General features: G+C 58.2%; 55 protein-coding genes (2 of these 55 running past the window's edge). 19 read left to right on the top strand and 36 right to left on the bottom strand.

Translation table 11 applies throughout. From position 1 onward, the window contains the following. A protein-coding gene (locus AC1XYH_RS18335) for an LTA synthase family protein (RefSeq protein WP_483324554.1) crosses the window boundary here: on the top strand, positions 1-701 show its end. The gene continues 1402 nt to the left of window position 1, outside the view; the window shows 701 of its 2103 coding nt (coding positions 1403-2103); the start codon falls outside the window, past its left edge; its stop codon occupies positions 699-701. Positions 702-758: 57 nt separating this feature from the next. On the opposite strand, the gene AC1XYH_RS18330 is transcribed toward AC1XYH_RS18335, so the two are convergent. The 6 genes from AC1XYH_RS18330 to AC1XYH_RS18305 form a co-directional block, all read right to left on the bottom strand. Continuing rightward, positions 759-2261, bottom strand: a complete 1503-nt coding sequence (locus tag AC1XYH_RS18330) for a PepSY domain-containing protein (RefSeq protein WP_483324553.1) — start codon at positions 2259-2261, stop codon at positions 759-761. A 51-nt stretch (positions 2262-2312) separates the two neighbouring features. Continuing rightward, positions 2313-4478 carry a TonB-dependent receptor gene (locus AC1XYH_RS18325; RefSeq protein ID WP_483324552.1) on the bottom strand — a complete coding sequence of 722 codons (2166 nt, stop codon included), beginning with the start codon at positions 4476-4478 and terminating at the stop codon, positions 2313-2315. A gap of 98 nt (positions 4479-4576) precedes the next feature. Further along, entirely contained in the window at positions 4577-4960 is a 384-nt protein-coding gene (locus AC1XYH_RS18320) for a DUF2946 domain-containing protein (protein WP_483324551.1), read from the bottom strand. A 70-nt stretch (positions 4961-5030) separates the two neighbouring features. Further along, a complete protein-coding gene (locus tag AC1XYH_RS18315; protein WP_483324550.1) occupies positions 5031-5843 on the bottom strand; it encodes an alpha/beta fold hydrolase in 813 nt (270 codons plus the stop codon). Between the two features lie 89 nt (positions 5844-5932). Next, entirely contained in the window at positions 5933-6088 is a 156-nt protein-coding gene (locus tag AC1XYH_RS18310; RefSeq protein ID WP_483324549.1) for a hypothetical protein, read from the bottom strand. 306 nt (positions 6089-6394) lie between these two features. Further along, positions 6395-8584 carry a heavy metal translocating P-type ATPase gene (locus AC1XYH_RS18305; protein WP_483324548.1) on the bottom strand — a complete coding sequence of 730 codons (2190 nt, stop codon included), beginning with the start codon at positions 8582-8584 and terminating at the stop codon, positions 6395-6397. Between the two features lie 76 nt (positions 8585-8660). Between AC1XYH_RS18305 and cadR the strand changes: the two genes are divergently transcribed. After that, a complete protein-coding gene (gene cadR / locus AC1XYH_RS18300) occupies positions 8661-9107 on the top strand; it encodes a Cd(II)/Pb(II)-responsive transcriptional regulator (protein ID WP_483324547.1) in 447 nt (148 codons plus the stop codon). A 2-nt stretch (positions 9108-9109) separates the two neighbouring features. On the opposite strand, the gene AC1XYH_RS18295 is transcribed toward cadR, so the two are convergent. Then, positions 9110-9808, bottom strand: a complete 699-nt coding sequence (locus tag AC1XYH_RS18295) for a tellurite resistance TerB family protein (RefSeq protein ID WP_483324546.1) — start codon at positions 9806-9808, stop codon at positions 9110-9112. Positions 9809-9971: 163 nt separating this feature from the next. Here AC1XYH_RS18295 and AC1XYH_RS18290 point away from each other — a divergent pair, with 163 nt between their 5' ends. Next, on the top strand, positions 9972-10643 hold the full coding sequence (locus tag AC1XYH_RS18290; RefSeq protein WP_483324545.1) for a Rossmann-fold NAD(P)-binding domain-containing protein: 672 nt from the start codon (positions 9972-9974) through the stop codon (positions 10641-10643). A 36-nt stretch (positions 10644-10679) separates the two neighbouring features. Here the strand turns inward: AC1XYH_RS18290 and AC1XYH_RS18285 are convergent, their stop codons facing one another. The 19 genes from AC1XYH_RS18285 to AC1XYH_RS18195 all read right to left on the bottom strand — a co-directional run bounded on the left by AC1XYH_RS18285 (position 10680) and on the right by AC1XYH_RS18195 (position 27267). Continuing rightward, positions 10680-11135: an excinuclease ATPase subunit gene (locus tag AC1XYH_RS18285; protein WP_483324544.1), complete on the bottom strand. Its 456-nt coding sequence runs from the start codon at positions 11133-11135 to the stop codon at positions 10680-10682. A gap of 61 nt (positions 11136-11196) precedes the next feature. After that, the gene (locus AC1XYH_RS18280) at positions 11197-12459 is read right to left on the bottom strand and encodes a beta-ketoacyl-ACP synthase (RefSeq protein WP_483324543.1); all 1263 of its coding nucleotides are present in this window, start codon (positions 12457-12459) and stop codon (positions 11197-11199) included. Then, a complete protein-coding gene (gene fabG, locus AC1XYH_RS18275) occupies positions 12459-13184 on the bottom strand; it encodes a 3-oxoacyl-ACP reductase FabG (protein WP_483324542.1) in 726 nt (241 codons plus the stop codon). Before fabG ends, AC1XYH_RS18280 begins: the two co-directional genes overlap by 1 nt. Then, positions 13181-13657, bottom strand: coding sequence for a hotdog family protein (locus AC1XYH_RS18270; protein WP_483324541.1), 477 nt, complete (start codon positions 13655-13657; stop codon positions 13181-13183). The genes fabG and AC1XYH_RS18270 overlap by 4 nt, the downstream gene beginning before the upstream one ends. Then, a complete protein-coding gene (locus tag AC1XYH_RS18265; protein WP_483324540.1) occupies positions 13650-14843 on the bottom strand; it encodes a beta-ketoacyl-ACP synthase in 1194 nt (397 codons plus the stop codon). Before AC1XYH_RS18265 ends, AC1XYH_RS18270 begins: the two co-directional genes overlap by 8 nt. Beyond that, the gene (locus AC1XYH_RS18260) at positions 14828-15373 is read right to left on the bottom strand and encodes a DUF3261 domain-containing protein (protein WP_483324539.1); all 546 of its coding nucleotides are present in this window, start codon (positions 15371-15373) and stop codon (positions 14828-14830) included. Before AC1XYH_RS18260 ends, AC1XYH_RS18265 begins: the two co-directional genes overlap by 16 nt. Next, positions 15367-16650 (bottom strand): NAD(P)/FAD-dependent oxidoreductase, encoded by a 1284-nt coding sequence (locus tag AC1XYH_RS18255; protein ID WP_483324538.1) that lies wholly within the window; start codon positions 16648-16650, stop codon positions 15367-15369. Before AC1XYH_RS18255 ends, AC1XYH_RS18260 begins: the two co-directional genes overlap by 7 nt. 15 nt (positions 16651-16665) lie before the next feature. Continuing rightward, positions 16666-18903 carry an MMPL family transporter gene (locus AC1XYH_RS18250; RefSeq protein WP_483324537.1) on the bottom strand — a complete coding sequence of 746 codons (2238 nt, stop codon included), beginning with the start codon at positions 18901-18903 and terminating at the stop codon, positions 16666-16668. Then, entirely contained in the window at positions 18900-19445 is a 546-nt protein-coding gene (locus AC1XYH_RS18245) for a LolA-related protein (RefSeq protein ID WP_483324536.1), read from the bottom strand. The genes AC1XYH_RS18250 and AC1XYH_RS18245 overlap by 4 nt, the downstream gene beginning before the upstream one ends. After that, positions 19445-19885 carry an acyl-CoA thioesterase gene (locus AC1XYH_RS18240; protein ID WP_483324535.1) on the bottom strand — a complete coding sequence of 147 codons (441 nt, stop codon included), beginning with the start codon at positions 19883-19885 and terminating at the stop codon, positions 19445-19447. Before AC1XYH_RS18240 ends, AC1XYH_RS18245 begins: the two co-directional genes overlap by 1 nt. Next, positions 19872-21431, bottom strand: coding sequence for an HAL/PAL/TAL family ammonia-lyase (locus AC1XYH_RS18235; RefSeq protein WP_483324534.1), 1560 nt, complete (start codon positions 21429-21431; stop codon positions 19872-19874). Before AC1XYH_RS18235 ends, AC1XYH_RS18240 begins: the two co-directional genes overlap by 14 nt. Continuing rightward, on the bottom strand, positions 21421-22356 hold the full coding sequence (locus AC1XYH_RS18230) for an LpxL/LpxP family acyltransferase (protein WP_483324533.1): 936 nt from the start codon (positions 22354-22356) through the stop codon (positions 21421-21423). Before AC1XYH_RS18230 ends, AC1XYH_RS18235 begins: the two co-directional genes overlap by 11 nt. Further along, positions 22353-23096 carry a glycosyltransferase family 2 protein gene (locus tag AC1XYH_RS18225; RefSeq protein ID WP_483326414.1) on the bottom strand — a complete coding sequence of 248 codons (744 nt, stop codon included), beginning with the start codon at positions 23094-23096 and terminating at the stop codon, positions 22353-22355. The genes AC1XYH_RS18230 and AC1XYH_RS18225 overlap by 4 nt, the downstream gene beginning before the upstream one ends. An 8-nt stretch (positions 23097-23104) precedes the next feature. Beyond that, positions 23105-24787 (bottom strand): ApeI family dehydratase, encoded by a 1683-nt coding sequence (locus AC1XYH_RS18220; protein ID WP_483324532.1) that lies wholly within the window; start codon positions 24785-24787, stop codon positions 23105-23107. After that, positions 24784-25320: a COG4648 family protein gene (locus AC1XYH_RS18215; protein ID WP_483324531.1), complete on the bottom strand. Its 537-nt coding sequence runs from the start codon at positions 25318-25320 to the stop codon at positions 24784-24786. The genes AC1XYH_RS18220 and AC1XYH_RS18215 overlap by 4 nt, the downstream gene beginning before the upstream one ends. 2 nt (positions 25321-25322) lie before the next feature. Beyond that, on the bottom strand, positions 25323-25583 hold the full coding sequence (locus AC1XYH_RS18210; protein ID WP_483324530.1) for an acyl carrier protein: 261 nt from the start codon (positions 25581-25583) through the stop codon (positions 25323-25325). Beyond that, complete coding sequence (locus tag AC1XYH_RS18205; RefSeq protein ID WP_483324529.1) at positions 25573-25842, bottom strand: phosphopantetheine-binding protein; 270 nt, start codon at positions 25840-25842, stop codon at positions 25573-25575. Before AC1XYH_RS18205 ends, AC1XYH_RS18210 begins: the two co-directional genes overlap by 11 nt. After that, complete coding sequence (locus tag AC1XYH_RS18200) at positions 25784-26608, bottom strand: lysophospholipid acyltransferase family protein (protein WP_483324528.1); 825 nt, start codon at positions 26606-26608, stop codon at positions 25784-25786. The genes AC1XYH_RS18205 and AC1XYH_RS18200 overlap by 59 nt, the downstream gene beginning before the upstream one ends. Next, on the bottom strand, positions 26605-27267 hold the full coding sequence (locus AC1XYH_RS18195) for a beta-ketoacyl synthase chain length factor (RefSeq protein WP_483324527.1): 663 nt from the start codon (positions 27265-27267) through the stop codon (positions 26605-26607). Before AC1XYH_RS18195 ends, AC1XYH_RS18200 begins: the two co-directional genes overlap by 4 nt. 302 nt (positions 27268-27569) lie before the next feature. Here AC1XYH_RS18195 and AC1XYH_RS18190 point away from each other — a divergent pair, with 302 nt between their 5' ends. Together AC1XYH_RS18190 and AC1XYH_RS18185 are read left to right on the top strand one after the other, a co-directional pair. After that, positions 27570-29174 carry a response regulator gene (locus AC1XYH_RS18190; protein ID WP_483324526.1) on the top strand — a complete coding sequence of 535 codons (1605 nt, stop codon included), beginning with the start codon at positions 27570-27572 and terminating at the stop codon, positions 29172-29174. Continuing rightward, complete coding sequence (locus AC1XYH_RS18185) at positions 29171-29881, top strand: sensor histidine kinase (RefSeq protein ID WP_483324525.1); 711 nt, start codon at positions 29171-29173, stop codon at positions 29879-29881. The genes AC1XYH_RS18190 and AC1XYH_RS18185 overlap by 4 nt, the downstream gene beginning before the upstream one ends. 428 nt (positions 29882-30309) lie before the next feature. On the opposite strand, the gene amt is transcribed toward AC1XYH_RS18185, so the two are convergent. The 4 genes from amt to AC1XYH_RS18165 all read right to left on the bottom strand — a co-directional run bounded on the left by amt (position 30310) and on the right by AC1XYH_RS18165 (position 36858). Further along, the gene (gene amt, locus AC1XYH_RS18180; protein WP_483324524.1) at positions 30310-33699 is read right to left on the bottom strand and encodes an ammonium transporter; all 3390 of its coding nucleotides are present in this window, start codon (positions 33697-33699) and stop codon (positions 30310-30312) included. Positions 33700-33998: 299 nt separating this feature from the next. Continuing rightward, the gene (locus AC1XYH_RS18175) at positions 33999-35021 is read right to left on the bottom strand and encodes an NADP-dependent oxidoreductase (RefSeq protein WP_483324523.1); all 1023 of its coding nucleotides are present in this window, start codon (positions 35019-35021) and stop codon (positions 33999-34001) included. Positions 35022-35177: 156 nt separating this feature from the next. Continuing rightward, positions 35178-36263: a GGDEF domain-containing protein gene (locus tag AC1XYH_RS18170; RefSeq protein ID WP_483324522.1), complete on the bottom strand. Its 1086-nt coding sequence runs from the start codon at positions 36261-36263 to the stop codon at positions 35178-35180. 52 nt (positions 36264-36315) lie between these two features. Further along, positions 36316-36858, bottom strand: a complete 543-nt coding sequence (locus AC1XYH_RS18165; protein WP_483324521.1) for a gamma carbonic anhydrase family protein — start codon at positions 36856-36858, stop codon at positions 36316-36318. Between the two features lie 173 nt (positions 36859-37031). On the opposite strand from AC1XYH_RS18165, the gene prlC reads away from it, so the two are divergent. Beyond that, positions 37032-39074: an oligopeptidase A gene (prlC, locus tag AC1XYH_RS18160; RefSeq protein WP_483324520.1), complete on the top strand. Its 2043-nt coding sequence runs from the start codon at positions 37032-37034 to the stop codon at positions 39072-39074. Beyond that, complete coding sequence (locus AC1XYH_RS18155; protein ID WP_483324519.1) at positions 39071-39337, top strand: YheV family putative zinc ribbon protein; 267 nt, start codon at positions 39071-39073, stop codon at positions 39335-39337. The genes prlC and AC1XYH_RS18155 overlap by 4 nt, the downstream gene beginning before the upstream one ends. A gap of 16 nt (positions 39338-39353) precedes the next feature. Here AC1XYH_RS18155 and AC1XYH_RS18150 read toward each other — a convergent pair whose 3' ends face one another. After that, complete coding sequence (locus tag AC1XYH_RS18150) at positions 39354-39995, bottom strand: hypothetical protein (protein ID WP_483324518.1); 642 nt, start codon at positions 39993-39995, stop codon at positions 39354-39356. A gap of 442 nt (positions 39996-40437) precedes the next feature. Between AC1XYH_RS18150 and coxB the strand changes: the two genes are divergently transcribed. The 4 genes from coxB to AC1XYH_RS18130 are packed head-to-tail and all read left to right on the top strand — an operon-like array spanning position 40438 to position 44653. Further along, complete coding sequence (gene coxB, locus AC1XYH_RS18145; protein ID WP_483324517.1) at positions 40438-41562, top strand: cytochrome c oxidase subunit II; 1125 nt, start codon at positions 40438-40440, stop codon at positions 41560-41562. Positions 41563-41572: 10 nt separating this feature from the next. Next, complete coding sequence (gene ctaD, locus AC1XYH_RS18140) at positions 41573-43156, top strand: cytochrome c oxidase subunit I (protein WP_483324516.1); 1584 nt, start codon at positions 41573-41575, stop codon at positions 43154-43156. Positions 43157-43168: 12 nt separating this feature from the next. After that, entirely contained in the window at positions 43169-43735 is a 567-nt protein-coding gene (locus AC1XYH_RS18135; RefSeq protein ID WP_483324515.1) for a cytochrome c oxidase assembly protein, read from the top strand. Positions 43736-43765: 30 nt separating this feature from the next. After that, positions 43766-44653 carry a cytochrome c oxidase subunit 3 gene (locus AC1XYH_RS18130; RefSeq protein WP_483324514.1) on the top strand — a complete coding sequence of 296 codons (888 nt, stop codon included), beginning with the start codon at positions 43766-43768 and terminating at the stop codon, positions 44651-44653. Positions 44654-44684: 31 nt separating this feature from the next. On the opposite strand, the gene AC1XYH_RS18125 is transcribed toward AC1XYH_RS18130, so the two are convergent. Beyond that, a complete protein-coding gene (locus AC1XYH_RS18125) occupies positions 44685-44900 on the bottom strand; it encodes a twin transmembrane helix small protein (RefSeq protein ID WP_483324513.1) in 216 nt (71 codons plus the stop codon). A 64-nt stretch (positions 44901-44964) separates the two neighbouring features. On the opposite strand from AC1XYH_RS18125, the gene AC1XYH_RS18120 reads away from it, so the two are divergent. The 5 genes from AC1XYH_RS18120 to AC1XYH_RS18100 all read left to right on the top strand — a co-directional run bounded on the left by AC1XYH_RS18120 (position 44965) and on the right by AC1XYH_RS18100 (position 48948). After that, entirely contained in the window at positions 44965-45726 is a 762-nt protein-coding gene (locus AC1XYH_RS18120; protein ID WP_483324512.1) for an SURF1 family protein, read from the top strand. After that, complete coding sequence (locus tag AC1XYH_RS18115; RefSeq protein WP_483324511.1) at positions 45716-46306, top strand: hypothetical protein; 591 nt, start codon at positions 45716-45718, stop codon at positions 46304-46306. The genes AC1XYH_RS18120 and AC1XYH_RS18115 overlap by 11 nt, the downstream gene beginning before the upstream one ends. Before the next feature lie 2 nt (positions 46307-46308). After that, positions 46309-47358, top strand: coding sequence for a COX15/CtaA family protein (locus AC1XYH_RS18110; protein ID WP_483324510.1), 1050 nt, complete (start codon positions 46309-46311; stop codon positions 47356-47358). A gap of 61 nt (positions 47359-47419) precedes the next feature. Beyond that, a complete protein-coding gene (gene cyoE, locus AC1XYH_RS18105; protein WP_483324509.1) occupies positions 47420-48325 on the top strand; it encodes a heme o synthase in 906 nt (301 codons plus the stop codon). Beyond that, positions 48316-48948, top strand: a complete 633-nt coding sequence (locus tag AC1XYH_RS18100; RefSeq protein WP_483324508.1) for an SCO family protein — start codon at positions 48316-48318, stop codon at positions 48946-48948. The genes cyoE and AC1XYH_RS18100 overlap by 10 nt, the downstream gene beginning before the upstream one ends. A gap of 7 nt (positions 48949-48955) precedes the next feature. On the opposite strand, the gene AC1XYH_RS18095 is transcribed toward AC1XYH_RS18100, so the two are convergent. Beyond that, the gene (locus tag AC1XYH_RS18095; RefSeq protein WP_483324507.1) at positions 48956-49843 is read right to left on the bottom strand and encodes a TIGR03915 family putative DNA repair protein; all 888 of its coding nucleotides are present in this window, start codon (positions 49841-49843) and stop codon (positions 48956-48958) included. 10 nt (positions 49844-49853) lie between these two features. Next, positions 49854-51068, bottom strand: coding sequence for a putative DNA modification/repair radical SAM protein (locus tag AC1XYH_RS18090; RefSeq protein WP_483324506.1), 1215 nt, complete (start codon positions 51066-51068; stop codon positions 49854-49856). A gap of 374 nt (positions 51069-51442) precedes the next feature. Between AC1XYH_RS18090 and AC1XYH_RS18085 the strand changes: the two genes are divergently transcribed. Genes AC1XYH_RS18085 through AC1XYH_RS18075 form a run of 3 tightly spaced genes read left to right on the top strand, consistent with a single transcriptional unit; the run spans position 51443 to position 55166 of the window. After that, positions 51443-51982, top strand: a complete 540-nt coding sequence (locus tag AC1XYH_RS18085; RefSeq protein WP_483324505.1) for a (2Fe-2S)-binding protein — start codon at positions 51443-51445, stop codon at positions 51980-51982. Continuing rightward, positions 51979-52962, top strand: a complete 984-nt coding sequence (locus tag AC1XYH_RS18080) for an FAD binding domain-containing protein (protein WP_483324504.1) — start codon at positions 51979-51981, stop codon at positions 52960-52962. The genes AC1XYH_RS18085 and AC1XYH_RS18080 overlap by 4 nt, the downstream gene beginning before the upstream one ends. Further along, the gene (locus AC1XYH_RS18075; protein ID WP_483324503.1) at positions 52962-55166 is read left to right on the top strand and encodes a xanthine dehydrogenase family protein molybdopterin-binding subunit; all 2205 of its coding nucleotides are present in this window, start codon (positions 52962-52964) and stop codon (positions 55164-55166) included. The genes AC1XYH_RS18080 and AC1XYH_RS18075 overlap by 1 nt, the downstream gene beginning before the upstream one ends. A gap of 75 nt (positions 55167-55241) precedes the next feature. Here AC1XYH_RS18075 and znuB read toward each other — a convergent pair whose 3' ends face one another. Together znuB and znuC are read right to left on the bottom strand one after the other, a co-directional pair. Continuing rightward, entirely contained in the window at positions 55242-56027 is a 786-nt protein-coding gene (gene znuB / locus AC1XYH_RS18070; RefSeq protein WP_483326413.1) for a zinc ABC transporter permease subunit ZnuB, read from the bottom strand. Beyond that, positions 56020-56209: the 3' portion of a zinc ABC transporter ATP-binding protein ZnuC gene (znuC, locus tag AC1XYH_RS18065; RefSeq protein WP_483324502.1), read on the bottom strand. 581 nt of this gene lie beyond the right edge of the window; 190 of the gene's 771 nt are visible here — the last part of the coding sequence; its start codon lies beyond the right edge, outside the window; it ends in the stop codon at positions 56020-56022. Before znuC ends, znuB begins: the two co-directional genes overlap by 8 nt.

The raw sequence follows: 56209 nt of genomic DNA, 5'->3' as shown, positions 1-56209 counted from the left end.
TGCAGACCTTGTCGAACCACACTCCCTACGCGCTACCTAACCCGCTGCCGGTCGACGAAGTAACTGGTCAGGGCAGCTATACCGACGAGCACCTGAGCGCGATGCGCTATTCCGATTGGGCATTGGGCCGTTTCTTTGAACAAATCAAAGATGAGCCCTATTACGACCAGACGTTATTTGTGATCGTCGGCGACCACGGTTTTGGTACGCCACAACAGCTGACTGAGCTAGACCTGCTGCGTTTCCACGTACCGCTGCTGCTGATCGCCCCCGGCATGAACCAACGCTTTGGCGAGCAGAACGATATCGTTGGCACCCAAGTAGACATCGTGCCCACTATCATGGGCCGCCTGGGCGGCAAGGTACGGCACCAGTGCTGGGGACGTGATCTACTCAGTCTGCTAGCGGACGATCGAGGCGTTGGCATCATCAAGCCGTCGGGCGGCGGTCAGACCGTGGGCATCATTCGGGGCGATGAGGTGGTGATCCAGCCGCGCGACGAAGAGCCCAAGGCATACCGCTATCAGCTAGGCGCCGAACCCAAAGCCACCCTACTGCCTAACGCTCCGCAGCTCCAAGACTGGCAACAGCAACTAGAAGCCTACGTGCAGACAGCAACCCAGGCGTTGCTGGATGATCGGGTTGGCGTGACCGTGTCGAAGAGCCAGATTTCCTCTGACGCAAAGCCGCCCCGACCCTGATTCCAGCCAAATACCCGGCCTGAACAGCAGTAAAGGCTCAGGCCGGGACACATAGGGTTAAGGCGGCGAACTGCGCTGCCGTGCTTTGGCATGCACCGCTTTACGCCGCAATCGCCGCCAGCCCATCACCGTTCCGGTCAGACTGATCAGTAGACCGCCGATACTGAAGCCAATCATCAGCACGTCCCATAACGGACGATTCTGCAGCAACGGCAACCAATCCCAACTGTGCAGCAGCGCAAACAGAACCCGCGACAGCCGTCGACCACTCGCGTCCTGACTCAGAATCTCACCACTGCGCGGATCGATGTGCAGCCAGGTCTGCGCTTCATCGTCAAAGCGCACGCGCAGCACCGGCAGCGGTTTATCCAAATGCCCGAGCATGCTGTGCGCAGTGCGCGCGTAATAGTAAAAGTCGTAAGCGTTAAGCCACTCTTGGTGTGCCTCACCTGCTGGCCTGATGGACCCAACAGCACGCTCCAGCAGCTCTGCAGGTAGCCGCTCCATAACCGGGCCTGCGCCTAACACCACCTTGCTCGCACCACTGGCGTTTTGCGCAACGACCACCGGCTCACTCGCCACGCGCCGCCACGTCAGCTCCACTGGTACAAAGTCGTCGACCTGAAATTGCTGCAGCAGCTGCGTTGGTGATTGTGTAAACGCCTGCGGAATGAGTTCGCCGCCAGCATAGGCAGCGACATTCAACGGCGCAGTGCGACTGAATACCGACCAGGGATTCATCGACATCAAACCGCTGAAAATCCAGCAGACCAGCAGGCCCCCCGCGCCCAGACCCACCACATGATGCCAGCGTGCCAAGCCCTGATAGGGTGAGTGCGAGCCGTTGCGATAACACCGCTTGCCACGCCAACGAATGATGCCTAGCCACATTCCCAACAGCGCCATGACGGTCGCGGCTAACGACAGATACACCACCGTATTATGCCAAGCGCCTTGCAGCCAATTGCCCCGTAGCGGATAGAGCCAATGAATCCAGGCGCCCACCCAATTCCACACTCGCTCATTGTGGCTTGCATCCCGCACCACAGCGCCGGTGCGGCTGGAGATATACAGCAGACGCTGCTCAACATCCTGCAGCTGCACGCGATACAGCGGCCGATCCGCATCCAGTGCGCGTGAATGAGTCCAAACGTCTTCATCCACCAGCCCATCTGCTCGCAACACCACATCCGGAGCAAACTGTCGCGCCGCTTGCATGGCCTGAACTGCGCTGATCGAGTTCACCCGCTCGCCAGTACGCGCGTTGATAACCACATCGATTGCGCCGCGATAGCCCAGTACGAAGTAGTCCTCACCGCGCAAACTGGTCAACCGCATGCTATCGGGCGGCTGCTCGTGGCCAGCGCTGCTCTGCGCTTCAGCCAGGCTGATACAGCAGCCGGTGGTCTCTAGCGGCGGCAAATGCGCCAGATGCTCACGCGGGGTCAGCTTGGGATAGCCGACGTACATCATCACCACACCGGAGATAAACCACATGGCCATGAACAAGCACAGCACTATCCCCAACCAACGATGCCATAAGAATAAATAGCGTTTCATCACCCTCTCCCAGCCAGCAGATGCAGCGCACCTGCTGGCTTCCTTTGATTATCAGAAGCGGGTTTGCAAAGCGACTTCGAAGGTTCGCGGCGCACCGAGGTACAGCATGGTCGAACCGGCATTACGAGCATAAACCTCGTCGGTCAGATTGCGTCCGCGCAGGCTCAGCTGCGTATTTTCCGCCAGTTCATAGCCGACAAAGGCACCAAAGAGCGTGTAGGACGGTACCGACAGGGTATTGGCTGCATCGGCGTAAACGGAGGCGACGTAGCGGGTATCCACACCCAACTGCCAGCGCGGTGCGACGTCGTAGGTCAACCAGAGGTTGCCGACCTTGTCTGGCACGTTGCTCGGGCTGTTGCCAGAACGCGACACACTGGCGCCGCCGACGCTGTCATTGAACTCGTCGTACTCGGCGTCTACCCAAGCGAAGTTTCCTTCGGCCAACAGCTTTGGCGTTACCCAAAGCGAGCCGGCTACTTCGATCCCGGTGGATGATTGCTGGCCCACCGGCAGGGTTTCACCGGGGTTGTTCGGGTCATTGGTGACCAGATCCTTGCGGGTGATCTGGTAGAGCGCCACGGTGGCCGAGCCACGCCCATCAAGAAAGTCGAACTTGCTGCCTACTTCCCATTGCTCGCCCGTGGTCAGATCAAAATCTTGCACCTGACCGAAACTGGCCGTGGTCAGTACACCCGCTGGCGGATCGGCTGCGGTGCTGTACTGCACATAAACATTGGCTGCTGGCGTTAGATCGTAGACCAGCCCGATACGTCCAGTAGTTGGCTCGTAAGTCTGGCCAAATTTGGCGGGGTTACTGGCCGAAGACGTTTGATGATTGGTCACCTGCAGGTCGATCCAGTCATGCCGCAGGCCGGTGAGCAGCGCCAGACGGTCGGTCAATTCGGTACGGTTCTCCAGATAAAGCGCCCAGGTGTTCAGCTCGTTGCTGCGCTGCGGCTCATGGCCTGGCGTCATGCCGGAAATGTCGTAGAAATGACCGGGGTCGAAGTTGTCCGGATCCACAACGTCATAGACTGCCGAGATCGAGCGCGGGTAACGCGTCTGCACGTTGTGGCTGTAATCCAAGCCCAGCGACCAATCGCTCTTGCGGTCGAACAAGCGGCTATTGTGTAGCAGCTCTACGCGGTCGCCGTTGACCTCCTGATCATGACGCTGCTGATAGGCTCCCGAGCGGCTGATCTGGCTGTTGTCCGCCGTATAGGTGTAGCGCTCCAGATTGCGGTAATTGCGCTCGGTATTGTAGTGATAGAAGGTGTTACGCAGCCGTGTCTGGTCGCTGACCCAGTATTCGGTGATCGAGCGCAGCCAGCGCACCCGCTGCTCGTAGCGGCCATCTTCTACGTTGTAGTTTTCAAAGCGGCGGCTCTCGTCGATCTTCATTTCGCCGCCAATCGGTTGCAGTACCGGGGTGCCCCAATAGGGGCTATCGACCTGCTCATTCTGGTATTCCAGCGCCAGGGTATGCGATAGCTGCTCGCTGAAGTCGGTGCGCAGCGAAAGGGCCGAGGTAAAGGCGCTGCGCTCTTCACGGTCGACATAGCCTTTACTCTGTGTCTGACTGATATCCAGCCGCAAGGTGTTACGCACCGGGCCTTCGTTTAGTTGCTGGTTCAAACCCAGCGCCAGCTCACTGCTGTCGTAACTGCCGTATTTTATCCGTCCCTCAACAAAAGACTGATTAGGGTCGGCCAGTTTACTGATGTAATTGACCGAGCCGCCAACCCCACCCGAGCCATTGAGAAAGCTCGATGCGCCGCCGATCGCCTCGACGCGGTCGTAGATCCAGCTATCCACCGGGCGCGCGGCAATAGCGTCGTATTGCAGCGCGATACCGTTGAACATTTGCGTCACCTGCGAGCTGGTGAAGCCGCGCCAAGAGATAAATCCGGCGGAGCCCGGCGGCGCTGCCGCAGTTACACCGGGAATACTGGCGAGAATGTCCTGGGTATTTTCCGCGCCACGGGCGCTGATCTGCTCGCGACTGACCACGGAAACAGAAGCAGGTGTTTCACGCGGGGTAATGTCTAACCTTGACCCGGTTTCCGCCGGAACATCGAGTTGCAGTCCGACGGCGCTTTGCTGGGTGCCAATGACTTTAAGAGTCGGCAGCTCCAGTGCATCCTGAGCCAAGGTATAAGAGGCAGGCGCGCAGAGCAGCAACGCGCCGGTAGAGCGAAGAAAAAACTGTTTCATGAGGTAATTCCTGACTAATCCAATGGCTCGATCACCTCGCTGTGCAGCGTGCGCAGGTAGATCGAGAGCATTAATACCGCCACGCGGCGGTGGGAAAGTCAGAACAGTGGCGAAGCTCTGGGGTTGGCCGGCGGCCAGGCATAACGCGGATACAAACGCGGCACCTGCTGCCGTTGGGGCTGGGGCCGGTCACGCCGCAACGTCAGCAGCCAAGCAAGCGCAAATAGCAGGGCGATGGAAACAGTAACGCTGCCACACACCGGACACTTGAAAGCCATCATGCTGGTCTTAGTGGAGCTACCGTCATCGGCGCTCAGGTCTACGCTGCTGCCGTAGCCGAGCGAGCAGAACACAATGCCCACCCCACTCAATTGCATACCCGACATCTGTCCATGCAGCAGACCGCAGGTCGGCACATTGAACAGGATGCTGAAATACAGCAGCCAGGCAAAAAGTGAGCGTTGTGAGCGGGATAGTTTCATGCGGGCAAGTTTAGCAGCGCATTCTAAAGCGCGGAATATTGATCACGGGTACACAGTGTCGCAGTCAGCTTTAGCTGTCCTGCAGATGCTGATCGATCAGGGGGGCCACCCGGTCAGCCGCCTCAACCACTACCCAATGCCCCACGTCATTAAAACGCTCTAGTTTGCTCGCACCGAACCGCTCGGCGTAACGCGCAGCAATAAAGGGATCACGTTGCCCCCACAGAACCAAAGTCGGGTGTTGGGCCGTCACGGCTAGCATGCGGGTTTCCCAGCCGGCGAAATTGGCTGGATCGGTGGCACGGTAGAGGCGCAATACCTGCTTGCGCACATCGGGGGTAAAACGTCGGTAGGCTTCATTGATCTGTTCTTGGCTCAGCCCTGGCCCGCCCTTGCGTAACGATGCGGCAAACAGTGTCTTGCCCAGTCCGGGGATACCCATCACCGCCATGGCCAATTCGCCCAGCTGTAGCTTGCGCCAGACTCGTCCCCAAAAGTGCCAACGATAATCCTGCTGAAATACGGTATTAGTGATAACCAGTCGGCGTACACGTTCGGGGTAGGTGGTGGCGAAAGCAAGCCCATAAACCCCGCCAAAATCGTGCATGATCAAGTCTACCGGGCGAGCCACATCCAAGGCATCCAACAGGTGGGCGACCCATTCTGCCATGCCTTTCAAGGTAACTTCACTGTGGTCTGCGCGAGTCTTGCTGGCACCAAACCCTGGCAGGTCTGGCACTATTAAACGGTAGTTTCCGCGTAGTTTTGCAATCAGCGGGAGCCACATAACGTGGCTATCAGGATTGCCATGCAGCATCAGCACCGGTTGTCCGGCGCCGCGCACATAGACTTCGTTGGACACGCCGTTTGCCTGAACCTTCATTGTTATCCATAACCGGGGCCAGCCCCGTTTCCGTGGGGTAGATTAAGCGTCGGTCCTAAACAGAGCGCGCTACACGCGAAACAATCTGATCAGAAGCGGCTGAAGATATCACTAACAACGGCCACGGGCGCATCAAACAGGCCGGTCATTGGCAGCGCCGATTGGGATGACGCATAGAGTGAAGCGGCACCAAACACCAGGGCCAGCGTCATTGGGATGAACCACGAAGAACCAGACTTAATCATGCTTTTTGTCTCCTTCATTCAGCTTGCGCAGAACGAGAAATATTATTTTTGTTTAGCGACAACAGTTTGTTGCATAAAGCGCAGATCGTCCAGTATTTAAGCGCCAGATAACTGACCCTGTGAGCCATGGAGCGCCGCATAAATGACGCAACGCTAGAGACTCCGGCAACCTAAAGCCTATTGCCGCTGGTCGGTTGTCTCACAAATGACACACTCTATTCAGCCTGCGCTGCCTACTCACCGCTCAATTAAGCGCCCGCGCCAGCCTAAACAGACAGCGCGGTAACAAAACAACGGCATGACACCCTAGCTCTGACGCAGCAGACGCATGCCGTTGAACACCACCAGCAAGCTCACCCCCATATCGGCAAAGACCGCCATCCACATGGTCGCGCCCCCCAGCAGGGTAATCAGCAAAAACACGGCCTTGATGCCTAACGCCAGTATTATGTTTTGTCGTAACACGCTCATGGTCTGCCGCGACAGGCGGATAAACTGCGGAATCTTGCGCAGGTCATCGTCCATCAGCGCCACGTCAGCCGTTTCAATAGCGCTGTCGGTACCCGCTGCGCCCATGGCAAAGCCGATATTTGCTTTGGCCAGTGCCGGAGCATCGTTAATACCATCGCCAACCATGGCAACTTTTAGGCCACCGCCCTGCTGCTCGGCGATCACACCGAGCTTGTCTTCGGGCAACAGATCGCCACGGGCCTCATCAATGCCTACCTGCGCCGCTATCGCCGCAACCGTATGGGCATTGTCGCCACTGAGCATCAGGGTTTTGATCCCCATGGCATGCAATTCGGCAATCGCCTCGCGGCTACTCGGCTTAACCTTATCGGCTACCGCAAAGAGCGCCAGCGGCGCTTCTGGCGAGCATAGCACCACCACACTCTTGCCTTGTTGCTCAAGCGTCTGCAGCTGCGCTTCCAGCGCCGGCGAACACAGCCCCAGCGCTTCCACCAGGCGATGATTGCCCAGATGGTAGGTGCAACCCTCCAGCCGCCCTCGCACGCCCTGTCCCAGTAGCGCACTGAAGTCGGTGACCGGCAGCAAGCTCACTGCAGCCATCGCTGCCTGACGCGCGATGGCCTGGGATACCGGATGATCGGAGCGCGCCGCAAGGCTGGCTGCCAACTGCTCTACCGACAGCTCAGCTGCTGCTTCAAGCCGCACAAAGTCAGTCTGCTCTGGGCGACCTTGGGTCAGGGTTCCAGTCTTGTCTAACGCCAGTAAACCTATCTGGCACCCCTGTTCCAGGTACACGCCGCCCTTAATCAGGATGCCCTTGCGCGCCGCAGCTGCCAGCCCACTGACGATGGTCACGGGCGTGGAAATCACCAATGCACAGGGGCACGCGACCACCAGCAATACCAGCGCGCGGTAGATCCAGTCATACCAGAGCACATCGAAAAACAAGGGCGGCAGCACAGCCACCGCTAGCGCCAGCACCATCACCGCCGGGGTATAGATAGCCGCGAAGCGGTCAACAAAACGTTGGGTTGGCGCGCGCTCGCCTTGTGCTTCTTCCACTGCGTGAATGATACGCGCCAGTGTCGATTGACCCGCCGCTGCGGTGACCCGGTACTCCAGCTCGCCGGTTTGGTTGATGGTGCCGGCAAACACCGCATCGCCTGGTGTCTTTTCCACTGGCAAACTTTCGCCGGTAATCGGCGCTTGATCAATCGTCGACTGACCGCTGCTGACCTGACCATCCATGGCTATGCGCTCGCCCGGTGCCACGCGCACCAGCTCACCCACGGCAATGCCCGCGACATCCAGCAGCAGCCAGCCACCGTCTGGCTGCTGCACCCTCGCCTGCTCTGGCGTTAGCGCCAGCAAACCACTGATGGCATTACGTGCGCGATCGAGTGATTTTGCTTCAATCAACTCAGCGACGGCGAACAGCACCATCACCATCGCAGCTTCTGGCCATTGACCAATCAGCACCGCGCCAGTCACCGCAATACTCATTAGCGCGTTGATATTCAGGTTGCGGTTGCGCAGTGCGATCCAGCCTTTGCGGTACGTACTCAGGCCCGTGAGAGCGATAGCAGCCAATGCCAGTAGCGCGATCAACCATTGCGGCGCCAACCCGGAAAAATGCAAGACTTCTGCCGTCATCGCGGCAAACCCGCCCAGCGCCAATGGCCACCAAGGTTTAGCCGCAGCCGGCTCAGGCGGTGGGCTATCTGCATCCACCAATACCGGGGTGAAGCCAAGTTCGCGCAGCGCCTTGAAGATGTCATCACGCCGGCTTTCGTCGTGCGCGACGGTCAATACTCGTTGCAGCAAATTAAAGTGCAGTTCACTGATGCCTTCGTTTCCTTCGAGCTTGCCCCGAATCAGCCCCTCTTCGGTTGGGCAGTCCATCTGCTCGATACGAATACGGCTAAGCTGCTGGCCGGCCGCCGCGCCAATCGCTGCCGCCGGCGCTGAGCTCGCAGAACTACAGCAACTCTGCTCAACCGAATGGGAATGATCTTGGCCTGTCATACTGGACTCTCCGGGTAACTGTGAGGCACAGTAAAAACCCTGTAGCCACTACAGAGTCAAGCAGGAGGATCACAACATGAAAATTGGCAAGCTGGCCGAACTAACCGGCACCGCGGTGGAAACCGTGCGCTACTACGAACGTGAGGGTTTGTTGCCCGAGCCTTCTCGCAGCGAGGGCAACTATCGCCAATATCAAGACCGGCACCTTGAGCAGCTAGTGTTCATCCGCAATTGCCGGGCGCTGGATATGACGCTAAATGAAATCCGTGAGCTGCTCAACTTACGTGAGCAGCCTGAGGCCAGTTGCGGTGATGTTAACGGCCTGATTGATGAGCATATCCAGCACGTCAGCAGCCGACTGCAGAACCTTAGTCAGCTCCGTGACCAACTGGTAGAACTACGCCATCGCTGCCGCAGCGCCAGCGATGTGGATCACTGCGGCATCATCCAGCAGCTGGAAACCAGTGGCGCGGTGCAAGCCAGCGAAGATGACTCGCACGTGGGCCGCAGCCACGGCCACTAAGTTCAAACGGCCTGGCGCACCTCTTTCTCAAGCTCCGCCTTGAGCGCCGGATCGAGCTTCAACTGGCTGGCCAGCTCCTGCAGATAACTGCGCTCCATAAAGCTCTCTTCATCGACAATCAGCACACTGGCCAAATACATCTCGGCGGCCATTTCCGGCGTACTGGCCGCGCTGGCGATTTCGCTCGGATCCAATGGTTTGTTCAACTCACGATCAAACCACTGCTGCATCGCGACATCGTTGGTCAGCTTTGCTATTTCGCCATCAATCAGCTCACGCTCGCGATCATCGACGTGGCCATCCGCTTTGGCGGCTCCAATCACCGCACGCAGAATCGCGTGGCTGTGCTGCTCGGCCTGTGGAGCTGGCAACCGGTCCACGGTTTGCGGCTGGCCTTGTGGCGCAGACTGACTATTCTGCTGCCAAGTGTTAAACGCCTTATAAGCGACCACACCGAGCGCGGCCAACCCACCGTACTTGATCGCCTTGCCGCCAAACTTGCGCGCCTTTTTGTTGCCAAGCAGCATGCCAATGGCACCTGCCGCTAACGCACCACCACCTGCCCCGCTCAACAGGCTGCCCAACTGGCTGTTACCGCCGCCGCTTTGCTGGTTGCTTTGCGATGCGGCGCCATTCTGGCTGCCTTGCAACATTCCGCTACCCGCCTTCAACAACTGATCAAGCAATCCACCTGTGTTCATCCCGCTCTCCCAACTCGTTGGCAATTAACCGTTCGACTCAACGACAGCAATAAGACTCCCAGGGAAGACTGAGCAAGTTGTTGCCGCATTTGTCCAACGGTACACAAGAGAATGAACCACACTAGACTTAACTGAAGCTGACAATTCAATTGGGGGAGTACCCATGGACGAAACCAAGGGCAAGACGTTGCTGGTGTTAGGCGGCAGCGGTCTTGTGGGAATGGACGTCTTGCGTCAAGCACTGGCCAACCCAGCGATTGCTCGGGTGGTCGCGCCAACCAGACGCCCGCTACCTGTCTCGGTAACCCACTACGCGCACCTGCTTAACCCGCAGGTCGATTTCAGTGCATTACCAGAAGAGGCCGACTGGTGGCAGGCCGATGCGGCGCTCTGCGCCTTGGGTACCACGCTCAAGCAGGCGGGTTCAAAAGACGCTTTTCGTAAGGTAGACAGGGAGTACGTGTGTGGGGCGGCGCGACTCTGTTTGCACGCTGGCACCCGCACTTTCGTGCTCAATTCGTCGCTCGGCGCCAGCGCGCGCTCGGGTTCGTTTTATCTGCGAGTAAAAGGCGAAGTAGAGCAGGATCTGGCGGCAATGGATTTTCGTTCGCTGACGCTGGTCAGACCTTCCCTACTGGATGGCGGGCCGCGCCCTGAGAATCGTCCTGGCGAAGTGTTTGGCCTTTTGCTGTCGCGCAGTTTCAAACCGGTTATCCCAAAACGCTTCCGTGCGGTGAAAACCAGCGACGTGGCAGCCGCGATGCTGCAAGCGGCGCTGATGGCGCCAGTAGGCAAACAGGTGATCGAATCCAACGCCATCCTCCGGCGGCATTGAAGCCGGAGGATGTTCGCTTATTTCAGCAACGCTGGATCAAGGGGCGAGCGTGACCACATCACCACGTAACGCAACGCCGGCCATTATGGCGCCGGCATGGCATTCGAACTGAGTGGTGGAGATCATCGGGTTCGCATTGTAGTAGCTCTCGAGGTTAACCACCGCGTCGCCGCCTTCGCTGCGCGCGCGGTCCTGAAAGCTTAGCAACGCCGACAGCAATGCCCAGCGGCAGGCCTCTTCATCGCTTTTGCCGAAGGCATTGGTCTTTTTGTTGCTGATGTAATTGCCGTGGCGCTCGCCGATACGCTTGCCATTGGGCAGACCACCAAAACTGAAGGTAATGCTAGGGTCGAGTTTTTCCTGGAAGTCAGCTGAACTCATGGCTTCTTCAACAGACAGCATCAGCTTGGTGTCGCGCGCCTGCGCATTGCCAGCGCTCAATAGGCCCAGCGTCAATGCCAGCGCTGTTGTGGTGATCATTCCTTTCTTCATGTTTAGTCCCTCTAATCGATCATTGATAAGTGCGCATCGCCCAAGCATGCGCCGGTTTACTTCACGCCGCCCAGCGCCGGAAAATCAGAGACGTATTGATGCCCCCAAAAGCAAAGTTGTTACTCATCACATATTCACACTGCAGCGCGCGGCCTTCATCGCGGATGTAGTCCAAAGCGGCGCAATCCGGGTCCGGCGCGTCCAGGTTGGCGGTCGCGTGAAACCAGCCGGCGCGCATCATTTCGATCGCTACCCAGGCTTCCAGCGCACCGCAGGCGCCCAGGGTGTGGCCGGTAAAACTCTTGAAAGCACTGATTGGCGTATTGCCGCCAAACACCGCATGGGTGGCTTTGCTCTCGGCCACATCGCCGCGATCAGTCGCGGTGCCGTGCGCGCTGACATAACCAATCTGCTCCGGTTGCAGATTAGCGTCGCTCAGCCCCATGCGGATCGCCCGCTCCATCATCTCGGCATCCGGCTGGGTCACGTGCCGTCCATCGCTGTTGGTACCAAAGCCCATGACTTCGGCATAGATAGGCGCACCGCGCTCTAGTGCGTGCTGTAAATCTTCCAAAATCAGCGCCCCAGCACCCTCGCCGACTACCAAACCATCACGCTCGGTATCAAAAGGACGCGGCGAGGTATGCGGTGCATCGTTGCGGGTACTGGTGGCAAACAGGGTATCGAACACCGCCGCCTCCGAGGCCGACAACTCTTCGCAGCCGCCGGCAATCATGGCTTTCTGGCGGCCGAAACGAATCGCTTCATAGGCGTAGCCAATACCCTGACTCCCCGAGGTACAGGCGCTAGAAGTGGTATGAATGCGCCCACGCACACCAAGAAACACACCGATATTGACCGCCGCCGTGTGCGCCATCATGCGAATGTAGGAGTTAGCGTTGAGGCCATCGGTAGACTTGTTGATCAGCATGTTGCCGAAGTCGGCCACGGCGTCTGGCTCGCCGGCGGAGGCGCCGTAAGCGATACCCATGTCACCGCTGCCGACCAGTGGGTCGCCGAGCAGCCCGGCATCCGCCAGTGCTAACTCACTGGCCCGTGTCGCCATGCGCGCACCCCGACCCATGCTGCGCATCGCGCGGCGGGTGTACTGCGCAGGCAGCTCAAAAGGTGCGACCGGACCACCCAAGCGCGTGTTCAGACCCTCGTACTCGGCCCAGTCATCCATGTGGCGTATGCCTGTCTGCATCGTCCGCAGATTAGCTTCGATGCTCGCCCAGTCGTTACCAATCGGCGAAAAACCTGCCATGCCTGTCACTACGACCCGACGCCCGAGGCCATCCGCGCGCACCGCTTTGCCATCCATTAGCACATACCTCCATTGACCGACAGCACCTGCCGAGTGATATAGCCCGCGTCCGCCGAACACAGAAAACTCACTGCGGCAGCGACCTCTTCGACAGTGCCAGTGCGCTGCATAGGAATCGCCTTCATGGCTTCGCTAATGATCTGCTCGTCCAGCATTTCGGTCTCGACCAGACCGGGCGCCACACAGTTGACTGTGATTTTGCGCTTGGCCAATTCCACTGCCAAGGCTTTCACCGCGCCGATCAAGCCGGCCTTACTCGCGCTGTAATTGACCTGCCCACGGTTACCCATTACCCCGGAGACGGACGACATAACCACAATACGCCCGGCCTTGCGGCGGCGAATCATTGGCATCATCAGCGGTTTGAGCACGTTGTAGAAACCGTCGAGATTGGTATGAATCACTCTATCCCAGTCGTCATCGCTGAGCGCGGGGAAGGCACCGTCGGCGGTCACGCCGGCATTGCAGACCACACCGTAGTAAGCGCCATGCTGTTCGACATCCGCTTCCAGCGCCGCCTTTGCGGCGGCACGGTCGGCTACGTCAAAACATAGCACGCGGGCGCTTCGTCCCAGCTCCCGAACCTGCTCGGCGACCCTTTCGGCAGCCTCAATCTGACTGCGACAGTGCAGTACTATGTCAAAGCCGTCACGCGCCAAACGCAGCGCTACCGCCTGGCCGATGCCACGGCTGGAGCCGGTAATTAAAATCGTATCGGTCATGGCATATCTCCCTTATGCAGCGCCGCCAGCGCTTCGGCTGAATCGGGCTGGTAAACATTCAAAGTGCCGCTGGCCAGCAGCTGGCCCTGCTGATCGAGCAACTGGCCGCGGAAAGCGCCGAGGCCATTGTCGGCACGAAAATCGAGGAATACTTCAATACGCACCGGCTCACCCAATGCGAAGTAAGCGACCTTGGCCTCGTAGCGTCGCGAGCCCAACAAAAAGCCCACTGCCGGAGGCTGGCCCGCTTCAACGGCTTGCACACCAGACCAGGCTGCTACTGCTTGCGCCATCCACTCAATACCGACCCAGCCTGGAATACCCTGCGCGTCGGCAAACAAGTCATCAGCGCGCGGACAAATGTCGGCGTACAGGTGGTCGGCGTTAAATTCCAACAGGGTATCGAGCAAGCACATGCTATCGGCGTGCGGCACATAGGGGGCAATCGGGCAGGGTGTGCTCAGTTCAATCATCTGTGCGCTCCAATAGCAGCGTGGCGTTGTTGCCGCCAAAGGCGAAGGAGTTGGTCAGTGCGCGGTGCAAGGTTGCGGCGTCAGCCGTGGCCAGCCGAATCGGAGCTAATTCTGGATCGACTATGCCATCGTTAATCTGTGGCGGCAGGTAGCCTTCACGCAGCGCTAGCCAGCAGAAAGCGGCTTCCAACGCCCCACAAGCTCCCAAGGTATGCCCGGTTAGCGCCTTGGTCGAACTGCAGGGCACGCGATCAGCAAAGAGCGCATGAATGGCCTGCGCCTCCATGCTGTCATTCTGCGTGGTGGCGGTGCCGTGCAAATTGACATAATCCACTTGCTCCGCAGTAATACCCGCCATCGCTAGCGCCGCAGTCATCGCGGCCAGCGCACCGCTGCCATCCGCCAACGGCGCCGAGATATGGTGGGCATCGCTGCTTTCGCCGTAACCGGCTAGCTGGATGCCGCCGGTTTCCGGCGTCAGCAAAAAGAGCGCTGCCGCCTCACCAATATTGATTCCGCAACGGTTGGCCGAGAACGGCAGACAAGGTTGCTCACTGACGGCCCCCAGCGCGGCGAAGCCATTTACCGTCAAGGCGCAGAGGCTATCAGCACCGCCGGCAATCACCGCGTCGCATAGCCCCAGCGCCAGCAACCGACGGCCACTGGCGAGCGCACGCGCGCTGGAACTGCACGCGGTAGACAACGTATACGCCGGGCCATCGAGTCCCAAATGCGCGGCCACAAAGGCCGAGGGCGAACCGATTTCTTGCCGCTGATAGACGAAGCTAGCCGGCCATTCGCTGTCACGCTGAAAATGCGCCACCGCCTGTTCGGTTTCACCGATGCCGGAGGTGCTGGTACCCAGTACCACGCCGACGCGCGCAGCAGGCTGCCGAGCGCGCAGTGCAGCCAGTTCGGGCGCCAGTTGCTCCAGCGCTGCCGCCAGCAGTTGATTGTTACGCGAGCGATGCTCAACCGGCCAGGCTTGCATGTCGGGCAGCTTGGTGTGCACCAGGCCCAACGGCAGTGAACGGCCGGGGGTGAAGCTGTCGGTCGGTGTTAAGCCACGCTCGCCGCTGAACAGACGCTGAGCGATATCCGCTAGATTGTCGCCCAGCGAGCAGACCAGTGCCGGCGTCGACAGACGACAGGGCTGCTGGGTCAAGGCGCTCAAAAATTCGGGCATGGAGAGGTTTTCCGCGCGGCATCGGCCACGGTGATGGTGAGCTGGTAGCCGGCATCAAGATCATCAATTCGGCGGCAATCGCCGACTATTTTAACCTTGGCAATCAGCTGCTTGCGATAATAAATCGCCCGTTCGTCCGGGCTGCCACCCAATCTCCAGCGGCTGCCTGAAAACGCCCGTTGCAGAGCGTCTGCCGGCCAAAGTGACCACGCCAGACGGCTACCCAGCCAGTCAGCATCAAAGGGTGGCTGCCAATCGTCGGCCTGCAGCTGTGCGCCGTTAGCATCACGCTGCCAGGTCAGTAAGCGCTGCCCCTGCGGGCTGAGCAATACCAGCCGCAAGCTATCTGCGTCACGTCGCAGAACGCCGATCATGGCGTGCTCTTGCTCACCATGCACAAAGCGCAATTGCAGGGTTTGCACCGGTGCGACAGGTAACGCCGCCAACGCGGGCGCCGGCGCTGGCTGCATGGCACAGCCGCTCAACCAGATCGTTAATAACAGCAAACAACTGAAGCGGCGCATCAGCATGCGTCGACAATCACATCAAAGCGGCTATCGGTGCTGCTTTGTGCCAGCGCGTCCAGACGCCGGCGGCTGGCCGCAACCAAGGGATTGTCGGTATCCCAAGCGTAACCGGCCAATACCGCGCTGACCATATTGCGGATACGTTCAGGCTGGCGTTCGTTGAAGATAATGCGCGGCAGACGACCGTCATACCAAGCAATCACGAACTCGCGAAAGGTATCGACTCCAGCACGTAACGGCAGCTCAAACTCAGCTTGCCAATCAACCGTTTCACCGGCCAGCTGACGCTTGACCAGCGGTGCTGCCAACCAAGCCGAATGCAGCGCGATGGTCACGCCGGAAGAAAACACCGGATCAAGAAACTCGCCCGCGTTACCCAGCAGCGCAAAGCCCGGACCATGCAACTGACTCACCGCCGCCGAGTAGCCTTCCAGCCGGCCGGTGTCGCGCACCTGCACCGCATTTTTCAGCAACTCAGCGTAGCGTGGCTCTTGCCGCAGCATGGACCAAAGCCGCTCACCATCGTCGAGCCCGGCTTGCTCCAATGTGGCCTTGTCTCCCACCACACCGACCGAGGCGCGACCATCGCTAAAGGGGATCAGCCAGTACCAGACGCTGGGCAGTTGCGGATGAATGCCGATCAGAATCTTGTTGCGGTCGTAATCAGCTGTGTCGATATGATCTTCCACATGCATAAAGAGCGCACAGCGTGACTCCAGCACCGAGTCGCAGGCCAGCCCGGTGAGGCGCGCCAGTACTCGGCCATAACCGCTGGCGTCCAATACAAAGCGTGCTTGTAGTTGTTGCGCTTCACCTTCAGCCGTCATCAGGCTAATCCGTGGCGCCTCGGCATCCGGCACAAAGTCGATCACTTTGCAGCCAAACAGCACTTCGGCACCTAGCGCCTGCGCACCCTCGATCAAGCGCTGATCAAAGTCCGCGCGCGGTACCTGCCAAGTAGTGCCGGGGCCGGCGCTGAATTTTTCGGTGAACAGTACCGCTGCCGTTTCATCGCGCCAACAGAAAGCAGCACCATCTTTATGTTGAAAGCCGCCAGCCTCCGCCGCTGCCAGCAGACCGCACTCCTGCAAATACTGCATGCATTGCGGAAGCAGGCTTTCGCCGATGGAGAAGCGCGGGAAAACACTTTGCTCCAGCACCCGCACACGCAAACCTTCGCGCGCCAGCCAGGCGGCCGCGGCAGCGCCTGCCGGCCCGGCACCGATGATAGCTACATCAACCTGTTCTATGGCTGCGTCGGTTAGGTTCTTATTTTCCATCTGCAATCCCTGCAACTAGCGTGAATGGTCGGGTCTAGTGGCCCGCGCGAAGGGCACCAAGGCCCAGGTAAAAGCCAGACCCAGCAAACAGGTCAGGCCAAGAAAGTGCAGCGCTGGCGTGGCGCTGAAGGCCAGCAAGCCAAACGCCAACAGGCTGGAAGCACAGGACAAACTGATCGCCAACCAGGCAGCATCGCTGTCGGGCTCCTGCGCACTGAAGATGCCTGCATCCAAACCTATCCCCAACACCAGCAACAGCCCCAGCAGGTGGAACAGACCTACCCCGCCGGTTAGCGCCAGGCATCCCAACGTGAGCAACACAGCGCCCAAAGGCGGCAGCAAGGCACGCCATGCTGCCGTGCGAAAGCGCCAGCACAACAACAAACTCAAGATCACGGCAGCTACCGCCAGCCAGCTTGCCATGCTGTGCGCTAACCGCGCCAGCTGTGCTGACAGCGCGGCGACCCGGTCGTGATAAATCACATCATCAGCTTCAGCCAGTTGCTGCAATGCCACCGCGCCCGCCGCTGTTGTATCGCCCAGCGCGACCACGGCAACCCAGACTCCGTCAGGTTGTGCACCGAGCCAAAGCGCGGCATCCGCAGCTCCCTCAGCAGACTCCAACCACTGCGCGGGCTGCAGCAAAGGCGCATTATCGAGTGCCGTCAGTGCCTGTTGCTGCAGCCGTTCGGGCAGTCCGCTGGCCGCCCGAAGCTCAGGTAGTAACTGGCTATAACGCTCACGCACCTCATCGTGCGCCTGCTGCTGACGCGTCAGCGAGGGCAAGTGCCGCGCAGGATGCTGATAAACCGCGAGGTCATTCGCAGTTTTTAATCGTTGAAGTGCTGGGTCGAGACCTTCCAAACGCCGCAACAGCGCCTGCTCATCCGCCGCGCGAACCAGTAGATAACGGCTGCCACTGGGTTGCTGCAGCAGCGTCTGCACCTGTTGCTGCTCTTGAATCAGCTCAGCCGGAGATGGGTTTAGTTGCTGCAGGCTATTGTTGAACTGCAACCTGCTGAATATCAGAACAAGCGCCGCCAACATCAACAGCGCCAACAGAATCCATGGCCAGCGTTGCCCGCTGCGCAAGCGCATCGGTGCCAGCGTCGTCGCCAGACGCGCCGTCGCAGGGTGCGCAGACAAAGGCCAGCGAGCCAACCAGAGACGCACCGTGAGCCAGGCACCGAGCAGACCCAGCGCTGCAAAACAGGCCATTTGTCGCAACCCCGGCATGGGCGTGATCAGCTGCACCAGGTACGCAATGAGCGTCGAGAGTAACCCCAGCAGCAGTGCCGACCAAAACTGCCGGCTTGGCTGCGCGGCCACCAGCTGACGCTGACATTGCAGATGCAGTGCGTAGTCCACCGCGATGCCGATGATGCTCACGCCGAATACCAGTGTCAGCAGGTTTACCCCGCCAAACAGCAGACCGGTCAGCGGCAGCGCCAGCAGCAAACCGCAAGCCACCGGCACCAGCAACTGAACCAGCGTGCGCAAGCGCCGGAATACCCACCAGAACAACAGACACAGACCCAGCAATGACGCCAACCCCAGACTCGACATCTCGCGTTGCGCCTGCGCGGCACCGGCAGCTGCGTGAAATATCAAACCCGAGCGCAACAGCTGCGCCTGCGGGTGCTGCGCATGAAACTCAGCCAGACTCGCCGTCAGCTGCTGCTGTGTTGCCAGCTGATAAGGGCTGCCCGTCACCTGACCGCTGACTAACGCCCACAGCTGATCCTCGTCACGCAAAGTAGGTATGCCATCGCGTAGCGTCAGCGCACCGTTAAAGCGCTCGCCTAGCCAGCTATCGAGCAAGCCGAAAGGATCTTGTACTAGCGTCTCAGTGCCGCCGGGTAACAACAGGCGGGTCAGTGCGCGCTTGAGCCACTGGCGGTTGTCTGCGCTGCCGAGACTGTCGCTGAGCAAGCCATAACGGTAAGGCGATAAGGTTTTATCAGGCCGGAGCATCGTCTGCGCGGAGCTTAGATTGGCCTCTCGCAGCAAGGCTTGCAGTACCTTCGCGGATTGCACCGCATTAGGTCCGCCAACCAGAACCACAAACTGATTCTCAAAGGCCGCAGATAACTGTTGATCAGCCTGCTGTAGAAGGCTGCTTTGGTCGCTGGCTGGTAATAGCGCGGTGATGCGCGTATCCCAAAAATCTGCTTGCCGCAGCTGCGTGAACAGCAAAGCGGCACAGGCCAGCAGCACCAGCGTCCATAGCCAGGCCCAGATGCGCTGCGTCACGGCGTGTTGCTATCGCCGGGCAGCGCCGCGCAATCGGTCGGGCTGAGTTGCAACGTCATGCGATCACCGGAAACAAAATCAATCTGCAGTTGCTCAACCTGTTCTCCACCGCTTACCTGCAGCTGCTTTAAGCGCTCAGCCACCAGTTTGTCTGTGGGTGCCAACTCGGCCTGCCAGGCATTCAACTCGCCGCTCAAATCCAGCGAAAAATGCTGTTGCAGTGCGGCCCAATCGCCGCCCAACAAGCCGTTCAATACTGGCAAGATGGCCTGATAGGCCAGCGGCATGTCAGGGTTGTCTGCACTCAATACCAAGCGGCTGTCGATAGGTGTCAGGGTGTGCCACACCAGACCCTCTTCGGTGCGCTGGAAATAACCATCGCTCTCAAGCTCGGCCTCCAAATCAGCTAACCAACGAGTCTGTGCAAAGTGACTGCATTGCGGGCTGCTTTCTGCAAGCTGTGCGCCCAACGTCGCGCTATCCAGAGCTGCTAGAACCGGAAAACTAAACAGCATCGAAAATAGCAGCAGTAAGCGGTGCATCAGACTTGCCTCTGTTGCCAAGCAACAATTTTTTCGCGCAGCACCGCAGGCGACTCCAGCCGCATCTCGCGGTCTTCAACGCCAACGGCGACTTGCACCGTCCAGGCACGGTTGAGTCGCTTGCGCGTGGCTGAGTCACGAATCGTGTAATCAATCTTCAAGCGGTTCTCCCACTCAGTCAGCCGCGCTTCAATGGCGATCTCTTGAGTGAAAATCGCTGGCGCTACATAGCGCAGACGCATGTCGATCACCGGCCAACCGAAGCCGGATTCGCGCATGTCGTTATAGTCGTAATCCAGCGCTTCCAGCAAGGCGCAGCGGGCAATCTCCAGATAGCGCACATAGTGGCCGTGCCACACGATCTGCATCATATCCACATCATGAAATGGGATAGTCAGACAGATTTCGGCGCTGGGTAGCGGATGTTCAGCCGGCGTCATAGAGGCTCCAGTGGCGTTGCGTTATCAGGTGGCACAGGCGGCGCAGGTCAGCTTCCAGCGCCCGATCCTCCCCCAGCGCCGCAAACTGCTTGCGGCATTCTGCAACAAAGCTGGCTAACTGTGTGGGTAGCGGTGCAGCATCTTCCATCTGACTACGCTGCTCAACGCCCTGACAGACTGCATGCAGCATCGCCGCCGCTACCTGTTCGACTAGCGTTAGCACCCTTAGTGCATCGCGCGCAGCGATAGTGCCCATGCTGACCTTGTCCTGATTGTGGCACTCCGTGGAGCGCGAAAATACGCTAGCTGGCATGGTCAACTTAAGCGCCTCAGCGGTCCAGGCCGACGCACCGATTTGCACCGCCTTGTACCCATGATTAAGCGGCGCGCGTTCTGCACTGGCACCGCTCAAGTTGGCTGGCAGGCCATGGCTGAAGCGGGTATCCACCAGCTGTGCCAACTGCCGGTCCAAGAGGTCGGCAAGGTTGGCCACTGCCTGCTTCAGGCTATCCATAACAAAGGCCACGTGGCCGCCATAGAAGTGCCCCCCGTGCATGACTTTGCCGCCTTCCACATCGATTAGCGGATTATCGTTGGCGCTGTTCAGCTCGGTTTCCAAAAACTGCCGCCAGAACGGCAACGCATCAGCCACAACGCCAATCACATGCGGAGCGCAGCGAGTCGAATAGCGATCCTGCAAGCGCGGCGAATTACGTGGTGTTGCGGGCGCGTGCAAATCTTCGCGCAGCCGCGCGGCCACTTGCGCCTGCCCCGGATGCGGTTTGGCCTGAAACAGCGTTTCATCAAAGTGATAAGGATTGCCGTCCAGCGCATAAACGCTAAGTGCGGTGATGCGGGTACTCAGGCGCGCCAGATACTCGGTGCGCGCGAAGGCCAGCGCCGCCAATGCGGTCATCACCGCCGTGCCGTTCATCAGCGCCAAACCTTCCTTGGGCTTTAGCCGATAAGGCGTTAAACCGCGCTCGACAAACACCTCAGCGGTGGGGCGACGCTCGCCGCCAACCCAGACCTCACGTTCACCGCAGAGCACAGCGGCGAGATAGGAGAGCGGCGTGAGATCGCCACTGGCGCCCACCGAACCCTCTTCCGGGATCACCGGCATGACGTTTTCTTCTAACAGCCATACCAATCGTTCCAGTAGCTCCCAGCTCACCCCGGAATAGCCCCGACACAAAGACACCAGCCGCACCATTACCACCGCGCGGGCTGACTCTTCTGAGAGCGCCTGACCCAGGCCACAGCCGTGGAAGGTGTACAAATGCTGCGGTAGTTCGCCGAGCATCTCGGGCGGTACTGCACGGGTGCAGGAGTCGCCGTAACCTGTGGTAACGCCGTAAATCACGCCGTCTTCTGCCAGCAATTGCTCCAGAAAACGGTTACCGGCGCTGATACGTTCACGGAACGCCGGCACGGAGGACAGCACAACTCGGCACCGGCCTTCAGCAACTGCTAGCACCTGTTCCAGGCTGACCGGCGTGCCGTCCAGCTGCAAGCATTCGAGTGCGGTATCAGTATTAGGTGTCATCAGACTCATGGGCATCGGCTAACCAAAAAGGAAAAAAGTTGTACCACTGCAGTGGCTGCTTGCGCACCCAAACGGCCAGCGTGTCCGCGTAGCGCTGCATGGCATCCGCCAGCCACTGCTCGCGCGCTTTACGCTGCAACTGGCGGGTATCGTCAAATTCGGCAAACTCGATATGAAAGCGCTCGTCCACCCGCATGCACGACAGGGTATAGAGCGGACAACGCAGCAAGGCAGCCAGCCAGAAAGGGCCTTCCGGGAAGGTGGCCGGGGCGCCAAGAAATGTCAGCTCTCGCTGCCGGCCACCATTGACCGGGGGGCGATCAGCGGCAATCACCACAAAGCCGCCAGCAGCGATTCGCTCGGTCAGCATCTGTGCAGTGGCCGGGGTGATCTCCGTGACTTCGAGTATCTGTGGGCGCGGCCGGCCGGTGACTTGCTCCAGCAGTTGATTGAACTTGCCGGCGTTGCGGGTGTGCATCAGTACCAGTAAATCAAGGCTGGGATGTCGCTCGGCCATGGCATTGGCGATATCCAGATTGCCATGGTGAGCGACCAGCACCACGCCACCCTGTCCGCCATCCAAAGCGCGGGCAAAACGCGCTACGCCATCACCCGACAAGCGCGCGTCCTCAACCGGAGCGCTCCAGCCCTCAACCTTATCCATCAATGTATTGCCGAAGCTCATAAAGTGCTGAAAGCTACGCCAGTAAAGCCGCACCGGCTGGGCTGCCAGCGCAGGTTCAAGCCGCCGCCAATAGGCGCACGAGGCGCACCGCGCGGTGCCGTGGCTGACGAAATACCAAAGCATCACCGGCCAGAGCACCAGTTGAAATGGCCAGCGCCCCAGATGGCGCTGAATCCATACCAGCACTTGCATGCCAAGCAAGGTGCCGCGCTCACCCATCTGCGCCCAGTGCTGGTTCATTTTGACGCCCCGAGACGCAAATACCGCAGCGCCCAGCCCGGCGCGCGGCGCAACATGCCGAAAAACAGCCGCGCGTGCATCGCCGAGATGTGCAGATTGTCGCGCCACAGGTTGAAGTGGCTTACGCCACCTTCCGGATAATGCACATGTACGGGCAAGTTGATTACCGAGCCGCGCTGCCAATGCCAGCGCACCAGCACTTCGGTATCAAAGGCCATGCGATCACCGCAGCCATGCTTTACCAGCATGGGATTGACCGCACTCAACGGATAGATACGCGCGCCGCACATGGAGTCGCGAATATCCAGCGACAGGGTGTTGATCCAGACCCAGATATGGGTCGCGTAGCGGCCATAGAAACGCAAGCGAGATACGCTGTCGTCGTAGTGCGGATAGCCGATTACCAGTGCTTTGGGCTGCGCCCGCATAGCAGACAAAAAGCTCGGCAGATCATCCAGCGCGTGCTGACCGTCGGCATCTACCTGCAGCGCATGGCTGTAACCCAGTTGCTCGGCGTAGGCCAAACCAGCGCGCACCGCAGCGCCCTTGCCGCGATTCTCGGGCAGCCGCAACAGTTGATTACCCGCTGCCTGCAACGCATCCAGCACTGCGGCACATTCGGCATCGCTACCGTCATCTACCAGCAGCACCGGCAAGCCAAGCCCGCGCAGCTGATGGCAAACATCGGCTATGGTGCCCGGATGGTTATACACCGGGACTAGCGCGCAGGGAGTCGGCATGGCGTCATTCATGCGTGATCCTCAACCTGCGGAGCGAAGCGCGCCGTGGCCGTACAATGACGCCCTACCGCTGATTCCAGAGTGAAGCTCACCGCGTCGGGTTTACGCACCAACGTCAGTTGAAAGCGCATGCCAGGACGCAGCATGCTTTGAAATTTCAGTCGTTCCAGCCGCCGAAAGCTACCCAGCGCGCCAAAGCTACGCTCAGCGGTCTGCAACGCCCATTGAATCATCACTACACCCGGTACCAGCGGAAAACTATCGAAATGCCCACGTAGATACGCCAGCCGTTCGGGCACCTCGAAGCTGTGCCGACAGTGTTCAGCATCCTGCCACTGTTCACCGAGCCAACGCGGCTGACGGTCATCGTCTAAGTCGGCAAACAAACGTGCGATCAGCGTTCGATCCAGCTTGCCCTGCGCATTACTGGGCAGTTGTTCGACAAAGCGCCAGTAACGCGGCAACGCCACGCGCTCGAGTTGATCGGCCAGCGCCGCCCGCAGTCGCTCGGTCAGCGCGCGGCGCGCGGCGTGCTCCTGCGGTAGCGCCTGGGCTGTCAACGCAACCACCACACCCAAACGACCATCAGCTCGACCGGGATCGACACAGCGCACTGCCTCCACTTCCGGTAGCTGCAGCAGGCGTTGCTCAATCTGTTCCAGCGAAACGCGTTTGCCTGCGACCTTAGCTACCCGGTCGCCGCGTCCCAAGAGGACAAAGCCGTCATCGCGAGCGGCGACCCGGTCCGCCTGCCGCCAGCCCAATTGCGGCTGCTCCAGAAAGGCGGAGTGCAACACCAAAGCATCATCGTCGATGTGCCAGTCAACACCGGGCAGCGGCTGCCACACCACCGACTGCGTCTGTTGCCGCCAGGCAATGCCGCCGGTTTCAGTGCTGCCGTAGATTTCGTTCACCGGCGCTTGTAGCAACTGCTCGGCCTGCGCCGCATGCTCTGATTGCAGTGGTGCGCCGGATGAGAAAATACGCCGAGGCGAGCCCGCAGCTAGCCAATCGATATGCGTCGGCAAACGCGACAAGGGTGCCGGCGAGCTAACGACCACTGCCGCCAGCCCTGCGGCCCGCGCTTCGGCCAGCCGCGCAGCCAGCACCTCGGGGTAGAGCGCATCACGGCCGCTGAAAGGCGCGCCAGCACAGAGCGGATGCAAGACACCTGCGAGCAAGCCATAAATATGTTGATGGCTAACCTGGGCAACCACCGCGCAATCAGCCAGCGGCCAGAGCGCCGCGTGCACAGCCAGCTCGCTATCGAGCTGATCAAAACGCTTGCTCAGGCGCACTGGCTGACCGGTGGAGCCGGAGGTATAAAGCACCAGCGCAATCTGCTGCGCCGCTAAGGCCACCGGGGGAGCTGATATAGCTTGGACGCTGCTCGGTGGGGTTGCGGGTAACTGTCCGTCCAGCTCGGCGGCGATTGCTTGCAGGGTTTCTGGCCGATCATCGGCGGGCAGCACCGCAACTCGGCCCGTATCCCATAACGCCAGCAAGGCGGCGGTGAATTGCAACGGATCGGGCTGATGCAGCAGCCACTGGCCGCTGGGCTGGTCAACCAGCCAATTGAGCCAGCGCTGACGTAACGCCAATATCGCGGCGTTGTCACACCAATGCGCTGGCAACGATACAGGGGCAGACGGCCGTAACCAGGGGCGTTGAACAAGAGGGGTGAAATTCATAAAGCCGTCCGGCGCACACGGCGGCGGCATAACCATTCCACCGCGAACATCAGCCCCATCAATAGATAGCTAATGCAGCCATTGTAGAGAGTCCAGGCCGCTAGATCCGCGTAAAGCGCCGTCCATGCAGCGATACCGCCATTAACGATAAAGAACCCGCACCACGCCCAGGTGACCTTACGCGTGTAACGCACGCCTTCAGGTGGCAGGTCGGGCTCCTGTAAGCGCGCCAGGCGCTCAATGATCGGCATGCCCTGAAACAGACTACCAGCAAACACCGCCAACAGAATCAAGCTGACTGCCACCGGATAAGCGCGCATACCCAGCTCTGCCTCACCCAGCAAGCCCAATAGCAGCAACACCGCGGCCGCCACCATAGCCAGCGGGCGGGCCTGTGGCAGGCGCCAAACCAGCAGCAGCGCGCCAACCAACAGCAACCAGCCGCTGTGAATGCGGCCATGCAATGCGTAAACCGCAAACGGCCAGGCAATCAAGGCGAGCATCCCAGCCCATTTCAGCATCCGATAAGACATTGTCAGGGCTGCATGATGCGATCGACAGCGTTGACCACGTCGTCGATGGTGCGTACCGACTTGAAGTCTTCCGGGTTCAACCTCTTGCCGGTGTAGCGCTTCAGCTCTACTACCAGATCAACCGCGTCGATACTGTCGATATCCAGATCTTCATACAAACGCGCGTCCGGGGTGATCTCGTCTGCGTCCAGTTCAAACAGCTCGACTAGAGTTTTGCGCACCTGCGCAAAGGTCGCCTCGCGACTGGTTGATTCAACTGACACGGCGTTGCTCCACGAGCGCTTGCAGGGCATTCAGGCTGGTGAAATGTTGACGGGTTTCTTCCGCTTCAGCGTCCAGCTTAATGCCATAGTGCTTCTGCAGAGCCAGACCGATTTCCAGCGCGTCGATCGAATCCAGGCCCAGACCTTCGCCGAATAGCGGCGCGTCGGGCTCAATGTCGTCGGGGGTAATGTCTTCGAGCTCAAGCGTTTCGATAATCATCCGCTTCAGTTCCAGCGACAAATTTTGGGTCTCGCTCATGCCTGAAATGCTCCAGTTCCTTATTGAAATAGTCACTCAACCAGTGGGTCAAGTGCCTGGCCTGCTGTCCTGCAGGTTGTTGTTCATCCCTGTTCACCGGCAGATCATCCAATACGCGCAAATGCATTTGGATGCGGCTCGGCGGGATATGATACCAAGGCTCGCCCTTGGTCAGGGTAGTAGGTGTGCAATCAATCAACACCGGGGTGATTGCGGTATGACTACGCAGTGCAATATTAGCGCCGCCACGACGAAATTTGACCGCACGCTGCGGCGAAGTGCGCGTACCTTCGGGAAACAAGATCAACGACTTGCCCTGTGCCAAACTGCGCTGCGCTGCGGCCAATACCGCTTCCGGGTCGTTGGTGGTGATGTAACCGGCCATGCGGATCGGCCCACGGGTGAAGGGGTTGCGTGCCAGCGCGCCGTTCACGATGCAATCTACCTCGCCGGTATAGGCCACCAGATAAATCACATCAATCAGTGATGGGTGGTTGGCCAGTACCAGCAAGCCAGGCCGCTGCAGCTTTTCAAGCCCATCAATCCGGTAATCAGCAACGCCCATTATTTTCATCAAGCCAATAAAAGCCCGAAAACTCTGCTGAATCAGCCGCCGTGCAGCGCACTGGCGACGTTGCGGGTCGCGCACCAGCATCAGTAACAGCGGCGCAGCAAACAACCCCAGCAGCATGCCACCGATGCCAAAAGCGCTAAACGACAGTGCCGTGCCAAACCCCCGCCACAGGCGGTCCAACTGCTTGATCACGCCAGACTCCAGCGCTGCCGTGCCTGCAACTCGCCGCCATGCGCCAACCAGCGCGCCACATCCAATGGCGTGGGTTCAGCGCGTTCGCCGGTCGCCTCTGCCTTCAGCTGGCGGCCGTGCCGAAGCGACAATCGCAAACCCACACAACTAGCGCCAGAAGAACCGACACCCTGCGCCTGGAAGGCGTCCGGCATAGCGCCATCGGAGAATATCGCCAGAACGGCTTCATGGCCCTCGAGTAAATAACCGGCAGCCTCCAGCAGCATCGCATCAAGCTCTTCACCGCAAGCGGCCAGCGCTTGCATCGAGCGCGTATTATTGCGCGCAATCGAGTGCACACCGAGTACCGCGTTATGGACCGACATAGAAAACTTGGCGGGAGATAAAGGCTCGTTGGCGGCCAATGCCTGCAACATGGCCAGCGAGCTTTTCACGTCACCGTGGCGGGATGCATGCACAATCGGGTAGGTCTGCTCGGGATCGAGCAGCGTCAGCACGTCGTTGACCGCGCGCCCCGTGGCATCCAGTCGTCGGCGTAACATTGCCGGCAGCGGCGGCTCAGGTCCCTGACGACAACTCAGGTCATGATGGCTATCAAGCATAAAATGCATCTCGTCGGCACTCCAGGCCAGCCAATCTTCCAGCAACAGGTTCATCATGCGTTATTGTTTTCATTACGCCGCAGAGGGGGGCATTCTACGGTCGGTGACAGTTTGGTCAAGCTTCTACGTGTTGCACTGCGCCCCCCTATTATTGCGCGCTGCGCAGAGACCCAAGCCCAAGCACTATTTATATCAGAGTTCGCCACCCGCTCATGCTTTTGCCGACGGAGCGCATAGCGTTTACGCCAACCAGGTCAAATAATGGCACAATGATCTCAAAAGAGCGCAGCAGACACCAGCCTGTAGGGTCTAGACTAGAGGCAATTGGTAGCACGCAATGTCGTCACCCGGGAAACAACATGATCAGCTATAACAAAAGACGCTTTCTTATCGTCGATGATTTCTCCGATTTCCGCGCCTCGGTCAAAGGCATGCTTAGTCAAATGGCCGCACAACACATCGATATGGCTGCCAATGGCGAAGAAGCTATCAGTCTGTGCCGTGAACAGCAGTACGACATCATTTTGCACGACTACAACCTGGGCGAAGGCAAGAACGGCCAGCAGGTACTGGAAGAGCTGCATCATGCCGGCCTGATCAGCCCGCAGTGTATCTTCGTCATGGTCACCGCCGAGAGCAGTCAGGCGATGGTAATGGCCGCGCTGGAATTCGAGCCCGACGCCTATCTGACCAAACCTTTCACCCGCGCCAGTCTGCAGCAGCGATTGGATAGACTGGTCGAGCGCAAGGTTGCCCTGCAACCGATACTCGCGCCCTTGACCAAGCAGCAGTACGGCGCCGTGCTGCAGGCCTGCGAGCAGATCATCGCCAGCCAGCCACGCTACGCACCACTGTGCCAACGTTACAAGGCGGACGCGCTGAAAACCCTTGGTCTGCACGAAGACCTTGAAGCCCAACTACAGAGCCTGTTAGCCGACCGCCCAATGCCGTGGGCGCTCAACATGCTAGCCAACCACTGGCTGGAGATTGGCAATCTTGAACAAGCCGAGACGTTGCTGGAGCAAGGCATCAGCCAGTTTCCAATGCTCCCCGCGCTGTTTGATGCGCTGTCGCAAGTCAAGCTAGCCAAAGGAGAGTTGCTGAAGGCACAGGTATTTCTCGAACAGGCCGTGAAAATTTCGCCGAACAACTCGCAGCGGCAAGCCCAACTAGGCAAGCTGGCGCGCGCCAACCATGACCCGGACCGCGCGGTGCGCGCGTACCGCCAAGCGGTCAACCTGGGCCGCCACTCACAGTTTCGCGACCCCGAGGCTCACCTGAATCTGGCCGGCAGCCTGCAGGATCAAGCCGGCGACGCCGCACCCTCCCCCAAGGCGATGCTCGAAATCCGGCAGACCCTGGGTGACGTAAGCAAAGGCTGGCGGCACGACCCAGGCCTGACCGCACGAGCCGATCTGGTCCAAGCCAAAAGCCTGGTCAAATCCGGCAAGCAAGTTGAGGCCGATGAACTGGTGCGCAACGCCAGCCGCAAACTAGGCAAGATGGACACTTTTTTCACCGCCGCGGCGGCGCTGGAAGTCGCCAGCCAGCTGCGCGAGCTGGGCCAGCCTGAGCAGGCCGACACGCTGCTTGGCACCTGCGCTGAGATGTACGGTGACGATCCCAAGATCATGGCCGGCATCGCCGAGCAGACCACCAACCCAGCGATTCTCCAAGCCGGTGAGCAGGCGCAAGCGCAAAACCGCGAAGGCATTCGGCTATACCAGCAGCAGCAATACCCCGCCGCACTCGACAGCTTTCGCGCCGCACAAGCGCTGCAGCCGCGCAACATCAGCTTTGCCTTAAATACCGCGCAGTCACTGCTACGCTTGCTGTTAACCGAGCCAACCGACGAGCTGCGCGAAGAATGCTTGGCCTGTCTCGATCAGTTGCGCAGCATGCCCAGTTCAGACCACCGCCACGAGCGTTACCGCAAGCTGTGCGAGCGCGTGGAGTCGCTATGAATCGCTCAGGACAAGACCCAGAGGACGATAAGGGGCTGGGCTTTTCCACCGTCATCGCCTCTACCGTGCACGACATGAAAAACTCGCTGGGCATGCTGATGCAGGCCCACGCCGAGCTGGCCGCCAAGCTACCACCGGAGCTAAGCAACAGCCGCGAGCAAGGCATCATCGAATACGAGTCCATGCGATTGAACGGCATGCTCGTGCAAATGCTCGGTCTCTACAAACTCGGCGTAGACCAACTACCGCTGCAGCCGGTGCACATTGAAGTCGAAGATTTCTTTCAGGCCGCGCTAGCGCGTCATCAAGACATTCTGCGCTCACGCCAAATTCAGAGTAGTTACGACATCGCCGAAGAAGGCTTGATGGGCTTTTTTGATGCCGAGCTGGTCGATTCGGTCGTCAGCAACGTCATCAACAACTCGATTCGCTACGCACAAAACGCTGTGCATCTGCGTGCTTGGGTCGAGCAGAAACAGTTGGTCATAGCCATCAGTGACGACGGCCAGGGTTACCCCGAACGCATGATTGAAGCTCAATCCGATTACGTACTGGGCATCAACATGACCAGCGGCAGCACCGGGCTGGGTCTGTATTTCGGCGCGCGCATCGCCGAACGGCACCAGCGTGATGGCGTTTTCGGGCACATCGAGATCAGCAACAATAGTGCGTTGGGGGGCGGGGAGTTTCGTATTTATTTGCCGTGATGGCTTGTTGCTGACGACTGCACAGTAGGTCCGGCTGGATCAAAAAAGATTGCGGTGCGATCCTCAACATCTCATTTGTTTAGCTGATTTTTGCTTTTCGCCTTTAGGCGAGCCGGGCTAAAGCCTGCCGTTGTTTTTGCCCTTCTTAACGCATATACAAAACCAGTACACGGACCAGAAAGTCCCATCTGAGCGGGCGAGTAGCGCAGAGCTGCCGGGGAAAAGGTGCTCGCGGTGTCTGAGCGAAGCGAGTTTGCGAGTGCCCCCGGCAGATCGAGCAACGCAGCGAACCCGAAGGGCCGCGCAGCTGGGTGCCCTGGGGGATCGCCAAGGGGGCATGGGCAAGCATGCCCCCTTGGCTCGCCTAGAGGCGAAAAGCGGAAATGAGCTATAAACTCACGACAGTGGGAATACGTCGAAGCCCAACCTCAGCGCGGCATCATCCGCACACCATCCAGCTCACTCAACGGCTGCGGCCGGCCCAGATGGTAGCCTTGCGCGTAGTCCACACCTAGCTCGCGCAGCTGATCCAGGATGGCCTCGCTTTCAACAAATTCGGCGACGGTTTCCAGCCCCATCTCGTGCCCAATGGTATTGATTGACGACACCATGGCGCGGGCAATCGGATCGTTGGCAATATCTTTGACGAATACGCCGTCTATTTTCAGGTAGTCGACCGGCAGCGATTTTAAATAGGCAAACGACGATAGCCCTGAGCCAAAGTCATCCAATGCGAACATGCAGCCAATAGCCTTAAGTCGCTGCATAAAGCTGATGGCTTTGCCTAGATTGGCAATCGCGCTGGTCTCGGTGATTTCAAAACAGATATTTTGCGGTGGTACGGCGTGGCGCTCAATGGCCTCCAGCACAAAGCCCAGAAAGCTTTCTTCGACCAGCGACGCAGCCGATAAGTTGATCGAGTAGTTACCGATATCGCCCTCACGCCGACGGTGGTAGTCACCCACCCAAGCCAGAAAGTTGCCCACTACCCAGCGGTCGATGGCCGACGATAAATCATAACGCTCGGCAGCCGGCATAAAGGCCCCCGGAGGTATTATCCGCCCGTCTTCACCGAGCATCCGTACCAGCACTTCATAGCCAGGCTTGGCTTGTTGCTGGCTGATCGAATGGATGGGTTGCACATAGAGTCGGAATAAGTCCGCATCCAAGGCCTGGCGTAGGCGGTTAACCCAAAGCATTTCACCACGCCGCTCGAGCAACTGTGCATCGTCGGCCTGGTACAAATGAATACGGTTGCGCCCCGCTTCCTTGGCCGCGTAACAGGCGCTGTCTGCCGCGCTGAGCAGCACGTCCATGGTCGCCATTTGCTCTTCAATCGGCACTAGACCAATGCTGACCCCCACGGCAAAAGTCTTGTCTTGCCAGCTGAACCGAAACTCCTCCACCAGCGCGCGCATGCCATCCACAATGGGGATCGCCTCCTCCAGCGAGCAACCAGAGAGCAGTAGACCGAACTCGTCGCCACCCAAACGCGCCAGCACATCGCTGCTGCGGACATGGGACTGAAACAGCTTGGCAAGCTGACGCAGCAGCTCGTCACCGGCGGCGTGGCCACAGGTATCGTTAACGATTTTGAATTGATCCAGGTCCATGTAACAGAGCACCTGCTCACTGCGCTCGGCCGGCAACTTAGCCAAAGCCATCGCCACCCGACGCTCAAATTCTTTGCGGTTGGTCAATCCCGTCAGGGTATCGTGCGTGGCCTGATGTGACAGCTCACGCGCCAGCCGGCGATTAACCGTGACATCGCGAAAAGTCAGCACTGCACCAATAATATGACCTTCGGCATCGCGAATCGGCGCGACGGCGTCTTGAATGGTCACTTCGCTGCCATCACGCCGGCGCAACTGACACATTGGGCCCTCCTGCCTGGCCAGCGCCTGTCGGTAACGTCGCAATAGCGCGGTGACCGGATTACCTAATCGCTCATCGTTGGTTTCATCGTACAGGCAGTAAACGTCATCCAAGGAACGTCCGGCGGCCTCCTCATCATTCCAGCCGGTTAGTTGCTGCGCTACCGGGTTCAGATACCGAATACGACCATCGGGGCCAGTCGTAATCACGCCGTCACCAATCGAGGCCAGCGTGACCTGCGCCAGCATTTTCTCCTGAAACAACTGTTGCTCAATGCGCCGGCGCTCGGTTATGTCTCGAATCATGCAGGTGTAAACGTCATCGTCAAAAGCGCCGCGACTGACGGTTAGCTCAGCCACAAATTGATCATGCTCGTTGCGACTGAACAGTACTTCGCGCATCAACTCGCCGCCCGCTTCTGGCAGCGGCATACCCTGCCAGCTACGGTCCGCGACCAGGCGCCCTATCGGCTGTCCAATCAAAGCACCTGCGGGCATGCCGAACAGCCGCTCGGCGCCCGGATTACAACTCGCCAGTACGCCGTCAGAGCTGCAGGTCACCACGCCATCCCGGATATCTCGGATGATACTTTGGGTCATGCCAACCGCGCGGCGTAGCGCTCGAATTACCTTGTTATATTGCTCGGCAATCTGGCCCACCTCAGTAAAGGGCTCGACCGGCACATCACGCTGTAAGTCACCAGCGTGTTGGTGCGCCGCCATGGCCTCCAGCAACTCGATCAACTCGGTCCGCGCGCCATGCTCAGCGATATTCAAACCCACGCGCTCAGCCTCTGCCGTGACGCGCATTGGCCAGAAACGGTTGATGCCGCGCAGCAAGATCCAGGTCAAACCGAAGGCCCAAAGCGCAGCGATCAATACGCCTTCCAGCTGAGCAACAAATTGCTCCCAGCGGCTCAGCCCCGTGCCCAGCAATGTCAGATCACCAAACAGGGCCACCGCCAACGTGCCCCAAATACCGGCTGCGAGATGCACCGGCACCGCACCCACTGCGTCGTCGATGCGCAGATGCGTAAGCAGTCGGTCGGCCAGATACATCACCACCGCGCCACCCAGCCCGATCAGCAACGCAGCCCCGGCATCCACTACATGCGCCCCGGCGGTCACCGCTACCATGCCCGCGATCAAACCATTGAGCGGATAGACCGGGTCCACTAGCCGCCAGCGCAACCAGGACATCACCATGCCCCCCAGTGTGCCGGCGATCGCCGCCAACACGGTATTGGCAATAATCCCCGGCACCCGGCCATCAAACGCCAGCGCACTGCCGCCATTAAAACCAAACCAGCCAAACATCAACATCAGCCCACCGAGCATCGCCAGCGGAAGGTTAGATCCGGGCATGCTGCGACCTTCGCGCTCCTGTTCATAGCGGCCCTGGCGCGGACCCAGGATGAGGATGACAGCCAATGCGATCCAGCCACCGATACCGTGCACCACAGTTGAGCCCGCAAAGTCGACAAAGCCTCGGCTGGCCAGCCAGCCTTCACCTGCGCTAAAGCTACCACCCCATGCCCAGTGACCAAAAAATGGATAAATCAGACCCGCAGCAATCGCGGTTACCAGCAGATAGGCGCTAAAGCGCATACGTTCAGCCGCAGCGCCAGAAACAATAGTCGCCGCAGTGGTACAAAACATCGCCTGAAACAAAAAGAAGGCCGCCGGCCAAGTCTCGTTGAACGAGAGCATCGTAAGGCCCTCGCCAAACAGGCCGGTACCGCTAACACCGAACATCAAGCTGAAACCAAAGAGCCAATAGAGCAACACGGCAACGCCGAGGTCGGCCATGTTTTTGACCGCCACGTTGATCGCGTTCTTGCTGCGAGTCAGACCCGACTCCAGACAGAGGAAGCCGATCTGCATGTTGAATACCAGCCCAGCACAGAGCACAAGCCACAGAACATCAATCATAGACACGGGCATAGTCGATACCTGATCCGATCCGAAACTGGCACTTTGATAGCGCGTTAATTGTGTCAGCGCTCTATTTTCGAGCGCACGCAGCACAAAAAAAGCCCACATGGCTCAGGACGGTGCAAACGATGCAGGTTTTGTACCAAAAGGTGTCGAAACGACAGCAACTCGCTGCCATAAAACAGCAACGCGCGAGAAGAAGGTCAATCAAGGAAAGAAGAGGGTAGGCGGGAATTAACTGCAAATAACCAAAATTTAAATCACCGAGCGACCTTTAGGCCGCCCGGTGAACGTCAAAAGCGGGCAAATCAGTCAGCAATTTTGACCAATTGCTTACCGAAGTTCTTGCCGTTGAGCATGCCTTTGAAGGCTTCAACTGCGTTATCCAGACCTTCAGCAACGGTTTCACTGTACTTCAGCTCACCGGAAGCAACCTGGCCAGCCAGCAGCGCAGTGATTTCCTGATGCTTGTCCTGCCATTCGGTGACCAGGAAGAAACGATGCTCCGGCTTTGGATCAAGTGCGCCAAAGATGTGGAACGGCGTTTCAATCTTGCTTTGGTCTTCAGCGTTGTAAGCCGAAACGTAACCGCAAATCGGCACGCGAGCACCTGGATTGATCAGCTTGGCAACCGCCTTGGCAACCTCACCACCGACGTTTTCAAAGTAAACGTCGATGCCTTTAGGGCAGGCAGCAGCCAGATCAGCGTCCAGGTTACCGGCTTTGTAATCGATACAAGCGTCAAAGCCCAGCTCTTCAACCACATAGCGGCACTTGTCTGGACCACCGGCGATACCCACTACGTGGCAGCCTTCTTTCTTGGCAGTCTGACCAACTACGGTACCGACTGGACCGGAAGCCGCAGCAACGACAACAGTCTCGCCAGCTTTAGGCTTACCCACGTACATCAGGCCGCAATAGCCAGTGCGCCCAGGCATGCCCGCGACGCCAAGATACGCCTGCAGTGGAGCGCCCTGATCTTTGATCTTGTAGACCATAGGCGCGTCACCAGCAATGATGAAGTATTCCTGCCAGCCGGAATACACGGTGACCAGATCGCCAACGCTGTATTTGTCGGACTTGCTTTCAACTACGCGGCCGATGCTCTCACCGACGATAGGCGCGCCGATTTCAATCGGGTCCATATAGCCTTTGCTGTCGTTCATGCGTGGACGCATGTAAGGATCCAGTGACAGCCACAGAGTCTGAAGCAGCACTTCGCCATCTTTCAACGCACGTACCGGCTCTTCTTTGATGACCAGATCGCCATCCTTGATTTCGCCTTGAGGACGCTGGTTGAGTACCACTTTACGATTAGTATGGGCAGACATGATTGCCTCTCGCTATCAGGTGTATGGGCGGACAGATTGCCGCGAACTCGCCGATCATAAACCAGCAAGACGACAAGTCATGCCCTTCGAATGCACTATTCATCGCACTGATTGTTTGCCAATTGGCAAGCCGAAACGTCGGCTAGTATCCAACCGTCAGCCGATATCGCTGACTGCTAGCCCAGCTCCCGCACTGACCACTCGGTTGCGGCCGTAGGCTTTGCCCCGGTATAGCCGCTGATCGGCACAGCGATACAGTGCTTCAGGATCTGCGCCGTCTGCTGGCCACTGCACTACACCAAAGGTAGCCGATAACGGCACGCGCATGCCGTTGACCGCCAGCGGCCGATCAAACAACTGCTGCCGTAAGTCTTCAACCAACGTAGCCCCTGCCGCCAGGTCTGTGTTTAACAGTAGCAGACCGAATTCTTCGCCACCCAAACGACCAAGGTGGTCGGTCACTCGCAAGCGTTGCTGCAGCACAGTACACAAGTGCTGCAGGGCGCGATCACCCACCACGTGCCCCCAACTGTCATTTACCTGTTTGAAGTGATCAACATCCAGCAGTACCAGACAAAACGCTTGATGACTCCGCGCAGCCTCTTGCGCGGCCTGCGTAAACAGCTGCTGAAAACGCCCGCGATTGAGGACACCAGTCAGGGCGTCGGTTTCCGCTACGCGTTCAAGAATCCGTTGTGCCGACGCGCGGCGCGATTCATAAATGTGCACAAAAAGCATCAACAGAGCCCCGCAGAGCATCGCATTGCCTAGGTCGATCAAACCTGCGGCTTCGCGAATCTCGGCATAACGCCAGACATAGAGTGCTGCGGCCAACATCACGAAGGGCGCTGCCAACAGGAAGCCTGCGGTGCGCCCCAGCAGCAAATAAGACATGATGGGCACGAGATATATCCACACGAATGCAGTCTGCGACGCGTCCGGCATCACCATGATGTAAAGCAGGAAGCAAAAAGTAGGTAACAGATAAAGATAGGTCCAGGGTCTGAGATCGCGCACCTCGACTATCTTCCAGCCACCCCAGAGCAACAGCAGGCCGGCGGTTATTTCCGCTAGCGCCAGTAACAGGTTGTGATTGCTTAACTGCAGCATGGCAAAGCAACACAAGGTTAATCCCGTGGACAGGAATACCAAACGCAACAGGGCACGCTGATCAGCATCACCAAGCGCACTGCGCGCGGTAGCACGGGCCTCACTATCTTGCGTTCTGAATTTGGGGGGCATATCCCTCGCCTGCTGGGTTTTTAACCCACGTAGTGTAGTGTCGAACCGCCAACTAGCCAGCCCAACCTTCGAGCAAGTGCTGATCCTTGAGCCGCACATAGTTGTCGGCGGAGTAGCTGAAAAACGCTTTTTCTTTCTCGGTTAGCGCGCGTACTTGACGTGCGGGGCTGCCGACGTAGAGATAGCCGCTCACCAAGGTGCGGTTAGCAGGCACCAGACTACCGGCACCAACAATCACCTCATCCTCTACCACCGCGCCATCCATCACGATGCTGCCCATGCCAATCAATACCCGGTTGCCGATGCTGCAGCCGTGCAGCAGTACCTTGTGCCCAACAGTAACCTCATCGCCAATCAACAACGGATAACCATCAGGATTGAAGGGGCCGGCATGGGTGATGTGCAGCACGCTACCGTCCTGGATGCTGGTGCGTGAACCGATGCGAATGTGCAGCATGTCGCCGCGAATTACCGTCGCCGGCCACACCGAACAATCGTGGCCCAAGACTACATCACCCAAGACCACAGCAGAAGGATCGACAAACACGCCTTGTCCAAGCTGCGGAATCTTCTCGCCAAAGGGCCTCACATTCATGCTGGTAACCTCAATTTGCCTGTCTACCTGAAACTCTACGCCTTGAAATGACGCAGCCCAGCCCATAGATCATTGTTAATGACAGGTTTGGTCGACCATCTGGTCGCCTCGCCCTGCACCGATTTAATATGATGGCCGTCGAACGCCACCACTGTCCAATCAGGAAGCTATCAATGTCCAACCCGCTACTGCAAAACTATGACCTGCCGCCCTTCAGCGCCATTCGCGCAGAGCACGTCAAGCCTGCTGTCGAGCAGGTCTTGGCCGATAGCCGTGCCCAAGTGGATGCGCTGCTGGCAGCGCCTCCGGCCCAATGGAGCTGGTCTAACCTGGTTGAGCCGTTAGACGACATGGGCGAAAAACTGTCGCGCGCCTGGTCACCGGTCAGCCACCTGAACGCCGTAATGAACAGCGCCGAAATGCGCGAAGCTTATGAAAGTTGCCTGCCGCTGCTTAGCCAATACTTTACCGAGTTAGGGCAAAACCAGGCCCTGTTCGAGGCCTACCAGCAATTGGCCGGCAGCACTGAATTCGCCAGCCTGGATAAAGCTCAACAAACTATCATTGAGCACGCCCTGCGCGACTTCCGTTTGTCCGGTATTGCGCTGCCACCGGCGCAGCAGAGCCGCTACGGCGAATTGCAGATGCGCCTGTCCGAGCTGCAAAGCACATTCTCCAACCAGGTACTGGACGCTACTCAGGCCTGGAGCAAAGAAATCAAGGATGTCGCAGCGCTGGACGGCTTACCCGACTCCGCGCTGGAACAGGCCAAACAGGCCGCTGAGGCGCGCGAGCTGGAAGGCTGGCTCATCACCTTGGACTTCCCCAGTTACTATGCAGTAATGACTTACGCCAACGACCGCGCCCTGCGTGAAGAGGTTTATACCGCGTTCTGCACGCGCGCTTCCGATCAGGGCCCCCATGCTGGCAAGCTGGATAACAGCCCCATCATCGTTGAGATCCTGGCGCTGCGCCAGGAACTAGCCGAGCTGCTTGGCTTTGCCAACTACGCCGAGCTCTCATTAGCCACCAAAATGGCCGACAGTACCGAGCAGGTGCTTGGCTTTCTGCGAGACCTTGGCCAGCGCAGCAAAAGTTACGCTGAAGAGGATCTTGCGGCGCTGCGGGCTTTCGCTGCCGAGCAGGGCTGCAATGACTTGCAACCCTGGGATGCCGGTTTCTACTCCGAGAAACTGCGCCAACACCGCTACGCGATTTCGCAGGAAGTGCTGCGCCCTTATTTCCCGGTCAATACCGTGATCAAAGGCATGTTTGGCGTAGTCCAGAAACTGTACGGCATTGAGCTACGTGAAGTGGAGCAGTTCGACCGCTGGCACGCTGATGCGCGGCTGTTTGAAGTAACCGAAAACGGCGAGGTGATTGGCCGTTTCTTCCTTGATCTTTATGCCCGCTCAAGCAAGCGCGGCGGCGCCTGGATGGACGGCTGTCGTGATCGCCGCCTATTGCCCAACGGAGAACTGCAACGACCCATCGCCTACCTGGTGTGCAACTTCACTCCACCTGCCGGCGGCAAACCTGCGCTGTTGACCCACGATGAAGCCACCACGCTGTTCCACGAATTCGGTCACGGCCTGCATCACCTGCTAACCCGCGTCGATTACGCCTCCGCCAGTGGCATCAATGGCGTGGCTTGGGATGCGGTCGAGCTGCCCAGCCAGTTCATGGAGAACTGGTGCTGGGAGCCTGAGGGGCTGGCGCTGATTTCCGGCCACTTTGAGACCGGCGAGCCTCTGCCACAAGAGTTGCTCGACAAGATGCTCGCAGCCAAGAATTTCCAGTCTGGCATGGGCATGCTGAGGCAGGTTGAGCTCTCACTGTTTGATTTTGAACTGCATGTGCGCAAGCAACCCGAACTGAGCCCGCAACAGGTGTTAGACAAAGTACGTGACGAGACGTCAGTAATGCGCGCGCCTGCTTTCAACCGATTCCAGAATGGTTTTAGCCACATCTTTGCGGGCGGTTATGCAGCGGGCTATTACAGCTACAAATGGGCCGAAGTGCTTTCATCAGATGCCTTTTCACGCTTTGAGGAAGAGGGCGTGTTGAACGAAGCTACAGGCCGTGCTTTCCGCGACAATATTCTCGCACGCGGCGGCAGTGAGGCGCCCATGGCGCTGTTTGTGGCTTTCCGAGGACGCGAGCCCTCTATCGACCCGCTATTGCGCCATCTCGGCCTCTCCGGGGAGGCGGCATGAGCCAGCCGGTTAAACGGTTTATCGCCGGGGCTGTCTGCCCGGCGTGCAGTACCATGGACACCATACGGATGTTTGACGTGGAAGGGGTGCCGCACCGTGATTGCGTAGAATGCGGTTACGCCGACACGCTGGATGAGCGCGGCAACTCGGTGCCCAGCGAGCTGAGCACCCGGGTCAATGCAGCCAAACCCAAAGCGGCCAAACCGTCCACACAGACAGTGCAATTCTTCCCCAATCCTCGCTTGAAAAAAAAGCCTGAGTGAGCCGCACTGGCGCCGTTTAAGCGGCGCCGCGCCACTCAATGCCAATCCCCAACTGCTCGCTCATGCAGGGCCACTGATGCCAGAGTTCGCTACCCGCCTGCGCTTGCTGCGATATATAGGTCTGAAAGTTATCCGAGCTAAAAGCATCTGTCGGCAATAAACCGCTGACCGCTGCGTCTACCGCCGTATCCAGCTGATTGGCAAACTCATCTCCCAATAGCTGATGCACGATCAGATTGGCACGTGTGGTGTCCATCGGGATCAAGGCCTCGCCCCCGTGCGCGAGGTAACGATCGTTTACTTCCTCAACCAGGCGATGCGCCAGATAAGCCTCATCCAGCAGTGCAAGGAGCCCTTGATGCTCTTCCGGTAGGTCCGGCGGCTGCAAAAAGAAAGCTTCCGCCACCTTCAGCACCGGCAGGAGACGGTCGCGCATTTGCGCCGCTTCAGCCACAGCCGCTGCGGCATCCAGTACATCGGGAACCTGCTCAACATAGGCCGTAACAAAGTTGAAGAGCGTATCAACACCATCGTCTTCAATACGAATGGCCGGATGCAGATCAGGCAAGCGCTCAGCCAGCCAGCCACGCAAACGCTGCTGCGCAGCCTCTTGGTTTACCGCCAATTCAACTTGGCGCTTCAAAGCCAACGTGTTCATGTATTTTTCTCCACAACGACAGCCAGATGCTGAAAAAATGAGCCTGGGAGTCAAATAAGATGCAGCTCAAGCTAGCAAACACATGCCAATTCGTCAAAGTGACTCACCATGAGGCATTAGAATTATTTGCAATAACGCAGCAATAGAAATCCACTTTGCCACAAAGCGTGGTGACTGAGACGTTTTATAGCGGCCTTTGGCTATCTTCGCCAGTCACCCAATCAGGTAAAAAAATAACCCGTGGCAACATTGCCAAGCCCGGCTCTGGGTCTATACTCGAATACGTCCGGTAGCCATTGGGGGTACTGACCGGAGAATTGTTAGTGGCATTCTCAGCTGCTTGCTGACTCTGGTCCATCAACTTTGCAGCGACCAAAAGTCGCAGTGTAAAGATGTCCTCGTGTGCCTGGTGAGTGATAAAAACAATAAAGGGGAACCGGGAATGTTGCGATCAGCAATGACCTGGCTGGTTGGCTTGTCTCTGTCCGTCGCTGGCTTTGCTGTCAGTGCCGAATGGGGCGTCAACATGCGGCCGGGCGTCACCGAAGTGAGTAAATCCGTATTCGACCTGCACATGGCCATCTTCTGGATCTGTGTCGTGATCGGCGTCATCGTGTTTGGCGTCATGTTCTGGTCGATGCTGATGCATCGCAAATCCGAGCACAGCAAACCGGCTACCTTTCATGAGAACCTCACAGTCGAGATTCTCTGGACGGTTATCCCCCTCGTTATTCTCATTGTTATGGCGGTGCCTGCCACCAAGACCCTGATCGAGATGTACGATGCCGACGAATCCGACGTCGATATTTTGGTCACCGGTTATCAATGGCGCTGGCAGTACAAGTATGTTGGCGAAGGCGTCAGCTACTTCAGCTCACTGACCACTCCGCGCGATGAAATCAACAACATCTCGCCGAAGAACCCCAATTATCTGCTTGAGGTCGACAACCCACTGGTTGTGCCGATCGGCAAAAAAATCCGCTTCCTGATTACTTCCGCCGACGTCATTCACTCCTGGTGGGTGCCTGCCTTCGCAGTGAAAAAAGACGCCATCCCTGGCTTCGTCAACGAGTCCTGGACGCGTATCGATGAGCCCGGAATCTACCGCGGTCAATGCACCGAGCTCTGCGGCAAAGATCACGGCTTTATGCCTATCGTGGTGGAAGCCAAGACCCAGGAAGATTACGACGCCTGGCTAGCCGAGCAGAAAGAAGCGGCCGCTAAGGAAGCTGAGCTCCGCGAGAAAGACTGGACCTTGGAAGAGCTGGTCGCACGTGGCGAGAAAGTCTACAACTCGGCGTGTGCTTCCTGTCACCAGCCTACTGGTGAAGGCATCCCCCCAATGTTCCCAGCTCTCAAGGGTAGCGACATCGTGCTCAACGATGTGCAAGAACATATCAATACCGTCGTCAACGGCCGTTCAGGCACTGCAATGGCGGCCTTCGGCAAACAACTCTCTGAAGTGGATGCGGCCGCGGTCATTACGTATGAACGCAACGCATGGGGCAACGACACCGGTGAGGTGGTAAGCCCGCTGGACATCCTCAACTTCAAAGACGGCCAATAGGAGACCTGACATGAGTGCAGTGATCGATCACCATCACGCCGACCATGCCCATGGTCCGGCCAAGGGACTGATGCGGTGGGTGCTAACCACCAATCACAAAGACATCGGCTCCATGTACCTGTGGTTCAGTTTCATCATGTTCCTGGCCGGCGGCAGCATGGCCATGGTCATTCGGGCTGAGTTGTTCCAACCGGGATTGCAGTTAGTGCAGCCCGAGTTCTTCAACCAGATGACCACCACGCACGGCCTGATCATGGTGTTTGGCGCCGTGATGCCGGCCTTCGTCGGTTTAGCCAACTGGATGATTCCGTTAATGGTTGGGGCGCCAGATATGGCCCTGCCACGCATGAACAACTTTAGCTTCTGGCTGCTACCGATGGCCTTCGGTTTGTTGCTTTCGACGCTGTTCATGGAAGGTGGCGGGCCGAACTTTGGCTGGACCTTCTACGCGCCTCTCTCCACCACCTACGCACCACCGAGCGTGACCTTCTTCATTTTCGCGATTCACCTTGCGGGCATCAGTTCGATCATGGGCGCGATCAACATCATCGCGACCATCCTCAACCTGCGCGCGCCAGGCATGACCTTGATGAAAATGCCACTGTTCGTCTGGACCTGGCTGATCACCGCATTTCTATTGATCGCAGTAATGCCGGTGCTGGCAGGCGTGGTCACCATGATGCTGATGGATATCCACTTCGGCACCAGCTTCTTTAACGCCGCCGGTGGCGGTGACCCGGTCATGTTCCAGCACATCTTCTGGTTCTTCGGGCACCCCGAGGTGTACATCATGATCCTGCCGGCATTCGGTGCGGTCAGCCAGATCATTCCAACCTTTAGCCGCAAGCCGCTGTTTGGCTACACCTCGATGGTTTACGCCACCGCAGCCATTGCCTTCCTGTCGTTCATCGTGTGGGCGCACCACATGTTCACCGTCGGTATTCCGATCACCGGCGAGCTGTTCTTTATGTACGCCACCATGCTGATCGCCGTACCTACCGGGGTAAAAGTGTTCAACTGGGTGAGCACCATGTTCCGCGGTGCGCTGACCTTTGAAACGCCTATGCTATTTGCCATCGCCTTCGTGATTCTGTTCACCATCGGCGGCTTCTCTGGCCTGATGCTGGCCATCGCTCCGGCGGACTTTCAGTACCACGATACTTACTTTGTGGTGGCTCACTTCCATTATGTACTGGTGCCCGGCGCGATCTTCGGCATATTTGCTTCGGCTTACTACTGGCTGCCCAAATGGACCGGCCACATGTATGACGAAACCCTGGGCAAGACGCATTTCTGGATGAGTTTTATCGGCATGAACCTGGCGTTTTTCCCGATGCACTTTGTTGGCCTTGCCGGCATGCCGAGGCGGATTCCCGATTACAACATCATGTTTGCCAACTTCAACATGGTGTCCTCCATTGGCGCCTTCATGTTCGGGGCAACGCAGCTGCTGTTCCTGTTTATCGTCATCAAGTGCATCAAAGGTGGCCCAAAAGCGGCAGCAAACCCATGGGAAGGTGCAGAAGGTCTGGAGTGGACAGTGCCCTCGCCAGCGCCCTATCACACCTTCACCACACCGCCCGAAGTGAAGTAATCGGAGGCAAACATGAGCGAGCAGCAGTCAAATGCGCGTTTGGTTAAACGCTTGCTCCTAACGGTGGTAGCGATGTTTGCCTTCGGCTTTGCGTTAGTGCCGCTGTATGACGTCATGTGTGATGCCTTAGGCATCAACGGCAAGACCAATGACACGGCCTACCAGCAGGAGAGCGAATATATCGACGAGAGCCGCACACTGCGTGTGCAGTTCCTCGCCACCAATGCCGAGGGCATGAGCTGGTCTTTTGGACCAGAGGCAGATGAGCTGACGCTGCATCCAGGCGAAACGCGGGAGATGCTGTTTCACGCCAGCAATCCAACCGACCAGCCCATGGTGGCGCAAGCCATTCCCAGTGTGGCGCCGTCCAAAGCCGCGGCTTACTTTCACAAAACTGAATGCTTTTGTTTTACCCAGCAGGTGCTACAGCCGGGCGAATCTGTATTGATGCCGGTACGTTTTATCGTCGACCCGGCTTTGCCCAAGGACGTAAAACACCTGACGCTGGCCTACACGCTGTTTGATGTATCGGATCGGATGCCTGAGAAGCTGGCTATATCAGCGCCACAGAGCAACTGAACAAAGACTGCCGGATAAGGAGAACAACAGATGGCGAGTCATGAAACCTACTACGTACCGGCCCAGAGCAAGTGGCCGATCATCGCCTCAGTCGGCTTGTTGCTGACGGTTTTCGGCGGCGGCAGCATGATCAACGGCATGAGCAGTGGCGAAGGCAGCGTCGCCGGCAAGTGGTTTTTGTTCGCCGGCGCCCTGATGATGATTTATATGCTGTTCGGCTGGTTCAGCAATGTGGTGAGAGAGAGCGACCAAGGCCTGTATAGCCCACAAATGGACCGCTCGTTCCGCATGGGCATGGGTTGGTTCATTTTTTCCGAGGTCATGTTCTTCGCGGCTTTCTTTGGCGCGCTGTTTTACGTACGCACCTTTGCCGGCCCCTGGCTGGGCGGCGAAGGTGATAAAGGCGTTACCAACATCCTCTGGCCGGAGTTTCAGTTTGCCTGGCCGCTGATGAGCAACCCTGACCCTAAGGCGTTTCCGGGACCTGCGGAAACCATCGGGCCATGGCAGCTGCCATTACTCAACACCATAATTCTGATCACCTCCAGTGTGACAGTCACCTTTGCACACCACGCTCTGCGCGCTGACAAGCGAGGGGCTACCAAAGCCTGGCTGGGGCTGACCGTACTGCTAGGTGTCATCTTTGTGGTGTTGCAGGCGCTGGAATACCAACACGCTTATCACGAGCTGGGATTGACTCTGAATTCGGGAATTTACGGCTCAACGTTCTTTATGCTGACCGGCTTCCACGGCGCGCACGTCACCATGGGCACGGTCATTCTCGCGGTCATGTTAATTCGCATAACTCGCGGTCACTTTACGCCGGATAAGCACTTTGGGTTTGAGGCAGCCAGTTGGTACTGGCACTTTGTCGATGTGGTTTGGGTGGGGTTGTTCATCTTTGTCTACATTTTCTAACATTACCCAAAACCGTACTGCGTGCTCTGGCTCAATGCAGCCAGGGCGCGCCCCAATTCAACTCACCGGACCAGAAGCCGTAGGCAATCAACGCCATCAACAATACGGTCAATGTGATCCGCAGGGTCAGCGCTTTAACCAAGCGGCCGCCGCGGTTGTCGCTGTCTTTCACCAAAAACAACAACCCGCTGAACAGGCTGCAGACAACTGCGGCCAGCAGAACCAAAATCGCTACTTTCACCCACATGAGCAAACACCCCCTTTTCTTTTTATTCGCGCCAGTATAGCCCTGCAGGATCAACATCGTGATCATGTCTGAACCACTTGTCAGCCGCAGACGTTTTGCGCCGGGCTTGGGGCTCTGGCTGTTCACTTTGGCATTTCTGCCGCTGCTGCTGGGCCTTGGGCTGTGGCAACTCGATCGCGCCGCACAGAAACAGCAGCTGGAACTGCAGATGCTGGAGCGCCAGCAGGCTCCCGCGCTCAGCCTTAACCTACTGGATCACCCACGACCTGCCAACTGGCAGCGTCTGTCCTTAAAAGGCCACTTCGATCAGCAGCGCATCTGGCTGCTAGACAATCGCACCCGTGATGGCGCCGCCGGCGTCGAGGTATTGCAAGCGTTCCGCGATAACAACGGTCAATGGCTGCTGATTAATCGCGGCTGGACGCCTTGGCCGGATCGCCGCGAGGCTATTCAGGTCAGCACGCCCGAAGGCAGTCAGCGGCTGCTTGCCGAAGCGCTACCCGATCCGCAAGCAGGATTTCGCCTGGGCGATGCCAAGGCTGATTCATCTGGCTGGCCACGTCTTATCACGCAGATCAATTTAGCCGAACTGAGTCAGCAGGCAGGTGTGCCGCTCGCCGACTGGCGTGCACGTCTGATCGAACCTAGCGCATCGGCTGCCTTGCGGCTCGACTGGCCGGTGCTACCCATGAGCTCCAGCCGCCACACCGGTTATGCCGTGCAGTGGTTCTGCCTGGCCGGCGCACTGCTTATTTTGTTTGTCTGGGCCGGTTTACGGCCCGAACCCCGGGGGAATAATAAAAATGATGACGAGCATGACCGATAACCCGACCCGCAGGCGCCCACGCGGCCAGCTAAAGCTGCTGGCTATTTCTGCGGTGGTATTTGGCCCCATATTGGTCGCTGGCCTAATGGCGCACTTCCAGGTCGGTATTCCGCAGGATCACTCAAACAAGTCTGATTTAGTCGAGCCAACTATCCAGGTCGATGATTGGCAGCTGACTGCAGCGCCGGTCGGTTATGGCGCATCCTGGCGACTGCTGGTCACCAGCCCTGATGAGTGCGCCGAGGCTTGTCAGCAGCTGGTGCACGAAGCCCGTCAAATCAATGTGGCGGTAGGTCGTGAGGCGGATCGCGTTGAGCACATGCTTGCGACCGGCAGCGCGCTTTCTACCAGCCAACAGCAACAACTTGAAAAACGTTTCCCGCGCCTGCAACAAGCAGAGCTGTCACCCTCGGCCTACAGCAACAGCCTACAACCCCTACCTGCCGCTTGGCAGCAAGGGCCACAGCTTTGGCTGATTGATCCATTGGGGCGTGTGGTACTGCATCAAAACGCCAGTGAGCCCGGCAAATACTTGCTCGATGATCTCAAGCGCCTGCTGAAACTGTCCAAGGTGGGGTAAACATGCGCAAACCCGGATACACATGGGCGTTGATCGGCCTAGTGCTGTGCTTCGCGGTGGTTATTCTTGGCGCTTACACAAGGCTGGTGCATGCTGGGTTGGGCTGCCCGGACTGGCCCGGCTGCTACGGTTTCCTGAGCGTGCCGCAAAGTGCAGGCGCACTGGAGACTGCGCAACTTCGCTTTCCCGACGACCCCGTTGAAGCATTCAAGGCGTGGGCCGAGATGATCCATCGTTACGCCGCCGGTCTGCTAGGATTGGTCATTCTCGGCCTGGCATTATTCAGCCTTAAACAGCGTAACCAAGTGGGTTATCCAACTGCGCTTAGCTTGGGCCTGCTCGCACTGGTTATCTGTCAGGGCCTGTTTGGCATGTGGACAGTCACTCTCAAGCTTTGGCCACAAGTGGTCACCGCACACCTAATCGGCGGCTTCACTACCTTGAGTCTGTTGTTGTTGCTCAGCCTGCGCCTGTCCGGCAGGCTACCGACGTTACCCGCCAGCCCACGTATTGCACGCGTGCGCAATCTGGCGCGCATCACCTTACTGGTGGTGATCGGCCAGATCATGCTCGGTGGTTGGACCAGCACCAATTACGCCGCGGTTGCCTGTATCGACCTGCCCACCTGCCACGGTGAATGGTGGCCAGAGATGGACTTTGCTACTGGCTTCAACCTCCTGCACCAGGAGGTCGGCCCGAATTATCTAGGCGGCATGCTGGAAGGACCGGGGCGCACAGCCATTCATTTCAGTCACCGTATCGGCGCGCTGATCACCACCTTCATGGTGCTCCTGCTGGCCTGGCAACTCTGGCGCAGCCGTCATCCGCTGCTAGCCGGGCTGATCACCTTAGCGTTGGCTGTGCAGGTTGCGCTGGGCATAACCAATGTACTGGCTCACCTACCGCTACCAATCGCAGTCGCGCACAACGGGGTCGCAGCGTTGCTGTTACTCAGCGTCATCAGCGTTAACTATCGATTGCGCGCTCCAGCGAGAGCACGTTTACACATGAATACCAATAGAAGCCGTCGCAGTCTGGCAGGTTCGCTTTAACTGCCCCATACTCAACGCACAATGATAACGGCGGGCTAGACGCGCTGAAGGGGAGATGACCATGACTACAGTGACTAACACGCTGGCGGTTCGTGCCGGCTGGCGCGACTATCTCGAGCTGACAAAACCCAAGGTCGTCGCCTTGATGATCATCACCTCGGCGATCGGCATGCTGCTGGCCAGCGAAGGTGCGGTGCCTTGGCAAACGTTATTGCTCGGCAACCTGGGTATCGCCCTGTGCGCAGGTTCAGCAGCGGCGGTAAACCACGTTGTAGACCGCCGCATTGACCTGCAGATGGCGCGCACTCAGCGCCGTCCCCTAGCGCAAGGCCGGGTTAACCCGCTCAATGCGCTATTGTTCGCCGTCACATTGGGCAGTATCGGCATGGCCATATTGCTGCAGTGGATCAACGCAGTGACAGCGTGGCTAACGCTTGGCTCCCTACTTGGCTACGCGGTGATTTACACCTCGTTCCTCAAGCGCGCCACGCCGCAAAACATCGTCATCGGCGGCCTTGCCGGCGCGGCACCGCCGCTGCTGGGCTGGACCGCTGTCACTGGGCAGATTCAGGCAGAAGGCCTACTGCTGGTATTGATCATCTTCGCCTGGACGCCACCCCACTTTTGGGCGCTGGCAATTCACCGTAAAGCTGAGTACGCCAAGGTAGACATTCCCATGCTGCCGGTCACGCATGGCGAGCGCTATACCAAGCTGCACATTCTGCTGTATACCTTTATCTTGCTGGCCGTCAGCATGCTGCCCTTTGTGATCCACATGAGCGGCGTGCTCTATCTGGTAGTAGCAACCGCACTGGGTCTGCGATTTATCGACTGGGCCTGGGCACTATGGCGAGATAGCCGCCCGCATGCCGCAATAAAGACCTTTAAATTTTCACTGTGGTACCTGCTTTGGCTATTTGTAGCCCTGTTGGTAGACCACTACGCGGGAGTAGCTGGATGGCTTTAAGTGGTGTGCAAAAAACCGTACTGATATGTGCGGCCAGCGTCGCTTTGGTACTGGGCGCCATCATTCACAAGGTAACCCGCCCGGTACCATTCGACAGCAACGCGCTGCAAGAGGCCGGCATGTTTTTGTTCGACAGCCCACGGTCAATTCCGGACGTTAATTTACAGGCGGCTTCCGGCGAGCCATGGAGCACAGCTGATCTTCAAGGCCAATGGGATCTGCTGTTTTTCGGCTACACCTTCTGCCCGGACGTCTGCCCAACAACACTGGCTGACCTGCGTCAACTGAGCGCAAAGTTACCGGCTGAAACACGCGAGCAGTTGCAAGTCACGCTCATCAGCGTAGACCCCAACCGCGACACACCCGAGCAATTGGCAACCTACCTTGACTATTTCAATGCCAACTTTGCCGGTGCAACCGGTGACTCCAGCGAACTGGCGAAACTCGCCAAGGCACTATCCATCGCTTATATCGAGCCGGATACCAGTAACGAAAACTACTTGGTCGATCACAGCGGTCAAGTGGTACTGGTCAACCCGCAAGGCGAGTACGTGGGCTTCATTCGTCCGCCGCTGAAAAATGACCAGCTAGCCAAATGGCTGCCGCGGGTCATGGCTCCCTAACGGCATGCTAGTCCGGGCGCTTCGCGTCCGGTTTTGCCCCGGCGAAGCTATCGTCCTTTGCATACGCGGCAGAGCGGATAACCTTCCCTGATTTACTCGCTACGGCTTCTGCCTGACCATCTTTTTGCGCGCCTGCTCTCGCCCTACTCATCAGCGCAGGAATCACGCGCCCTTCCGGCAAGCCCGCCCAGAAACGCAATGGCATGTGCCCTTGCATGACCTTGGAATTAAGGCGCGCGGGATTAAAAATACTGCTGTAGTAGGTTTGCCAAAGCGGGTCAGCGTTATCGCGCACCGACTCCGCTAACGCAGCCCAATCTGCGGGGCAAGGCTGCCGATGGTGCAGCGTTTCACCGTCATACCAGACCGCATCGCGAGACGAGACTATCAACCATCGCTGGCGGCCTAAACGCTCAGCGAAGTGCAGGCTGGCGCTGGCCAAAATGTCGTGGGCGGGCTCATGCCAGGCGACATAATCCAATCCGCCACGTCCCATTACGGGATGAAAGCGCACAAATGCGTGCAGATGATGCGCTTCACGGCTGACAGATTTAATTCGCCGTTGCAGCTCACTGCCGTCCGGATCGCCAGCTAACATGGCTTGCCGCTCGCCCATAGCAACCCGCCAGAGCACGCGATACAACAGATTCCAGCGGCCAGAAACGCGATACTGCGCAGCACGTTTTAGCTCATCGAGTAGCCTCGCCGGGATGCGCGTCGCTTGTGCCGTTGGCCCCGCCCTGGGAGTGCTAGCGGGTAGCGGCTCAGAGGCGAATAACTGCCGATGGTCGCGGTCTTCCCAGACCACCGCATGCGGCGCGATATCCTGCCTCAACAACTGCCGAGCCTGATCGCGCCAACATTCAAAATCATCCTCACAGCAGAGCACCTGCATATTCTTACCCTCAGCCCCACAACGCCATTTGCGCTGGTTGGTCGCTTAGTTGCCGGCGCAAGACGCTGGATTCCAGCGTGGCCTGAGGTGGGTGATAATCGCTGGTAATGATAAAAGGTTTAGCCTTTTCGATAACACAACGCAGCCGCGCCACATCCTCAAAGCGAATCCGCTTTAGTCGACGCAGGCTGACAATACGCTCGGCTGAGCGCACGCCAATGCCCGGAATCCGAGCGATCAACTGCGGCTCCGCCAGATTCAGGTCGACCGGAAATATATCTCGGTTGGCCAGTGCCCAAGCCAGCTTAGGGTCAATATCCAAGGGCAAATTGCCCTGCGCGCCGATCAGCTCGCTCACTTTGAAACCATAGCCACGCAACAGAAAATCGGCTTGGTAAAGACGATGCTCGCGCAGCAGCGGGGGCGCTTCAAAGGGTACCGATGACGGACTGTTAGGGATCGGGCTGAAGGCCGAATAGTAAACGCGCCGCAAACGGTATTGGCCATATAAACTCTCTGCCGTATGCAGAATGCGACTGTCGTCACTGGCATCGGCACCCACAATCATCTGCGTGCTCTGACCACCGGGGGCGAATTTAGGTGCGCGTTTGTCACTGCGTGACTCCTGTGACGCCGACTCAATGGTGCCCATCGCGTCAGTGATGCTGACTAGCTGCTTTTCGGGAGCCAGGCGAATCAAACTGTCCGGGCTGGGCAGCTCGATATTAACGCTGAGACGGTCGGCATAGCGGCCTGCCTCAGCGATCAACGCAGGGTCGGCTTCGGGAATGGTTTTCAGGTGGATGTATCCACGAAACTGGTGCTCCTCACGCAACACCTTCGCCACACGAATTAACTGCTCCATCGTGTAATCGGGCGACTGGATAATGCCGGAGCTAAGGAACAACCCGCTAACGTAATTGCGCTGATAAAAATCCAGCGTCAGCTTGATCACTTCTTCGGGTGTGAAGCGTGCGCGCGGCACATCGCTCGACCGGCGGTTGACGCAATACTGGCAATCGTAGAGGCAGAAGTTAGTTAGCAGAATTTTCAACAGCGATACACAGCGGCCATCCGGCGTGTAGCTATGACAAATGCCCATACCATTGGTAGCGCCTATCCCGTCTTTACCTTTGGAGCTGCGCTTGGGTGCACCGCTGCTCGCGCAAGAGGCGTCGTACTTTGCCGCATCGGCCAGCACGGTGAGTTTGTCGATCAGCTCCATATCACACCTTCTATACTGTATATAAATACAGCATAAAGAATAGCGAGCAAGCACTCAAGGTACAAACACGGAGGATACAGAGTCCTCGGCAATCGGCCCCACAAACTTGAGCGACGTCAGAGTACCAGTCCCGAATCAATATCCCTTTTTTGGCGCAAGTGACGGGAGATGCGTCGGGCCACTCGCGAATATCGCCCCCCCAACCGAATTCCTGCGTTCCTGGTGACCGCGCGAACCAACTCATCAACCGCTGCGCAACTACCTGCGCATTCACGTGAACGATTACCCCCACGCCCAGTCGTAATTTATAGACGCAAACACTGCGCAACCCCCGCGCGCCGCTCGCTGGCGCCCGCCCCTACCGTGAGGCAAGCATGAGTTCAACAAAGGATCACTCGGGCGTGACAACTGTCGCAACTTACCCGATAGCCATTGAAATCAATGGCAAACCACAGCAACTGGACGTTCATCCCTGGACCACGCTGCTGGATTTGCTCCGTGAGAAAATTGGCCTGACCGGCACAAAGAAAGGCTGCGACCACGGCCAGTGCGGTGCCTGCACCGTGCTGCTCAACGGTAAACGCATCAACTCATGCCTGACCATTGCGGTAATGCACGACGGCGCCAGCCTGACGACCGTTGAAGGTCTAGCCAGCGGCGATGATCTGCATCCCATGCAAGCGGCCTTCGTGAAGCACGATGCCTTTCAGTGCGGTTACTGCACTCCCGGTCAGCTCTGTTCTGCGGTGGGTATGACAGCCGAAGGTCGCGCCGAAACGCCTGACGAGTTGCGCGAACACATGAGCGGCAACCTGTGTCGATGTGGTGCTTACCCCAACATACTGTCGGCCATCGAAGAAGCCATGCCAGCCACCCGCGAACAGCTCGCGCGAGACAAGGGGGTGAGCCGATGAACCCTTTCACCTATGCGCGCCCCACGGGTATTGATGAAGCGGTTAGCCTCTTTACACCCGACAGCCGCTATATCGCGGGCGGCACTAACTTGCTCGATCTGATGAAAGAAAACATCACGCATCCCGAGCAGTTGATCGACATCACCCGTCTGCCGCTAAAAGACATTGAAGAAACAGCCGACGGTGGGTTGCGTATCGGAGCACTGGTCAGCAATTCCGACCTGGCCTGGGACGCGCGTATTGAGCAGCATTATCCGCTGCTCTCAAAAGCCATTCTGGCTGGCGCAACGCCCCAACTGCGCAACATGGCCACCACGGGCGGCAACCTGTTGCAACGTACCCGCTGTTACTACTTTTACGACGCCGATACGCCCTGCAATAAACGTGAGCCGGGTTCCGGTTGTCCCGCGCGCGACGGGTTAAACCGCATTCATGCCATTCTCGGGCACAGTGAACAGTGCATCGCAGTGCACCCCTCAGATATGTGCGTGGGCTTGGCTGCCTTGGATGCGACAGTCATCGTCAAAGGTCGCGATGGCGAGCGGCGTATCGCTTTTGCTGATTTTCATCGTCTGCCCGGCAACGAGCCGGAGCGAGACAACACCTTGGCCGACGGCGAATTGGTTACCGCCGTTGAACTGCCTGCAGAAAATTTCTCCACACACTGCGCTTATCTGAAGATCCGCGACCGGCAATCCTATGCCTTCGCGCTGGTCTCGGTCGCCGCCGCATTGCAGCTCGATGGCGGTGTGATTCGCAACGTGCGAGTGGCGCTCGGCGGAGTTGCCCACAAGCCGTGGCGTAACCCTGAGGCGGAAGCCTTGTTGGTCGGCAGGCCTGCAGACAAAGCCGCGTTCGGCGAACTCGCGGACGCGCTCTTGGCCGGCGCCATTGGTTTTAACGATAACCAGTTCAAAATCAAGCTGGCCCGCCGCGCCATAGTGCGTGCCTTGAGCGATGCTGCAGAAGGAGCCGTCTGATGACTGTTAAAACGTCCCCCGTCGGCAAGCCGTTGGATCGCGTTGACGGCCCGATGAAAGTGCAGGGCCAGGCCAAATACGCTGGCGAATTCCCACTACCCGGCTTGCTCTCCGGCCACATTGTGAACAGCACCATAGCCCGTGGCCGCATCCTGCATATTGATACCCGCGCCGCGCAAGCAGTACCGGGCATTGAAGCGGTTCTCACCCATGAAAACCGCCCTCCGATTGCCAGCTACGACAAACCCTATGAGGACGATGACGCCGCTGATGGCTCGCCGTTCCGGCCCTTATTCAACGACCGCATCCTTTACAACAGCCAGCCAATTGCCTTGGTGGTCGGCGAGAGTCTGGAGCTAGCGCGTTATGCCGCCAGCCTGATCAAGGTCGAGTACGAAACCGAAGAACACGCCACTGATCTGCTGACGAATCTCGATCAGATGAGCACCGCACCCGCCGACCTACCCGGTCCCAGAGGCGACGCCAAGCAGGCGTTGAACAATGCGGCGGTCAAAGTAGAAGTGCAATACACCACGCCGGTTGAGCACCACAACCCTATGGAGCCGCACGCCTCTACCGTGCACTACCTTCCTGATGGCACCTTAGAGGTGTATGACAAAACTCAGGGTGTACAGAACTGTATGCGCTATCTGGAAGACGTATTCGACATGGAAGGACAGATACGCATTCTGACGCCTTTCGTGGGCGGCGCCTTCGGCTCCGGACTGCGTCCGCAACACCAGTTACCGCTGGCGGTCATGGCCGCTCTCAAACTCAAGCGCTCAGTGCGGGTTTCCTTCGCGCGTCAGCAGATGTTTACCTTTGGCTATCGCCCACGCAGCATCCAGCGCCTGACCATTGGAGCGTCCAGCGATGGTCAATTGCAGGCGATCTATCACCAGGCCATTGCCCAGACCTCACGTTTTGAGGACTACACCGAACAGCAGGTCGAATGGTCCGGCATGCTGTACAAGTGCCCCAACGTCACGCTTGATTACCAGCTGGTGCCGTTGGATGTATATACGCCGCTCGACATGCGCGCACCAGGCGGCACCATCGGCGTGTATGCGCTGGAGTGCGCAATGGATGAATTGGCCTACGCCGCGAACATTGATCCGGTTGAGCTACGCCAAAAGAACTTCACTGATTTCAATGCGAATGAAGGCAAGCCTTATTCAAGCAAAGCCCTGCTGGAGTGCTATGAACAGGGCGCCGAACGCTTCGGCTGGTCCAAACGCACCATGGCGCCGCGCAGTATGCAAGATGGCCACCAGTTGATTGGTTGGGGGATGGCGACCGGTATGTGGGAAGCCATGCAAATGCCGGCCAGCGCCAAAGCCTGTATCGATGCCACCGGTAAGCTGATTGTCAGCAGCGCGACCACCGATATTGGCACCGGTACCTATACCGTAATGACGCAGATCGCTGCCGACGCCATGGGCTTTCCGATGGATCAGGTGGAGTTCAAGTTAGGCGATTCGAACATGGCCAAAGCGCCACTGCAAGGTGGCTCATTTACTGTTTCATCAGTGGGCAGTGCGGTGCAAAAGGCCTGTCAGGAACTGCGTATGAAGTTGCTGGATACCGTACAACAAACCCCGGCTTCGCCTTTCAGTGGAAGAACCCCTGACGAAATCGACTTTGCTGACGGTTGGTTGTTTATCAAAGACGCCCCTGAGCAAAAGGTCAAACTGACCGACATTGCCGCCGAAACCGGCGCACTGGAAGTTGAGGCTAGCGTGGAACCCGGCGAGGTACGCGACGGTTACGCCACTGGCACGCATTCGGCAGTGTTCGTCGAGGTAAAAGTTGATGAAGACACCGGCATGGTTAAGGTCAGTCGCGTGGTCAGCGCCGTTGCTGCCGGGCGTGTCGTCAACCCTAAAACCGCCAGCAACCAGATTATGGGTGGCGTGGTATGGGGTGTGAGTCAGGCCCTGCATGAAGAAACCCAGATGGACCACAACCTGGGCCGTTTCATGAATCACAGCCTGGCCGAGTACCACATACCCGTGCAGGCCGACATCGGTGATATCGACGTCATTTTTGTAGAAGAGCATGACGAGATCGTCAATGCTCTAGGCTCCAAAGGCGTGGGTGAAATCGGTATTGTTGGCGTCGCTGCTGCGGTCTCCAATGCGATATTTCACGCGACGGGAAAACGCGTTCGCGATCTGCCGGTGACGCTCGATAAATTGATGTAACACCGGCGCGGCAACAAGCTTAATTCGATCGCCCGGCAAGGCCGCTATTTGCCGGGCAATCGAGGTTGCTGCGCATCAAGCCCTGCGCGGAACGCCGAGTGCCAGCATAAAACACAGTACCGCACACACCACGATGGAAGGCCCTGCGGGGGTATCCAGATGCCACGACATCGTCAGCCCGCCCAATACCGCGACACAACCCAACACACTGGCACCCAAGGCCATCTGCTCCGGCGTGCGTGCGTGACGCTGCGCGGCAGCTGGCGGAATGATAAGCAACGAGGTAATCAGCAGCACACCGACAATTTTCATCGCCACTGCGATCACGATTGCGATAAGCAGCATTAAGGCCAAGCGAATTGCCGTCACCGGCAAACCTTCAACCCGCGCCAGCTCTTCGTGCACCGTGATAGACAACAAACGCCGCCACAACAGACTCATCAGCACCAGCACAATCAGCAAGCCGCCCAGAATCCAATAAAGGTCGTTCAGGGTCATCGCCAGCAAGTCACCGAACAGGTAGGCCATCAGGTCCACCCGTACGTTCTCGGTCAACGCCAATACCACTAAACCGAGCGACAACGTGCCATGCGCAAGAATCCCCAACAAGGTATCGCTGGCCAACCATTCCTTATGCTGCAAAGCCACCAATAACACGGCTATCAGCACGCAGCCGACCGTTACCGCCAGCGTCAAATTCACATCCAGCAACATGCCGAGCGCGACCCCCAGCAGTGCCGAGTGCGACAGGGTGTCGCCAAAATAGGCCATGCGCCGCCAGACCACAAAAGAACCCAACGGCCCGGCAACCAGCGCCAGCGCTAGGCCGGCCAATAACGCGTAAAGCAGAAAATCAGGCATGGTTGCAGTCAGGTCCGTGGCTGTGTTCATGGGGCACGACTTCGCCGTGCATATCGTGGGCATGATCGTGGCGATGGCTGTATACCGCCAAAGCACTGGCCTGCTCACCAAACATGGCAACAAAGGCCGGGTCCATGCTGACCTGCTCGGGATGCCCCGAGCAGCAAACATGGCGATTGATG

Source organism: Pseudomonas sp. GW-45, assembly GCF_056896675.1.
The sequence above is the reverse complement of the archived record's forward strand: the minus strand, read 5'-3'. Positions and strand labels throughout refer to the sequence as shown.

What these genes read in the sequence shown, in the direction of transcription:
- AC1XYH_RS18090 (WP_483324506.1), bottom strand. Translation starts at nt 51,068, where the DNA reads ATGGAGCTGATCGACAAACTCACCGTGCTGGCCGATGCGGCAAAGTAC.
- AC1XYH_RS18325 (WP_483324552.1), bottom strand. Translation starts at nt 4,478, where the DNA reads ATGAAACAGTTTTTTCTTCGCTCTACCGGCGCGTTGCTGCTCTGCGCG.
- AC1XYH_RS18100 (WP_483324508.1), top strand. Translation starts at nt 48,316, where the DNA reads ATGGCTTTAAGTGGTGTGCAAAAAACCGTACTGATATGTGCGGCCAGC.
- AC1XYH_RS18120 (WP_483324512.1), top strand. Translation starts at nt 44,965, where the DNA reads ATGTCTGAACCACTTGTCAGCCGCAGACGTTTTGCGCCGGGCTTGGGG.
- fabG (WP_483324542.1), bottom strand. Translation starts at nt 13,184, where the DNA reads ATGACCGATACGATTTTAATTACCGGCTCCAGCCGTGGCATCGGCCAG.
- amt (WP_483324524.1), bottom strand. Translation starts at nt 33,699, where the DNA reads ATGCCCGTGTCTATGATTGATGTTCTGTGGCTTGTGCTCTGTGCTGGG.
- AC1XYH_RS18125 (WP_483324513.1), bottom strand. Translation starts at nt 44,900, where the DNA reads ATGTGGGTGAAAGTAGCGATTTTGGTTCTGCTGGCCGCAGTTGTCTGC.
- coxB (WP_483324517.1), top strand. Translation starts at nt 40,438, where the DNA reads ATGTTGCGATCAGCAATGACCTGGCTGGTTGGCTTGTCTCTGTCCGTC.
- AC1XYH_RS18240 (WP_483324535.1), bottom strand. Translation starts at nt 19,885, where the DNA reads ATGACGCCGGCTGAACATCCGCTACCCAGCGCCGAAATCTGTCTGACT.
- AC1XYH_RS18185 (WP_483324525.1), top strand. Translation starts at nt 29,171, where the DNA reads ATGAATCGCTCAGGACAAGACCCAGAGGACGATAAGGGGCTGGGCTTT.
- AC1XYH_RS18215 (WP_483324531.1), bottom strand. Translation starts at nt 25,320, where the DNA reads ATGTCTTATCGGATGCTGAAATGGGCTGGGATGCTCGCCTTGATTGCC.
- AC1XYH_RS18220 (WP_483324532.1), bottom strand. Translation starts at nt 24,787, where the DNA reads ATGAATTTCACCCCTCTTGTTCAACGCCCCTGGTTACGGCCGTCTGCC.
- AC1XYH_RS18315 (WP_483324550.1), bottom strand. Translation starts at nt 5,843, where the DNA reads ATGAAGGTTCAGGCAAACGGCGTGTCCAACGAAGTCTATGTGCGCGGC.
- AC1XYH_RS18095 (WP_483324507.1), bottom strand. Translation starts at nt 49,843, where the DNA reads ATGCAGGTGCTCTGCTGTGAGGATGATTTTGAATGTTGGCGCGATCAG.
- AC1XYH_RS18235 (WP_483324534.1), bottom strand. Translation starts at nt 21,431, where the DNA reads ATGACACCTAATACTGATACCGCACTCGAATGCTTGCAGCTGGACGGC.
- AC1XYH_RS18245 (WP_483324536.1), bottom strand. Translation starts at nt 19,445, where the DNA reads ATGCACCGCTTACTGCTGCTATTTTCGATGCTGTTTAGTTTTCCGGTT.
- AC1XYH_RS18085 (WP_483324505.1), top strand. Translation starts at nt 51,443, where the DNA reads ATGAGTTCAACAAAGGATCACTCGGGCGTGACAACTGTCGCAACTTAC.
- cadR (WP_483324547.1), top strand. Translation starts at nt 8,661, where the DNA reads ATGAAAATTGGCAAGCTGGCCGAACTAACCGGCACCGCGGTGGAAACC.
- AC1XYH_RS18290 (WP_483324545.1), top strand. Translation starts at nt 9,972, where the DNA reads ATGGACGAAACCAAGGGCAAGACGTTGCTGGTGTTAGGCGGCAGCGGT.
- AC1XYH_RS18110 (WP_483324510.1), top strand. Translation starts at nt 46,309, where the DNA reads ATGCGCAAACCCGGATACACATGGGCGTTGATCGGCCTAGTGCTGTGC.
- AC1XYH_RS18130 (WP_483324514.1), top strand. Translation starts at nt 43,766, where the DNA reads ATGGCGAGTCATGAAACCTACTACGTACCGGCCCAGAGCAAGTGGCCG.
- AC1XYH_RS18280 (WP_483324543.1), bottom strand. Translation starts at nt 12,459, where the DNA reads ATGGATGGCAAAGCGGTGCGCGCGGATGGCCTCGGGCGTCGGGTCGTA.
- AC1XYH_RS18165 (WP_483324521.1), bottom strand. Translation starts at nt 36,858, where the DNA reads ATGAATGTGAGGCCCTTTGGCGAGAAGATTCCGCAGCTTGGACAAGGC.
- prlC (WP_483324520.1), top strand. Translation starts at nt 37,032, where the DNA reads ATGTCCAACCCGCTACTGCAAAACTATGACCTGCCGCCCTTCAGCGCC.
- AC1XYH_RS18175 (WP_483324523.1), bottom strand. Translation starts at nt 35,021, where the DNA reads ATGTCTGCCCATACTAATCGTAAAGTGGTACTCAACCAGCGTCCTCAA.
- AC1XYH_RS18330 (WP_483324553.1), bottom strand. Translation starts at nt 2,261, where the DNA reads ATGAAACGCTATTTATTCTTATGGCATCGTTGGTTGGGGATAGTGCTG.
- ctaD (WP_483324516.1), top strand. Translation starts at nt 41,573, where the DNA reads ATGAGTGCAGTGATCGATCACCATCACGCCGACCATGCCCATGGTCCG.
- AC1XYH_RS18255 (WP_483324538.1), bottom strand. Translation starts at nt 16,650, where the DNA reads ATGGAAAATAAGAACCTAACCGACGCAGCCATAGAACAGGTTGATGTA.
- AC1XYH_RS18150 (WP_483324518.1), bottom strand. Translation starts at nt 39,995, where the DNA reads ATGAACACGTTGGCTTTGAAGCGCCAAGTTGAATTGGCGGTAAACCAA.
- AC1XYH_RS18195 (WP_483324527.1), bottom strand. Translation starts at nt 27,267, where the DNA reads ATGATGAACCTGTTGCTGGAAGATTGGCTGGCCTGGAGTGCCGACGAG.
- AC1XYH_RS18270 (WP_483324541.1), bottom strand. Translation starts at nt 13,657, where the DNA reads ATGATTGAACTGAGCACACCCTGCCCGATTGCCCCCTATGTGCCGCAC.
- AC1XYH_RS18135 (WP_483324515.1), top strand. Translation starts at nt 43,169, where the DNA reads ATGAGCGAGCAGCAGTCAAATGCGCGTTTGGTTAAACGCTTGCTCCTA.
- AC1XYH_RS18225 (WP_483326414.1), bottom strand. Translation starts at nt 23,096, where the DNA reads ATGCCGACTCCCTGCGCGCTAGTCCCGGTGTATAACCATCCGGGCACC.
- AC1XYH_RS18155 (WP_483324519.1), top strand. Translation starts at nt 39,071, where the DNA reads ATGAGCCAGCCGGTTAAACGGTTTATCGCCGGGGCTGTCTGCCCGGCG.
- AC1XYH_RS18190 (WP_483324526.1), top strand. Translation starts at nt 27,570, where the DNA reads ATGATCAGCTATAACAAAAGACGCTTTCTTATCGTCGATGATTTCTCC.
- AC1XYH_RS18285 (WP_483324544.1), bottom strand. Translation starts at nt 11,135, where the DNA reads ATGAAGAAAGGAATGATCACCACAACAGCGCTGGCATTGACGCTGGGC.
- AC1XYH_RS18080 (WP_483324504.1), top strand. Translation starts at nt 51,979, where the DNA reads ATGAACCCTTTCACCTATGCGCGCCCCACGGGTATTGATGAAGCGGTT.
- AC1XYH_RS18320 (WP_483324551.1), bottom strand. Translation starts at nt 4,960, where the DNA reads ATGAAACTATCCCGCTCACAACGCTCACTTTTTGCCTGGCTGCTGTAT.
- cyoE (WP_483324509.1), top strand. Translation starts at nt 47,420, where the DNA reads ATGACTACAGTGACTAACACGCTGGCGGTTCGTGCCGGCTGGCGCGAC.
- AC1XYH_RS18305 (WP_483324548.1), bottom strand. Translation starts at nt 8,584, where the DNA reads ATGACAGGCCAAGATCATTCCCATTCGGTTGAGCAGAGTTGCTGTAGT.
- AC1XYH_RS18265 (WP_483324540.1), bottom strand. Translation starts at nt 14,843, where the DNA reads ATGCCCGAATTTTTGAGCGCCTTGACCCAGCAGCCCTGTCGTCTGTCG.
- znuB (WP_483326413.1), bottom strand. Translation starts at nt 56,027, where the DNA reads ATGCCTGATTTTCTGCTTTACGCGTTATTGGCCGGCCTAGCGCTGGCG.
- AC1XYH_RS18205 (WP_483324529.1), bottom strand. Translation starts at nt 25,842, where the DNA reads ATGAGCGAGACCCAAAATTTGTCGCTGGAACTGAAGCGGATGATTATC.
- AC1XYH_RS18170 (WP_483324522.1), bottom strand. Translation starts at nt 36,263, where the DNA reads ATGCCCCCCAAATTCAGAACGCAAGATAGTGAGGCCCGTGCTACCGCG.
- AC1XYH_RS18310 (WP_483324549.1), bottom strand. Translation starts at nt 6,088, where the DNA reads ATGATTAAGTCTGGTTCTTCGTGGTTCATCCCAATGACGCTGGCCCTG.
- AC1XYH_RS18260 (WP_483324539.1), bottom strand. Translation starts at nt 15,373, where the DNA reads ATGCTGATGCGCCGCTTCAGTTGTTTGCTGTTATTAACGATCTGGTTG.
- AC1XYH_RS18295 (WP_483324546.1), bottom strand. Translation starts at nt 9,808, where the DNA reads ATGAACACAGGTGGATTGCTTGATCAGTTGTTGAAGGCGGGTAGCGGA.
- AC1XYH_RS18230 (WP_483324533.1), bottom strand. Translation starts at nt 22,356, where the DNA reads ATGAACCAGCACTGGGCGCAGATGGGTGAGCGCGGCACCTTGCTTGGC.
- AC1XYH_RS18075 (WP_483324503.1), top strand. Translation starts at nt 52,962, where the DNA reads ATGACTGTTAAAACGTCCCCCGTCGGCAAGCCGTTGGATCGCGTTGAC.
- AC1XYH_RS18115 (WP_483324511.1), top strand. Translation starts at nt 45,716, where the DNA reads ATGACCGATAACCCGACCCGCAGGCGCCCACGCGGCCAGCTAAAGCTG.